The organism is Streptomyces misionensis (assembly GCF_007896895.1).
In the GTDB taxonomy this organism is placed as follows: domain Bacteria; phylum Actinomycetota; class Actinomycetes; order Streptomycetales; family Streptomycetaceae; genus Streptomyces; species Streptomyces misionensis_A.
On sequence record NZ_VOGW01000001.1, the window covers coordinates 48,549 to 99,572 of the forward strand.

Here is a 51,024-nt window from a genome sequence, read left to right on the forward strand (position 1 = left end):
CCCCCGCGGGGACCCGGTAGGCTGGTCACATGTCCGAACCGACCGGTGCCGCCCGCAGGCGCGGGCCCTTCAAGGTCGGGGACCAGGTTCAGCTGACCGACCCCAAGGGCCGCCACTACACGTTCACGCTCGAAGCCGGAAAGAACTTCCACACCCACAAGGGTTCCTTCCCGCACGACGAACTGATCGGCGCTCCCGAGGGCAGCGTTGTCCGCACCACCGGCAACGTCGCCTACCTCGCGCTGCGCCCCCTGCTCCCCGACTACGTCCTGTCCATGCCCCGCGGGGCAGCCGTCGTCTACCCGAAGGACGCGGGACAGATCCTCGCCTTCGCCGACATCTTCCCCGGCGCCCGCGTCGTGGAGGCCGGCGTCGGCTCCGGCTCGCTGAGCAGCTTCCTGCTGCGCGCCATCGGCGACCAGGGCATGCTGCACTCCTACGAGCGCCGCGAGGACTTCGCCGAGATCGCCCAGCAGAACGTGGAGCGCTACTTCGGCGGCCCCCACCCCGCCTGGCAGCTCACCGTCGGCGACCTCCAGGACAACCTGTCCGACACCGACGTCGACCGCGTCATCCTCGACATGCTCGCCCCCTGGGAATGCCTGGAAGCCGTCTCCAAGGCACTCGTCCCGGGCGGCATCCTGTGCTGCTACGTGGCCACCACCACCCAGCTCGCCCGGACCGTGGAGTCCATCCGCGAGATCGGCTGCTTCAACGAGCCGACCGCCTGGGAGACCATGATCCGCAACTGGCACATCGAGGGCCTCGCCGTCCGCCCCGACCACCGGATGATCGGCCACACCGGCTTCCTGCTCACCGCCCGCCGCCTCGCCGACGGCGTCGAGCCCCCCATGCGCCGCCGCCGCCCCGCCAAGGGCGCCTACGGCGAGGACTACGCCGGACCCAACGCCGACGGCGGCACCGGCCGCTGACCGGCCCCGCGTACGCCCGCCTGCCCACGGAGGCGGCCCGGCGCTCGGGCGCCGTGCTCCGCACCCGGGTTACCGTGCTGGAGTGGGCGGCCGGCGAGAACGTCCTGCTGACCGTGGGGCCCCAGGGACCGGAGGCCGTCGCGGCGCGTGCGGTGGTCCTGGCCACCGGGGCCCGCGAACGCCCCCGCGCGGCCCGCCTGGTGCCGGGCACCCGGCCCGCCGGCGTCTACACCACCGGCGAACTCCAGCAGGCCGTCCATCTGTTCGGGCAGCACATCGGCACCCGCGCGGTCGTGGTCGGCGCGCAGGACGTCTCGTACGCGGCGGCCGGCACGGTCCGCGCGGCGGGTGCCGAGGTCGTCGCCCTGGTCACCGAGGACCCGCGCGCCCGCACCCACCGCGTCCGCGCGCAGACCGCCCGGCTGGGCCACCGCATCCCGCTGCTCACCGGCACCACCGTCACCGAACTCCTCGGCCACGGACGGCTGTCCGGTGTGCGTGTCCGTCACCGGGACGGCCGCACGACCGTACTGCCCTGCGACACCGTGGTGTTCACCGGCGACTTCGTCCCGGACCACGAACTCGCCCGCCGCGGCGCCCTCGACCTCGACCCCGGCACCCGCGGCCCGGCCGTCGGCACCGCCCTGCACACCTCGCGCCCCGGTGTCTTCGCCGCCGGCAACCTCCTGCACGCCGTGGAGCCCGCCGCGACCGCCGCCCGCGAGGGGGCCAGGGCGGCCGGTGCGGTCCTCGGCTTCCTGGCGGGCGCCCCCTGGCCGGCTCCCGGGGTCCCGGTCACCGTCGAGGCGCCGCTGCGCTGGATCGCCCCCAACCGCATCACCACCGGCGCCCGGCCCGCGCCCCATGTGCTGCGCACCGACGCCCCGCTGCCCCGTCCCGTCCTCCTCGTCCACCAGGACGGCCGCCTGCTGCACCGGGCCCGCCTCGGCCCCGGCACCGCCCGGCCCCACCGCACCCTGACGCTCGGCACCCGCTGGCACGACCGCGTCGATCCCGGGGGCGGTCCGGTACGGGTGAGCACCGGCTGAGCCGGACCCGCTGTCAGTGCCGTGTGGGTCAGTGCCGGCGCGACCGCGATCGACACCGTGCCCCCGGCCCCGGCCCCGTCGACCGGTCCGCGCCGACACCCGCTCGCGGCCCGGCCGGCCGCGTGCCCGGACCTTCGTGCGTCCTGTGTTCGCCGGCCGCGCCCTTCCTGGATCGCCGTGCGACCTGTGGCGTGCCGGACGCGCCGCCCCGGCCCCGCACGTGGCGGAACCGGGCGGCTGTGAGGAGGTGCCCGGTGAGACACCGGCGCCGGGCCTGCCCGTCCCGCGTCCGTGTCACGCGCCCCGGGCCAACGCCGGACTCCCCGCGGAGTGACCGGGGCGGGCCGGTACGCGGCGGGTTCAGCCGAACGAACCGTGCCGCCCCGCCCCCGACGCGAACCGGGCGGCGCCGTCCACGCCTTCGGCCAGCACGCCCGTACCGTGCCGCAGTTCGGCGCGCAGCGCTTCCTCCTCCGGCAGGCCCTCCTGGTCGAGGAGCGAGGCGCGGTCACTGCGCAGACACGGCTGCGGGAAGCGGGCGATCCCGGCGGCCAGCGCCTCCGCCTCGGCGCGGGCGGTGCCGGCCGGCACCACGCGGTTGGCGAGCCCCATCGCGTACGCCTCGTGGGCCGGCACCGGACGGCCGGTAAGGATCATGTCCATGGCCCGGCTCGTGCCGATCAGCCGGGGCAGCCGCACGGTGCCGCCGTCGATCAGCGGGACACCCCAGCGGCGGCAGAACACCCCGAACACCGCGTCCTCCTCGGCCACCCGCAGATCGCACCACAGGGCGAGTTCCAGGCCGCCCGCCACCGCGTGCCCGGCGACGGCCGCGATCACCGGCTTGGACAGCCGCAGCCGGGTCGGCCCCATCGGCCCGTCGCCGTCCTCGGCGACCCGGTTGCCCCGCCCGGTGCCGATCGCCTTCAGATCGGCGCCCGCGCAGAACGTGCCGCCCTCGCCCCACAGCACCGCCACCCGGGAGCCCTCGTCCGCCTCGAACGCCCGGAAAGCGTCGGCGAGTTCGGCCGCCGTGGGGCCGTCCACGGCGTTGCGGGCCTCGGGCCGGGACAGGACGACGGTGGTGACGTACTCCTTGCGCTCCACGCGGACCGGCACGACGGGCACTCCCTCTCCAGGCGGCTGGGTGGGCCACTCTGCCTCAGATGACCTTCAGCCGCACCAGCGCCCCCAGCGTGAGCGCCCCCGGCAGCAGCGGCAGCCACACGGTGATGATCCGGTAGGCCAGCACCACCGCCGTGGCCGGGGCCGCCGGACCGCCGACCGCGACCAGGGCCACGATCAGCGCCGCCTCGACCGAGCCGATCCCGCCCGGGGTGGGCACCAGGGCCACCGCGACCGTCGCCGCGAGATAGGCGAGCGCGATGTGGGCGGGCGGCACCGGCAGCCGCAGCGCCTGCCCGACCGCGGCGAGCCCCACCGCCTGGAGTGCGGGGAAGGCCAGCGAGCCGCCCCACAGGGCGAGCGCACGGGCCGGCCGGGTGTGCACCGAACGCGCCTCGTCCAGGGCGTCTTGGACGAACGCCGACGCGCGGGTGCGCAGCGGCCGTACCAGCGCGCCCACGGCCACCGCCGCCACCAGCGCCCCGGCCGCGGCCCACAGCAGCGGCGGTGCCGAACCGTCCGGCAGCAGGGGGCGCAGCCGCAGCGCGTCCGGGAAGACCAGCAGCAGGGCGGCCAGCAGCCCGAGCCGGCCCGCGCTCTCCGCGAGCAGATACAGGGCGAGCGCCGCCGAGGACCGGGCCGGCGGCACCCCGCACACGGTCATGAACCGCAGGTTCACCGCGCCCGCGCCGAGCCCGGTGGGCAGCAGGTGATTGGCCGAGGCCGCCGCGAACTGGGTGGCCAGCAACCGGCCCTTCGGCAGCGGCTGGACCACCGCGCCCTGCCGGGTGACGGCGGCCGCCACCCAGGTCAGACAGGTGGCACCGGCCGCCGCGAGCAGCCAGGGCCAGGACGCGGTGCGCAGCTGCCCGAAGCCCTCGGCGAGCAGCGCGCGGTTGCGCACCGCGGCCGGCACGACGAGCAGCAGCGGCACCAGACACAGCAGCCGGCGCACGGGCAGGCGGCGCGGGAGGCGTAGCCGGGACAGCGGGGGAGTCGGTGGGAGCGGGACGGCGGTCATGTCGGCACAGGTTCGCCGCGCCGCCCCAACGGCGGATGGCGCCGCCGCGGACGGCGGCTTACAGGGTGTGGTCATCGAGGCCTTTGGATGCGCCGGGGTGGGGGCATCGAGGCTTCCGAACGCGCCCGGACGCGGTCGGCACGGCCTCCGGATTCGCCGCGGCGGCCGGTTCCGGGGTGCCGGCGCGGGTGAAAAGCCGCGGACATTGACCTCAATGAAGCTTGAGGTTCTACGTTTTCCTCATGAGCATGGAGACCACCGCATGGACCCAGCTGCACAGCGTGATGTACGCGCAGGCGGACCGCCGTCCCCTCGCCCGCGCCACGCTGCGCCGCATCGCCGCCTTCGCCCGGCCGCACCGCGCCGGCATCGTCCGGTTCGTGCTGCTCGGGGTGGTGACCGCGCTGCTCGCGGTGGCGACCCCCGTGCTCGCCGGCCGCGTCGTGGACGCGATCGTCTCCGGGCACGACTCGGGCACCGTCGTCCGCCTCTCCCTGCTGATCGCGCTGGTCGCCCTCGCCGAGGCCGGGCTCGGCATCCTCGGCCGGCGGCTGTCGGCCACGCTCGGCGAGGGCCTCATCCTCGACCTCAGAACGGCCGTGTTCGACCATGTGCAGCGCATGCCCGTCGCGTTCTTCACCCGGACCCGCACCGGAGCGCTCGTCAGCCGCCTCAACAACGATGTGATCGGCGCCCAGCGGGCCTTCGCCAACACCCTCTCCGGCGTCGTCACCAACCTGGTCACCCTGCTGCTCACGCTCGCCGTGATGCTCACCCTGTCCTGGCAGATCACCCTGCTCGCGCTGGTGCTGCTGCCCGTGTTCGTGCTGCCCGCCCGCCGGATGGGCAGCCGGATGGCCCGGATGCAGCGCGAGGCGGCGGCGCTGAACGCGGAGATGGGCACCCGGATGACCGAACGGTTCTCCGCGCCCGGCGCCACCCTGGTCAAGCTGTTCGGCCGTCCGCAGGAGGAGTCGGCGGAGTTCGCCGCCCGCGCCGCCCGGGTCCGCGACATCGGGGTGCGCACCGCCACCGCCCAGTCGGTCTTCATCACCTCCCTCACCCTCGTCTCCGCCCTCGCCCTCGCCCTGGTCTACGGCCTCGGCGGCTGGTTCGCCCTGCGGGGTACCCTGGAGCCCGGCGCGATCGTCTCGCTGGCCCTGCTGCTGACCCGGCTCTACGCCCCGCTCACCGCGCTCGCCGGGGCCCGGGTGGAGGTGATGAGCGCACTCGTCAGCTTCGAGCGGGTCTTCGAGGTGCTCGACCTCAAGCCGCTGATCGAGGAGCGCCCGGACGCGGTCGAGGTCCCCGAGGGCCCGGTCGCCGTCGAGTTCGACGCGGTCCGCTTCGCCTATCCGGCCGCCGACCAGGTCTCCCTCGCCTCCCTGGAGGAGGTCGCCGCCCTCGACACCCGCGGCGGCACCGAGGTCCTGCACGGCATCTCGTTCCGCGCCGAACCCGGGCAGACCGTCGCCCTGGTCGGCTCCTCCGGCGCCGGGAAGTCCACCATCGCCCAGCTGCTGCCGCGCCTGTACGACGTCGACGCGGGCGCCGTCCGGGTGGGCGGCGTGGACGTGCGCGAGCTGACGGCGGCCTCGCTGCGGGCCACCCTCGGCATGGTCACCCAGGACGGCCACCTGTTCCACGACACGGTCCGCGCCAATCTGCTGCTGGCCCGGCCGGACGCCGGGGACGACGAGCTGTGGGACGCCCTCGGCCGCGCCCGCCTCGCCGACGTCGTACGGTCCCTGCCGGACGGCCTGGACACGGTGGTCGGCGAACGCGGCTACCGGCTCTCCGGAGGCGAGCGCCAGCGGATGACCATCGCCCGGCTGCTGCTGGCCCGCCAGCGCGTCGTCATCCTCGACGAGGCCACCGCCCACCTGGACAACACCTCCGAGGCGGCCGTCCAGGAGGCCCTGACCGAGGCCCTCGAAGGCCGGACCGCCGTGGTCATCGCCCACCGGCTGTCCACGGTCCGCGCCGCCGACCAGATCCTGGTGATCGAGTCCGGCACCGTCGTCGAACGCGGCACCCACGACCAGCTCCTCGCCGCGGGCGGCCGGTACGCCGAGCTGTACCGCACCCAGTTCGCCCAGCGCGACGACGAGGGGACACCGGTGGGCGCGGCCTGAGAGAGCGGCGGCGCGGGCGCCGTCCGGCGGGCCCGTACGTGTGAGGCGCCGCGAACCTGGATACGCGGACCCCACGGCATCACCGGCACCACGGCCCGTCCGGAAGGCCCACGTCATGACCAGCGACAACGCAACGGCTCCGGGAACGGAGATCACCCTGCGGGTGAACGGCAAGCCCCACACCCTGTACGTCGACAACCGCCGCGTCCTGCTGGACCTGCTGCGGGAGGACCTGGATCTCACCGGCGCCAAGAAGGGCTGCGACCACGGGCAGTGCGGGGCCTGCACCGTGCTGGTCGACGGGCGCCGGCTCAACAGCTGTCTGCTGCTGGCGGTGAGCCTCGACGGCGCCGAGGTCACCACCGTGGAGGGCCTGGCCGGCGACGGCGAGGAAACGCACCCGTTGCAGCGGGCCTTCCTCGACCGAGACGCCTTCCAGTGCGGCTACTGCACCCCGGGCCAGCTCTGCTCCGCCGTCGGCATGCTCGCCGAGGCCGCGGCCGGCCACCCCTCCCACGTCACCGACCCCGCGGCCCCCTCCGGCCGCCCGGTGCCGCTGGACCGGCCCGAGATCCGCGAGCGCATGAGCGGCAACCTGTGCCGGTGCGGCGCCTACCCGGGCATCGTCGAGGCGGTCGAGGACGTGATCCGGTGAACGGCTTCACCTACCTCAGGCCGGACAGCCTCCAGGAGGCCGCGGAGGCGTACGCGGCCCACCCCGGCGCCCGCTACCTGGCCGGCGGCACCAACCTGGTCGACCTGATGAAGCTCGGCGTGGAACGCCCCGCCGTCCTCATCGACGTGGGCCGGCTGCCCCTGGGCGCCGTCGAGGAACTGCCCGACGGCGCCCTGCGGGCCGGCGCCACCGTCCGCAACAGCGACCTCGCCGCCGACCCGCGCGTGCGCGACCGCTACCCGGCGCTCTCCCAGGCCCTCCTGGCCGGCGCCTCCGGCCAGCTCCGCAACGCCGCCACCACCGGCGGCAACCTCCTCCAGCGCACCCGCTGCCCCTACTTCCAGGACCTGACCAAGCCCTGCAACAAACGCGACCCCGGCACCGGCTGCGGCGCCCTCGAAGGCGTCCACCGCGACCACGCGGTCCTCGGACAGTCCGAGCACTGCATCGCCACCCACCCCTCCGACATGGCCGTCGCCCTCGCCGCCCTCGACGCCGAAGTGGAGCTGTACGGCCTCGACGGCGCCCGCAGCGTGCCCGTGGCCGACTTCCACCGGCTGCCCGGCGAGCACCCCGAACGGGACACCGAGATCCGCCCCGGCGAGATCGTCACCGGTGTGCTGCTGCCCGCCGCCACGGCCGGCGTGCCCTCCGCCTACCGCAAGGCCCGGGACCGGGCGTCGTACGCCTTCGCCCTCGCCTCCGTGGCCGTCGTCCTGCGCCTCGCGGACGGCGCGATCCAGCAGGTCGGCCTCGCCTTCGGCGGGCTCGCGCACAAGCCCTGGCGGGCCCGGCGCGCCGAGGAGGCGCTGCGCGGCGCGGCCCCCACCCCGGCCGCCCTGGAACGCGCCGTCGACCTCGAACTGGCCGCCGCGCGGCCGCTGCGCGACAACGCCTACAAGGTGCCCCTCGCCCGCAACCTCGCCCTCGACGTCCTCGGCCGCCTCACCCCGGCCCCCGCCGTGGCCTGACCCGCCCGCCACCGGTTACCAGGAGGAGACCCATGCCCCGCACCGGCACCGCCCTCGGCGCCCCCGCCGAGCGCCTGGAGGGGCGGCAGAAGGTCACCGGCGCCGCCCGCTACGCCGCCGAACACCCGCTGTCCGGCCGCGCCCACGCCTGGCCCGTGCCCGCCGCCGTGGCCCGCGGCCGGGTCACCGCCGTGGACACCTCGGCCGCCCGCGCCGAACCCGGCGTCCTCGCCGTCCTCACCCCCGAGGACGCGCCCCGGCTCGCCGCGCCCGAGGACGCCACCCTCGCCGTGCTCCAGGACCCCCGCGTGCCGCACCGCGGCTGGTGCGTCGCCCTCGTCGTCGCCGACACCCTGGAGACCGCCCGGGCCGCCGCCCGGCTGGTGCGCGTCAGCTACGACGCCGAGCCCGCCGACCTCACCCTCACCATGGACCACCCGGACGGCTACGAACCGGAGGAGGCCAACGCGGGCCAGCCCGGCCGCGTCGAGCACGGCGACCCGGAGGGCGCCTTCGCCGCCGCCCGGACCGGCGTCGACGTCGTCTACCGGGTGCCGCCGCTGCACAACCACCCCATGGAACCGCACGCCACCACGGCCCGGTGGGACGACGACCGGCTCACCGTGTACACCTCCACCCAGGGCGGCACGACGGCGCGGTCCGTGCTCGCCCAGGTCTTCGAACTGCCCGAGGACCGGGTCACGGTGGTCAGCGAGCACGTCGGCGGCGGCTTCGGCTCCAAGGGCACCCCGCGCCCCGACCTCGTCCTCGCCGCGATGGCCGCCCTGCGCACCGCCCGCCCGGTCACCCTCGCCTACCCCCGCCGGTACCTGCCCACCGTCGTCGGCCACCGCGCCCCCACCCTGCACCGGCTGCGCCTGGCCGCCGGCCCCGACGGCCGACTGACCGCGCTGCTGCACGAGGTGACCACCCACACCTCACGGGTGAAGGAGTTCGTGGAGCAGGCCGCGGTGCCCGCCCGCGTCATGTACGCCACCCCGAACCTGCTCACCGTCCACCGCGCGGTGGCGCTCGACGTGCCGAGCCCGTCCTGGATGCGGGCCCCGGGGGAGTCGCCCGGCATGTACGCCCTGGAGTCCGCCATGGACGAGCTCGCCGAGGCGCTGGGCATGGACCCGGTCCAGCTGCGCATCCGCAACGAGCCCGAGCACGAGCCGGGCACCGGCCGGCCGTTCAGCAGCCGGCACCTGGTGCAGTGCCTGCGCGAGGGCGCCCGCCGGTTCGGCTGGGACGAGCGCGACCCGCGCCCGCGCGCCCGCCGCGAGGGACCCTGGCTGCTCGGCACCGGAGTCGCCGCCGCCACCTACCCCGCCTCCGCCGGCCCGGCCGCCGCCGAAGCCCGTGCCCTGCCCGACGGCACCTTCATCGTGCGGACCAACGCGACCGACATCGGCACCGGGGCCCGTACCGTGCTCGCCCAGGTCGCCGCGGACGCCCTCGGCACCGCGCTGGAGCGGGTGCGCATCGAGATCGGGCACAGCGACCTGCCCCCGGCGCCGCTGGCCGGCGGCTCCATGGGCACCGCCTCCTGGGGCTGGGCCGTGCACGACGCGTGCGCCGCCCTGGCGGCCCGGCTCGCCGCGCACACCGGCCCGTTGCCCGCCGAAGGCATCGACGCCCGCGCCGACACCACGGGCCGGGCCGACGCCGAAGTCCCCTACGCCCGGCACGCGTTCGGCGCCCACTTCGCGGAGGTCGCCGTCGACACCGTCACCGGCGAGGTGCGGGTGCGCCGGCTGCTCGGCGTCTTCGCCGCCGGTCACATCCTCAACGCCCGTACCGCGCGCTCCCAGTTCACCGGCGCCATGATCATGGGCCTGGGCATGGCCCTCACCGAACACAGCACCCTCGACCCGGCGTTCGGCGACTTCCCCGAGGCCGACCTCGCCTCCTACCACGTGCCCGCGAACGCCGACGTGCCCGCCGTCGAGGCGCACTGGATCGACGAGGACGACACCCACCTCAACCCGATGGGCAGCAAGGGCATCGGCGAGATCGGCATCGTCGGCACCGCCGCCGCCATCGGCAACGCCGTCCACCACGCCACCGGCGTCCGCTGCCGCGAACTGCCCCTCACCCCCGACCGGATCCTCCCCGGCCTGCCGGCCACGGGGTGACGGTGACCGGGGCGACCTGGGAGTACGACGGCTACCAGCCCGCGCGGGAACGGCTGCGGGAGTCCCTGTGCGTCCTGGGCAACGGCTACTTCGCCACCCGGGGGGCGCTGCCCGAGTGCGCCGCCGACGCCACCCACTACCCCGGCACCTACGCGGCCGGCTGCTACAACCGGCTCACCTCCGAGGTCGCGGGCCGCCGCGTCGAGAACGAGGACATGGTCAACCTGCCCAACTGGCTGCCGCTGCGCTTCCGTCCGCGCGCCCGCCCGGCGGACGGCGTCGCGGGCTGGCTCACCCCGGACACCAACGCGGTCACCGAACACCACCTGACCCTGCACCTCGACCCCGGCCTGCTGGAGCGCCGCACCCGCTACCCCCTGAGCCCGCGCAGCACCCTCCTGGTGCGCCAGCTGCGGCTGGTCCACCTGAGCGACCCCCATCTGGCCGCGCTGCGCACGGAGTTCACCGTCGAGGGCGACGCGGGCGCGGAACTGGAGGTCGAGGCCGCGCTCGACGGAGACGTCACCAACTGCGGCGTCGCCCGCTATCGCGACCTCGACGGCCGCCACCTCACCGAGGTGCGCACCGCCGCGGCCGGCGGGGACACCGTGTGGCTGGACTGCCGCACCCGCACCTCGGACATCCGGATCGCCCTCGCCGAACGGCTCACCGCGCCCGCCCCGGCGACCGCGGCCGCCGAACCGCGGCGCGCGGTGCGGACCCTGTACCTGACCTGTCCGCCCGGCCGCACCCGCACCGTCGACAAGACCGTCGCCCTGCACACCTCCCATGACCCGGCCATCGGCGACCCGCTGCACGCCGCCCTGGACCGGCTGGCCACCGCCCCCGCCTTCGACGCCCTGCTCGGCTCCCACCGCGCCGCCTGGGGCCGGCTGTGGCGGCGCACCCTGCTCGACGTGCCCGGCGAGGCCGGGACCGTGCTGCGCCTGCACCTCTTCCACGTGCTCCAGACGCTCTCCCCGCACACCGCCGACCTGGACGTCGGGGTCCCCGCGCGCGGACTGCACGGCGAGGCCTACCGCGGCCATGTCTTCTGGGACGAACTCTTCGTCCTGCCGTACCTCAACCTGCACCTGCCCGAGGTCTCCCGGGGCCTGCTGCGCTACCGGCACCGCCGGCTGGACGCGGCCCGGCGCGAGGCGGCCCGCCTCGGCCGGCGCGGCGCCTGCTACCCCTGGCAGAGCGGCAGCGACGGCCACGAGGAGACCCAGCGGCTCCACCTCAACCCCCGTTCCGGCCGCTGGCTGCCCGACCACTCCCGGCTCCAGCACCACGTCGGCTCCGCGGTGGCGTACAACGTGTGGCAGTACTGCGAGGCCACCGGCGACACCGCCTTCCGCGACGGCGAGGGCGCCGAGATGCTGCTCCAGATCGCCCGCTTCTGGGCCGACTCGGCGCAGTACGACGACCACCTCGGCCGGCACCGCATCCGGGGCGTGGTCGGCCCCGACGAGTACCACGACGCCTACCCCGGCGCGGACCGGCCCGGCCTGGACGACAACACGTACACCAACGTCACCGCGGCCTGGGTGCTCGCCCGCGCCCTGGAACTGCTGCGCGTCCTGCCCGAGCCGCGCCGCCGCGAACTCGCCGAGCGCCTCGCCCTCGACGCCGACGAGACGGCGCGCTGGGACGAGGTCTCGCGCACCCTCCACGTGCCCCGCCACGACGGGGTGATCAGCCAGTTCGAGGGCTACGGCGAGCTCGCCGAACTCGACTGGGGCGCCTACCGCGAGCGGTACGGCGACATCCGGCGCCTGGACCGGATCCTGGAGGCCGAGGGCGACACCGCCAACCGGTACCGGGCGTCCAAGCAGGCCGACGTCCTGATGCTCGGCTACCTCTTCGCACCCGGCGAACTCACCGCGCTCTTCGAGCGGTTGGGACAGCACCTGGACGAGCGCACCTGGTCCGCGACCGTCGACCACTACCTGCACCGCACCAGCCACGGCTCCACCCTCAGCGGCCTCGTCCACGGCTGGATCCTCGCCCGCGCCCGCCGCGCCGACGCCTGGCGGTTCGTCCAGGAGACGCTGCGCGGCGACATCGCCGACGTCCAGGGCGGCACCACCGAGGAGGGCGTCCACCTCGGCGCGATGGCGGGCACCCTCGACCTCGTGCAGCGCGGACTGACCGGTCTGGAGACCCGCGACGGCGCCCTGTGGCTGGACCCCGTTCCGCTGCCGCCGGTCTCCTCCTACGGCTTCTCGGTCCGCTACCTCGGCCACTGGGGGATCGGCGTCCGGCTCGCCCGGCACCAGCTGGAGATCGCCGTGCCCGACTCCGGCGGGGAACCCATCGACGTGCGGCTGCCGGACCGGATGGTGACGGTGTCCCCGGGGCGGACCGTGCGGCTGGTGCTGCCGGAGTGAGGGGCGGGAGGCCGGCGGCCCACGGGGTCGTATCTGCGCCCGAAGCTGTGTAAGTTCGCCTCGTTACCGTTGGGTTGTGGCTGGAGGTGGGTGGGCCGTGCTGATGACCGGCAAGGTGCTGCGTTTCGACGAGGTCCGCGGATACGGGTTCATCGCACCGACGGAGCCGGGCGAGGACGTCTTCATGCACGCCAACGACCTGCTGGACGAGAAGTACCTCTACCACGAGGGCAGCGAGGTCGAGTTCCACATGGAGATGGGCGAGAAGGGCCCGAAGGCCTCGCAGATCCGGCTGATCTACCAGCCCTCCCCGAACCGCCTCCCCAGCCGCCCCGTCTTCTCCGACGGCACCACCGCCGAACGCGCCGGCGCACCGGCCGGCGAAGGCACCGGCGCCGCGCACTTCCGCACCGAACTCACGGAGCTGCTGGTCACCTCGGTCGACTCCCTCACGGCCGCGCAGATCCGCCAGGTTCGCGAGCGGGTGGTCGAACTGGTCCGCGCCAAGGGCTGGTTGACTGCCTGACCGGATGGCCGCATGATCGCAGACGGCGCGTCGGCGCCCCCGTCCGGTATCGACGAACCCTGGATGACGCCATGACGACAGCCTTCCCGACCGGCGACCTGTGGGTGCGCCGCTTCCACCCGGCACCGCCCGCCTCCACCCGGCTGGTGTGCTTCCCGCACGCCGGCGGCTCGGCGACCTTCTACTTCCCCCTGGCCACCGCGCTACGTGGCGCCGCGGACGTGCTCGTGCTCCAGTACCCGGGCCGGCAGGACCGGTACGAGGAGAAGGGCATCGAGACCATCGCCGAGCTGGCGGACCAGGCGTACGAGGCGCTGCGCCCCTACGCGGACCGTCCGCTGACCTTCTTCGGGCACAGCATGGGGTCCATCGTCGCCTTCGAGGTCGCCCGCCGCTTCGAACGCGACGGCGAGGGCCCCGCCCACCTCTTCGCCTCCGCACGGCGCGCCCCCTCCGCGTACGCGTCCGAGAACGTGCACCTGCGGGACGACGACGGCCTCATCGAGGAGATGCGCAAACTGAGCGGCACGGACCCGCGGTTGCTGGGCGACGAGGACCTGCTGCGGATGATCCTGCCGGCCCTGCGCAGCGACTACACCGCCATCGAGACCTACCGGGCCGCCCCCGACGCCGTCGTCGAGGCCCCCCTGACGGTCCTCACCGGGGACAGCGACCCGCGCGTCACCCCCGAGGAGGCCCACGCCTGGCGCGAGCACACCACCGGCCCCTTCGACCTCAAGGTCTTCTCCGGCGGCCACTTCTACCTCACGGACCACATCATCGAGTTGTCCGAGATCCTCGGCGGCTGAGCGCGGTCCGGACTCCGTCAGACCCGGAGCGGCAGATGACGCGGTCCGCGCAGCATCGCGTTCTGCCGGTACGGCGGCGGGTCCTCGGCCAGTTGGGCCGTGCCCAGGCGGGGAAGCAGGGCGGACAGGGCCGAGTGGGCCTCGATGCGGGCGAGCGGGGCGCCGTAGCAGAGGTGGATGCCCGTGCCGAAGCCGAGGTGCTGGTTGTCGGGGCGGGCCGGGTCGAAGCGGTCGGGGTCGGCGAAGCGGCGGGGGTCGCGGTTGCCGGCGGCCAGGGCCAGGATGACCGTGGAGCCCTGCGGGAGGGTCGTGCCGGCGACGGTGACGTCGGCCAGGGGGATGCGTTCGCGCATGTGGACCGGGGGCTCGTAGCGCAGCAGTTCCTCGATCGCTTGCGGCAGCAGACCGGGCGTGCGGCGCAGCCGGTCCAGTTCCTCGGGGTGGCGCAGCAGGGTCAGCACCCCGTTGGTGATGAGGTTGACCGTCGTCTCGTGCCCGGCGATCAGCAACAGCACCGCCGTCTCCGCGAGTTCCTCGCGGGTGAGCCGCCGCCCGGGGTCCGGCTCGTTGACGAACGCGGACAGCAGGTCGCCGGTGGGGTTATCGCGGCGCTGCTCCGCCAGGTCCACCAGGTACGCGCCCATCTCCGCGCGGGCCTTGTCGGCCTCCTCGCGGGGCGCCTGACCCGCGTCCGGCCGTAGGTCGGCGGCCGCGACCAGCGCGTCCGACCAGGCCCGGAAGAGCGGCTCGTCCTCCCGCGGCACCCCGAGCAGCCGGCAGATCACGGTGACCGGCAGCGGATAGGCGAAGTCGTCCACGAGGTCGAACCGCCCGCCCGCCTCGAATGGTTCCAGCAGTTCCGCCGTGATCCGGTCGATCTCGGCGCGCATGCCGTCCACCCGGTGCGGGGTGTGCGGCGGGCCGAACGGCCGCATGGCGAGGGTGCGCAGCCGATGGTGCTCGGGATCGTCCAGGCGCAGGAACGGCGGCTTGGCGGTCACCAGACCGCGGTTGCGCGGATCGGCGCTGAGCCGGGGATCGTGCAGCAGCGCGGCGACCTCGTGGTAGCCGCCGACCAGCAGGCTGCCGTCCTCCTGCGGGACGACGGGACCGGCCGCGCGCAGCTCCGCGTACAGCGGGTAGGGGTCGGGACGGCTGGCGTAGTCGGTGATCCTCGCCAGCAGGGTGCCGGGGTCCATGTCGGCTCCTCGAAGTAGGGGCGGGCTACACCACCGTCAGCCGGCGGTCCGGGACATAGCCGGTGAGCGCGACCGTCGGCCCGTGGGACAGCACCGAGGGGTCCGGTACGTCGGACGGCACCGGGATCTCGGCCGCGAGGGCCCGGTCGGCGGCGCCCGGCGGGGGCGGGAACGGCGCGGCCGTCTCGATCAGGTGCTGGTAGTACTCCAGCACCTTGGCCATGTCGACGGTGACCGCGGCCGTCACCCGGCCCCGGTAGCCGTACACCATCGCCAGCCGCCGCGCCTCCAGGGACCCCTGGGCGATGACCACGTGGTCGGAGTAGGTGGGCACCCCCACCGACTTGATGTTGAGCCCGAACTGGGTCGACCAGAACGTCGGCAGGGCCAGGTGCGGGCGGCGCAGCGGCCCCGGGGAGACCATGTTGTGCGCGGCCACCTCGGCCTGCGCGACCGCGTTGCCCCAGTGCTCCAGGGACAGCAGCTGGTAGCCGAAGAGCGGGTGCGGGAAGCGGGAGACGTCCCCGGCCACGAAGACGTCGTCGGTGACGATGCCGTACATGGTGAAGGCCCGGCACCCGGCGTCGCACGCCAGCCCGCGCGGGCCCGCCGCCAGGCCGGATTCCGCCAGCCACTCCACGTTGCGGATCGCGCCCAGCGCCACCACGCACACGTCCGCGTCCACCCGGCTGCCGTCGGACAGCTCCGCGCCGGTGAAGCGCCCGTCGCCGAGCAGTCTGGTGACCGTCGCGCCGGTGCGCAGGTCCACGCCGTGGTTGCGCTGCATCACCGCCGCGAGCTTGGACAGCGTGCCGCCGAGCGCGCCGACCAGCGGCGCGGGGCCGCGCTCGGTGACCGTGACCGCAAGGCCCCGTTCCCGGCAGGCGGAGGCGATCTCCGAGCCGGTGAAGCCGCCGCCGATCACCAGCACCCGCTCCGGTCCCGCGTCGAGGCGCTCCGCGAGCCCCGCGGCGTCCTCGCGGGTGCGCAGGGTGAAGACCCCGTCCAGGGCGGCCTCCGCCGGGTTCGGCCAGGGCCGGGCGCGGGTCCCGGTGGCGATCAGCACCCGGTCGTACGGCAGCGACTCCCCGCCGTCCAGCAGCACCCGCCGGGCCAGCGGGTCCAGGCCCGTGGCCCGCACCCCGAGCAGCCACTCGGCCTTCGGGTCCGCACGCATCGGCAGCCCAGTGGAGTCGGCCGGGGCGATGCCCAGCAGCACCTGCTTGGACAGCGGCGGCCGGTCGTAGGGCGGGTGGGGCTCGTCGCCGACCACCGTGAGCGAGCCGGTGAAACCCTGCGCCCGCAGTGCCTCGGCGGCCCGCAGCCCGGCCAGCGAGGCGCCCACGATCACGATGCGGCCGTCCGTGAGCTCACCGTGCACCGCCGCTCACCTCCTCCCCGAGGAGGATGGCCTGCACCGGGCAGGCCGCGGCGGCCCTGCGCACCCGCTCGACCTGGTCGTCGGGGACGGCCGGGGCGTACAGCAGGCCCTCCTCGCCGTGCAGCCGGAACACGTCCGGCGCGAGGAACACACACTGCGCGTAGCCCTGGCAGCGCGTGAGGTCGACAACGGTCCGCATCGTCACCACTTCCTCCTCCGCCGTCCCGTCCCGGCGAACCGGGTCCCACGTCCAGCATGGAGGGAGACCGGGCGGCTCGCACGGGGACGCGGGCGGCGGCCCGGGGGCGAGGGCCCAACACCCGGGTGACGCAGGCGGGTTGACGAGTCCGGACGAACGCCGACATCTTCCCGGCCCGGCGCGGAAATACTGGTCCAACCAGTTGACCACTGCACCAAGGCGCGTCCACCCTGAACGCCATGGCTGAGGGACACATACGGCGCGAGGCGGTCTCCGACCAGCTCTTCGCCGTGCTGCGGGACAGGATTCTCGGGGGCGAGCTGCCGGCCGGCGCCGCGCTCACCCCCGAGCGGGAACTGGCGGCCGGTTTCGGAGTGAACCGGCACGCCGTACGGGAGGCCGTCAAACGCCTCCAGCAGGCACGACTGGTCGAGGTCAGCCACGGCGGCCGCACCCAGGTGCTGGACTGGCGGCGCACCGCCGGGCTCGATCTCGCCGTGGGCATCGCCGCGGCCGACACCGGCCCCACCGTGCAGGACATCGCCCGCGACGCCCTGGAGATGCGGGCCTGCATCGGCGCCGACGCGGCCCGGCTGTGCGCCCTGCGCTGCTCCGCGCGCACCGCCGCCGAGATCACCGCGGCCGCCGAGCGGCACGCGCACACCGGCCCCGACCTGACCGAGCTGGACGGCACCTATGTCGCCTGGTGGCGACTGATCATCGAGGGTTCCGGGAACATCGCCTATCTGCTGGCCTTCAACAGCCTGGTGGACGGCATGATCCCGGTCGCGGACGTGCCCGCCGACCTCGGGGCCGCGGAGATCCTCGACGTGGAGGCCCACCGGCGGCTGGCCGCGCACATCGCGGCCCGCGAGGCCGGGGCGGCCGAGGAACTGGCGCGCGAGCTGCTGACCCGCAGCGTGCCCAGCGCGCCGCGCGGGTGCGAGGGGGTACGGCGATGATCCCGGCCGTGGTCTACGCGATACCGGCGTTCGTGCTGCTGGTCGCCGTCGAGGCGCTGTCGTACCGCTTCCTGCCGGACGACGACGAGCGCGGCTACGAGCTGCGCGACACCGTCACCAGCATGTCGATGGGCGCGGGCAGCCAGGTCATCGCGGTGCCGTGGAAGGTGGCGACGATCGTGGTGTACGCCGCCGCGTACACCGCCGCCCCCTGGCACCTCTCGCCCGGCTCGGGCTGGACGTGGCTGCTGCTGTTCCTCGGCGACGACCTGGCCTACTACGCCTACCACCGGGCCCATCACCGGGTACGAGTGCTGTGGGCGAGCCATGTGGTGCACCACTCCAGTCTCCGCTTCAACCTCTCCACCGCCCTGCGCCAGACCTGGACGCCGATGACCGGCCTGCCGTTCTGGCTGCCGCTGGCGCTGCTCGGCGTACCGCCGTGGATGATCCTGATCGAGCAGGCCGTCAGCCTCGTCTACCAGTTCTTCCTGCACACCGAGCGGGTGGACAGGCTGTGGCGGCCGGTGGAGTGGTTCTTCAACACCCCGTCCCACCACCGGGTCCACCACGGCTCCAACGACGCGTACCTGGACCGCAATTACGGCGGCATCCTCATCGTCTGGGACCGGCTCTTCGGCACCTTCGAACCGGAGGGCGTGCGCGTGGTGTACGGCCTGACCAAGAACATCGGCACCTACAACCCGCTGCGGGTGGCCTTCCACGAGTACGCGGCGGCCTGGCACGACGTCCGCCGGGCCCGCCGCTGGCGCGACCGCGCGGGGTACCTCTTCGGGCCGCCGGGGTGGGCGCCGGGCGTGAAAGGGTGACCGCGAGGGCGCGGGAAGATCACCGGCGACCCCCGCGGCCCCCGGAACCCGGAAGGAACCAGATCATGTACGACATCGCGGCCCGCGATCTGACGGAGATCCCCGGATGAGCGGCACGGAGGCGCCCGTGCTGCTGCGCACCACCGGCCGGGCCGGCCACATCGTCCTCAACCGGCCCCGGGCGCTCAACGCCCTCGACCACGCGATGGTGCGGCGCATCGACGCGGCGCTCGCCGCCTGGCAGCACGACCCCGCCGTCGAGACGGTCGTCCTCTTCGGCGCCGGGGAGCGCGGGCTGTGCGCGGGCGGTGACATCCGCGCCATCCACGACGACGCCCGGTACGGCGACGGCAGCGCCTCGGCCGCCTTCTGGCGGGACGAGTACCACCTCAACGCCCGCATCGCCCGCTACCCCAAGCCGTACGTCGCCCTGATGGACGGCATCGTGATGGGCGGCGGTGTGGGCCTCTCCGCGCACGGCGGCGTCCGGATCGTCACCGAGCGCTCGCGGATCGCCATGCCGGAGACCGGCATCGGTTTCGTGCCGGACGTCGGCGGCACCCACCTGCTCGCGCGGGCCCCCGGCGAACTGGGCACCCATCTCGCACTGACGGGCAGCCAGATCGGTGCTGCCGACGCCGTGTTGTGCGGCCTCGCCGATCATCACGTGCCCTCAGCCGCGCTCGCCGCTCTGGTGGACGACCTGGCGGTCATGCCCGTGCCCGACGCCCTCGCACGGCACGAACGGCCCGCCTTGCCCGGGGAGTTGGCCGAGCAGCGGGAGTGGATCGACGCCTGCTACGCGGCCGGTACCGTCGAGGAGATCATCGCGCGGCTGCTCGACCACGGCAGCCCCGAGGCGAAGGAGGCGGCGCAGACCCTGTTCACCCGCTCGCCCCTCGCCCTCAAGGTCACCCTGGCCGCCGTGCGCCGCGCCCGGCGGCTCGGGACCCTGGAAGCCGTCCTCGACCAGGAGTTCCGCGTCTCCTGCGCCGCCCTGAGCAGCCACGACCTGGTGGAGGGCGTGCGCGCGCGGATCGTCGACAAGGACCGCGACCCCCGCTGGTCACCGGCGACCCTGGCCGAGGTCGCCGACGCCGACGTGGAGCGCTTCTTCGCCCCGCTCGGCGACCGTGAACTCGGCCTGGGCGCAGCCGGATAGGGGGCCTGCGCACCGGAGAGGAAGATCACGTCCGGCGGGGGCGGTCTTGGCCCCGGACCGGTAACGCGATACGGTCTGTCCGAAATCGACGACGGCAGAACGGAAGCCGGTGGGATCCCGGCACGGTCGCGCCACTGTATGCGAGCCCCAGGGCCCGTGAGTCAGACCCGTAGCCGTCGTCCAACGCACCACCGATATGGGACGCGAACTCCCGAGGAGGTCCTGCCATGGCGCAGACCGTCGCCCAGCCGACAGCCACCACCCCCGCCCTGCCCGCCAAGCTTCCGCTGAAGGCGATAGCTCCCTGGGCGGTCTTCTTCGGCATCCTGATGCTGGTCCTGCTGTACTTCGTCGGCGCCGAACAGGGCGCCACCTCCGTGTTCAACGGCACGGACGTCCACGAGTGGGTGCACGACGCACGCCACCTGCTCGGTTTCCCCTGCCACTGACGCCGGGGACACCACGACCAGATGAACTCCACCACCGTACGGAGCCTTCTCGTACGGGGCATGCTCGCCGGCCTCGCCGCCGGCGTGCTCGCCCTGATCGTGGCGTACCTCCTCGGCGAACCGGACGTCGACAAGGCGATCGGCTTCGAGGAGGCGCACGCCCACGAGCACGAGATGGCGGCCGTCTCCCGTTCCCTGCAATCCACCGCCGGTCTCGCCACCGGCGTCCTGGTCTACGGGGTCGCCTTCGGCGGCATCGCCGCGCTCGCCTACTGCTTCGCCCTCGGCCGCGTGGGCCGCTTCGGTCCCCGCGCCACGGCCCTGCTGCTGTCGGGATGCGCGCTGCTCGCCGTGTACGTCGTCCCCTACCTGAAGTACCCCGCCAACCCGCCGTCGGTCGGCGAGGCCGACACCATCGGCAAGCGGACCGGCCTGTACTTCCTGATGATGCTGCTCAGCGTGTTGCTGGCGATCGCCGCCACCCTCCTGGGCAGACGCCTCGCGCCCGCCCTCGGCACCTGGTGGGCGACGGTCGCCGCGGTGGCCGCGTTCGTCGTCGTGATCGGCCTGGCCTACCAGTTCCTGCCGGCCGTCGACGAGGTGCCGAAGGGCTTCCCGGCCACCCTGCTGTGGCGGTTCCGGCTCTCCGCGCTGGCGATCCAGACCGTCCTGTGGGCCGGATTCGGGCTGCTCTTCGGGGAGTTGGCCGAGCGGCTGCTCAGTCCGGGGTCCACGAGGGCCGCGGACGCGGCAGCGGTCCCGGCGGCGCGCTGACCCGGACCCCGGGTCGGTCGCCGTCCGGCGCGCTGGCCCGGACCGCCCGGTCAGTCGCCGTCCGGCGCGCCGAGCGGTCGTCCCAGGCGCAGGTTCCAGCGGCCTGACCTGCCGCTGAGTTCGGTCGCGGTCAGCGGCGGCACGTCGAGGCGCCAGAAGGCCGTGTCCGGCAGGCCCAGCGCCTCGACGACCGCCGCCCGCACCACCTCGGGCTCCACCACGGCGAGGGTGCGGCCGTCCATCCGCCCCAGGTCGGCCAGTTGGCGCGCGACCCGTGCGCACAGCTCCCGCACCGATTCGCCCCCGTGCGGCGCGCAGCCGGGATCGGTGAGCCAGCGGCCCACCGAGTCCGGCTCGGCCGCCCCGACCTCGGCCAGCGTGCGGCCCGTCCAGCGCCCCGCGTCCAGACCCGCGAGCCCCGGCACCGGCGTCGGGTCGAACCCGAGGGCCGCGGCCGTCTGACGGCAGCGCACGCCGGGGGAGACGAGCACCCGGGCCACGGCGGGCAGCGACCCGGCCGCGGCCCGGGCCCGCGCCGCGCCGCCCGCGTCGAGCGGTCCGCCGTCGTCGAACCGGGCCTGCCGCAGCGACTCTCCGGAGGCGGGGGAGACGAGCAGGACTCGGCTGGTCACGCGGTCACTCCTGGGGCGGCGGTGAGGGGGTCGATCGGTTCGCGCCGCGAACACCACACCCGTCCGGGGCGTCCCGTCCGGGCGGTGCCGCGAGGTCCCGTGCCGGATCGACGACCCAGTGGTTGGTGGTGAGGACGCGGCCGGCGAAGGGGGTGCGGGTCCGGCCGAGGAGGCGGAAGCCGACGGAGCGGCAGATGCCGTTCGACGCCGCGTTGCCGGTCGCCGGGAAAGCGTGCACCAGGCCCCAGCGGTCCTGGTCGCGGGCCTGTTCCAGCAGGGCGCGGACGGCGCGTCGGCCCAGCCCCCGGCCCTGGAACTCGGGCAGCACCATCCACCCGATCTCGGACACCGGTTCGCCCCCGGCGTCATGGGACCACAGGGTCACCGTCCCCGCCACCACGTCGGGCCGGGCGGGGTCGGGCACGATCATCCTCAGCCACGCGCGGTCCGCCGCGGCCTCCTCGGCGTCCCGGCGCACCTTGTCCGCCATCCCCGCCCGCGGCAGCGGCCCGCCGAGGTCGGCCATCATGACGGGATCGCACCGCATGCGGACGTAGGCGTCGACGTCGTCCGGCGAGACGTTCCGCAGCCACATGGTGCCCTCCCGGCTCAGACGCGGTCCAGCGGGCGGTGCGGGCCGTCGGGGAGTTCCACCTTCACCGGGTCGCCGGGACGGACCACGCCGCCCGCCCTGACGACGCTCATGACCCCCGCCTTGCGGACGATGTTGCCGAGGTCGTCGCGGCCGACCACCTGCTTGAGCAGGCCGTCCTGGAAGTGGTCGATCTGGAGGCAGGGGTTGCGCAGGCCGGTCACCTCGACCACCGCCTCGGCGCCGAGCCGCAGCAGGGTGCCGACCGGCAGGCCGAGCAGGTCGATGCCGCGGGTGGTGACGTTCTCGCCGAGTTCGCCCGGGGCGACCTCGAAGCCCGCCGCGCGCACCTCGTCGAAGAGTTCCTCGTGGATGAGGTGCACCTGGCGCAGGTTCGGCTGCGTGGGGTCCTGCGCCACCCGCGAGCGGTGCTTGACCGTGACGCCCGCGTGCACGTCGCCCTCGACGCCCAGCCCGGTGAGCAGGGTGATGCTCGCGCGGTTCGGCTTGGAGAACGAGTACGTGCCGTTGCTGCTGACCGCCGTCACCGATCCGCTCATCTGCGGTCCTCCTCCTCGCCGGGGTTCTTCACGAGCCTAACGGATGCCGCGATCCGTGACGGCGCCGGTACCGGACATCGGCTCGCTCACGCGAACACCCCGGTGCGCGCGCGGAGTTCGCGCCCGGTGACGCCCGGCGGCGCGTCACACACCGGGTCGGCACCGGCCTTCGGCAGCGGCGCCCGCCCGGCCCCCCGAACCGGCGGCCGGGGGCCGCGCGCCCGGTCAGGGCAGCGTCACCACCTGTGCCGCATGGGTGAGCCCCGCGCCGAAGCCGACCAGCAGGGCCGGGCCGCCGCCGGCGAGCGTGCCCCGGGCCAGCAGCTCCTCCATGGCCAGCGGGATGGACGCGGCCGAGGTGTTGCCCGAAGTGACCACGTCCCTGGCCACCACCGTGTGCGGGGCGAGCCCGAGGGACCTGGCGGCCGCGTCGACGATCCGCGCGTTGGCCTGGTGCGGGATGAACGCGGCCAGCTCGTGGACGTCCAGGCCCGCCCGGCGCAGCGCCTCGCGGGACACCTCCGGCATCACCCGCGTCGCCCAGCGGAACACCTCGGGGCCCGCCATGCGCAGCACGGCACCCGCCCGGGGCGTCTCGCCCACCGCGGGCCAGGCGCGGTCATGGGCGATCATGTGGTGCCGGGCGCCCTCGGAGCCCCACACCACCGGTCCGATGCCCGGGGTGTCGGACCGGCCGACCACGACCGCCCCCGCGCCGTCGCCGAACAGGAAGGCGGTGCCGCGGTCCCGCGGGTCCACGATGTCGCTCATCCGTTCCGAGCCGACCACCACCACCGCGCGCGCGTCCCCGGAGCGGACCAGGGAGTCGGCGAGCCCCAGCGCGTAGCAGAACCCCGAGCAGGCGGCACCGATGTCCAGGCCCGCCGCCGCCCGGGCGCCCAGCTGGTGGGCGACGCGGGGCGCGGCGGCCGGGGACTGCTCCAGGAAGGACATGGTGGCCACCAGCACCATGCCGATCTCGTCCGGGTCGGTGCCGGCCTGCGCCATGGCCTTGCGCGCGGCCTCCACGGCCATCGTGATCACGGTCTCGTCCGGGCCCGCGAAGCGTCGGCTGACGATGCCGGAGCGCCGCCGGATCCACTCGTCGCTGGAGTCGATCCGGGCGCAGATCTCGTCGTTGGTCACCACCCGCGCCGGCCGGTACACGCCGATGCCGAGGATGCGGGAGCCGGGGTGCGGATCGGGAAGCCGGAGCCGGGTCATCACGCCTCCCGCCCACGGCCGGCGGCACTCGCCGGCGTCCGCCCGGCCGCCAGGGCGGCGAGGTCACCGCTGAGGTAACGCGCCCGGCACGCCCGCCGCTGCACCTTGCCGCTCGACGTCCGGGACAAAGCGCCGCGCCGGACGAGGAGCACCTCGTCGGCCGTCAGCCGGTGGTCCTCGCGGACCGCGGCGCCGATCCGCTCCCGCAGGGCGTCCGCCCCCGGCGAGCGCAGCACCCGCCCGTCCGCCTCCAGGACGACGACGAGCCGTTCCCGCGCGCCGTCGTCCACGGAGAACGCGGCGGCGCAGTTGGGGTGCAGCCCGGGCACGGCCCGTTCGGCCGACAGCTCGATGTCCTGCGGGTAGTGGTTGCGGCCCTTGCGGATGATGACGTCCTTGAGCCGCCCGGTGACGTACAGGTCGCCGGCGTACAGGAAACCGAGGTCGCCGGTGCGCAGATGGGGCCGGGCGTCCCCGCCCTCGACGCGGGCCCGGAAGGTGGCCTCGCTCTCCTCTGGCCGGCCGCGGTAACCAGCCGCCACACAGGGGCCGTCGACCCAGATCTCGCCGACCTCGCCCGGCGGGCGCGGCAGCCGGGAGTCCGGGTCCACGATCCGCACCCGGGTGGTGCCGACCGCGCTCCCGCTGCTGACCAGCGCGAGCGCGTCCCCGGCGGTGCGGGCGACGGGCCGTACGGCGCCCTCGCGCAGCGCCTCGGCGTCCACCCACAGCACGGTGGGCTCCCGGTCCTGGCGGTCGCCCGTCGCCTTCAGGGTGTTCTCCGCCAGTCCGTAGCCCGGGCACATGGCGGCGGGCCGGAAGCCGTGCGGCGCGAACGCGGCGGTGAAGGCCTCGATCGTCCGCCGGCGCACCGGTTCGGCGCCGTTGGCGGCCACCCGCCAGCGGGAGAGGTCGCCGACGCCGCTCGTCGCGCCCTCGGCGGCGGCGCGGGCGCACAGTTCGTAGGCGAAGCTCGGCGCCGCGGCGTGGGTGCCGCCGAACCGGGCGATGGCCTCCAGCCAGCGGGCCGGGCGGCGGATGAAGGACTCGGGCGCCATCAGGTAGGAGGGGATGCCCGACCACAGCGGCAGCACGACGCCGAAGAGCATGCCCATGTCGTGGAAGAGCGGCAGCCAGTTCACCACCGTGCCGTCGGGCTCGCAGGGCCACAGCTCGTCCGTCTCGACCACGTTCGCCAGGAAGTTGGCGTGGCTGACCATGACGCCCTTGGGGTCGCCGGTGGAGCCCGAGGTGTACTGGAGCAGCGCGATGTCCTCGGGGCCGGGCGGCTCGGGCAGGACGCCCGTCTTCGGGTCCCGGTCCGGAACGTCGGTGGCCAGCAGGGTCAGCCCGGCCAGTTCGGGCAGGTCGCCGAAGCGCTCGTACAGCTCCGCGCGGACCTCGGCGGTGGTCAGCACGGTGGTGGTACCGGCGTCGTCGGCGATGCGCCGCAGCCGCCGGACGTCCTCGCGGCGCCGGGGGACCTGCACGGGGGCGCCGGCCACCCGGCCGTCCATGCAGCCCAGCAGGGTGCGGACGAACTCCAACCCGGACGGGTAGGTCAGGACGGCCCGGCCCCCGGACAGCCCGGCCGCGGCGAAGCGGGCGGCCCGGGCGCGGGCGGCCTCGTGCAGGGCGCGGTAGGTGAGCGCGGACCCGGGCTCCTCGCCGTCGCGCAGGAAGACGTAGGCGGTCTCGTCGGGCTGCTTGGCGCTGCGCAGCCGCAGGGCGTCGGGGAGGGTGCGCACCTCGTCCGCGTGCGGATCGAGTCCGGTGGTGTTCACGTGTCATATCTCCTTGTGCGGCCCGGAATTCACCCGGGGCGGGCACGTCGTCGCGGTGGGGGAGGCGGAATGCGCGGAGAAAGGGATGAGAACGGCGGCCGGCAGTTCCGGGATGCCCGGAACCGGGTGCGGGTGGCATTCCGCGTCGCGGTACGGCGCGGCGGCCCCGTCGGGACGCGGTGGGTGCCGCTGGTCCGGGTCCATGGTCACGAGCGGCCATGACGCACGCGTTCGACGGTCCATGACGTGTCCTTTCCGTGGAAAATTCCCCGGGACTTCCCTGGAGCGCGAGAAGCGGCGGGACCGCGGCGGTCGAAGTTGCCGTCATCACGACTGTATCCATGGCCATTTGGTGAAATTACTAGGGAGATAACGGAATTGTCCGCCCATAGTGGGAAAGGTGGAGCGCCGGGGTCGTCGGTTTCGCGCCGACATCCAGAGAGGGTCGATATATCCGGTTGTATGAATTCCAGGAGGCGGGGAGATCTGGAAACGGCAGCCGCGCCCCTCGTCCGGCGACAAGAGCGAACCAGCCACTTGGGCATCAATTCTTGCCAGTGCGCCTGAGGCCCGACCCGTCACTCTTGTCTCGCCCATCACAGGGATGGCAGTCTGACGTTCGCCGATCGGGCGAGCACCTCGTAATCCGATCCGTCTGGGTATGGCGGATCTTTGCGCCCGTCGGCAGTGGCCGTGACAGGAGACGGACGACGTACTCGGCGGGTGGGCTGCCGGGCAGTGTTTCCGAATCAGTACGTCATGTGATTCGGTCAGGATGACTCGACGAGGGCAGTCACAGTGCAATCATGGGTATTCCGGCAGTCGCGCCTTCACTCGGGTGCCGTTTCTCGGCGTCAACAGCAACAGCTTTGACCTCTGCGTGGTGAGCCATTCCCCGGCCGGTCCCCCCGGACGCTGACCGGCCTTTCCCGAGCGCCGCCGACCCGGCCGCGCGTACCGGCGCGGCCGCATGTGCGCGCCACATCATCTGATCCCTTCCGCAGCTTTCGCGTGCCCGTAGCGCCGATCGGACGCCCCCTGTCCGTCGGCCCTTCCATCCGCCCTGCCGAGGAGGCGAAATGCCCCATGAGCGCGGAGCGCCCACTGCGCGCGCCGTCACAGACTTTCTGCTTTCTCGCGTCGTCGAACTGCTGGACGTGGCCAAGGACGCGGTGGACCGCTGGGCCCCCATGCACCGTTACGGCCTGGAGTCGGTGAAGGCGGCCGCGCTCGCCGCCTCGCTGTCCGAATTCCTGGGCTGGAAGGTCCCGGTCACCTGGATGTGGCAGTACCCGACCATCGACGAACTGAGCCGTGCGCTCGTCGACGGTCCCCGGGCCGCGCAGACCGCCCAACCGGTCGACGACCGGCGTACGGCGGCGCGGGAGCCGGTCGCGATCGTCGGCATCGGCTGCCGGTTCCCGGGCGGCCCGGACCCGGACGCGTTCTGGCGGCTGCTGACCGAGGGCCGCGACGCCGTCGGACCGGTGCCGGCCGAGCGCCGCGAACTCCTGCGCGACAGCGTGCGCTGGGGCGGCTTCATCGACGGCATCGACCGCTTCGATCCGCTGTTCTTCGGCATCTCGCCCCGGGAAGCCGTCCAGATGGACCCGCAGCAGCGCCTCGTGCTGGAGCTGGCCTGGGAGGCACTGGAGGACGCGGGGATCGCACCCCGGGGCCTCGTCGGCAGCGACACCGGCGTGTTCATGGCCTCCTGCTGGGGCGACTACGCGGCGCTCGCCCACTACCGCGGCCCCGACAGCCAGATCACCCCGCACACCGCGACCGGCATGCACAACGGCATCATCGCCAACCGCGTCTCCTACATCCTCGGCCTCCAGGGCCCGAGCATGGCCATCGACGCCGCCTGCGCCGGTTCGCTGGTCTCGGTGCACCTGGGCTGCCAGTCGATCTGGATGGGCGAGAGCGAACTGGTGCTGGCCGGCGGGGTGAACCTGAGCTTCGTCTCCGACTACTACACCGCCATGGACCGGATGGGCGCGCTCGCCCCGGACGGCCGTTGCAAGACCTTCGACGCGCGCGCCGACGGCTACGTCCGCGGCGAGGGCGCCGGCGTCGTCGTACTCGCCCCGCTGAGCGTGGCGCTCGAACGCGAACTGCCCGTGTACTGCCTGATCAAGGGCAGCTCGGCCAACAACGACGGTGCCAGCAACGGCATGACCGCGCCCAACCCGCAGGCGCAGGAGCTGATGCTGCGCACCGCCTACCGGCGGGCCGGCATCGCGCCGTCCCTCGTGGACTACATCGAGTGCCACGGCTCCGCGACCCCCCTCGGTGACCCCATCGAGGCCAACGCCATCGGCGCGGTCCTGGGCGGTGACCGCCCGGCGCCGCTCCGGCTCGGTTCCGTGAAGTCCAACGTCGGACACCTGGAGGCGGCGGCCGGCATCGTCGGCCTGGTCAAGCTCGCGCTCTCGATCCGCAACGGCGTGCTGCCCCCGAGCCTGCACTACGCCACCCCCAACCCGCAGATCATGTTCGACGAGTACAACCTCACGGTCCAGGACCGGCTGACCCCGTGGCCGCGACGGTCCGACGCGCGCCGCGGGGGAGTCAGCTCGTTCGGCTTCGGCGGCGCGATCTGCCACGTCGTCGCCGAGGAACTGCCGCGCCCCGAGGGCTCCCTCGTCCTGCTGGCCGAGGACTCGCCGCAGGCGCTGGCCGAGCGCGCCCGGGCGCTGCGCGACGAGCACGACCTGCGGGCGATCAGCGGACGGCCGCCCGGCGACGGCAGGTTCCGGCTCGCGGCCGCCGCCCGCGACATGACCGAGCTGAGGGCACAGCTGGACGCCTTCGCCGGCGGCACGACGGCTCCCGGGCTGAGCGTCGGCGAACAGGGCGGACGCAGGCCGCGAGTGGCGTTCCTGTTCTCCGGCAACGGCTCGCAGTGGGTCGGCATGGGCAGGCAACTGCTCGCCGGGATGCCCGTGTTCCGCCGCTCCATGATGCGCTCCGACAAGCGGATGCGCGAGCTGCTGGGCTTCTCGCCGGTCGAACAGATGCTGGCGCCCGACGGCCGCCTCGACGACATGGACGTCTTCCAGCCGCTGCTGTTCTGCATGCAGGTCGCCCTGGCCGACGCCTGGCGCTCGCTGGGCGTGGAGCCCGACGTGGTCGTGGGACAGAGCGTCGGTGAGTTCGCCGCCTCCCACATCGCCGGGGCGCTCGACTTCGAGGACGCCTCCCGGCTGGCCGCCTGCCACGGCAGGCTCCTCCAGCAGCTGGCCGTCGGACGCGGCGAGGGCATCGTGGTCACCACCGGCGCCGACGCCGTCGAGCGGTACCTGACCGGACAGCTCACGGTCTCCGGCCACAACGGCCCGAACTCCACGCTGGTGACCGGCACCCCGCAGGAGATCGACGACCTCGTCCAGCGGCTGACCGAGGAGGGCGTCACCACCCACCGGGTGCGGATGGGCCACGCCCCGCACTCCCCGCTGGTCGACCATGTCCTCGCCCCGCTCAAGACCGAACTCGCCGGCCTCACCCCCCGGTCCACCCGCATCCCGATGATCTCCACGGTCACCGGCGAACGCATCGACGGCGCCGAACTCGGCCCGGACTACTGGGCGGACAACCTGCGCCGGGAGATCCGGGTCGTCGACGCCCTGACGGCCCTGCGCGACCACGACATCGACGCGGTGATCGAACTCAGCCCGCACCCCGTGCTGCTCAAGTCGGTGGCGGAGCTCCTCCCCGCCACCACCCTGCCCTCGCTGCGCCGCGGCACCGACGAGGCCTGGACCCTGCTGGGCTCGCTCGGCGCGCTGTACGCCGCCGGGCACCCGGTCACCGCGAGCCCCTTCCTCGCCGGCGACCGGGGACGCCACGCCACACCCGGCCGGGGCGCCCCCGCGACCGACGAACGGCCGTACCTCGTGCCCGTCACGGCGCACTCGGCCGCCGCGCTGGCCGACACCTGCCGCGAACTGTCCAACCACGTCGAACGCGACCCGGGCCTGCGGGTGTCCGACCTCGCCTACACCCTCGCGACCAGGCGTTCCCCCCAGAACCACCGGGTGGCGCTGTTCGCCCGCAACCGGCAGGAGGTCCTGGACGGCCTCGCCCGGGTCGCCTCCGGCCGGTCGCACCCCGACGCCGTCACCGGCACGGTCACCGGCACCGGCGACCGGCGCGTGGTGCTGGTGTTCTCCGGCGGTGGCACCCACTGGGTGGGCATGGGCCGCGAACTCATGCGCACGCACGCCGGGTTCCGCACCTGGATGCAGGCCTGCGACACCGCCGTACGCGCGGCCGGCGGCTGCTCGGTCCTCGAACAGCTCGACGCCCCCGAGGACGCGGCCCGGTTCGAGGAGATGGACTTCCAGCAGCCCGTCCTGTTCGCCCTCCAGGTCTCGCTGGCCAAGGTCTGGCTCGGGCTCGGGGTGCGGCCGGCCGCCGTCGTCGGACACAGCCTCGGCGAGGTCGCGGCCGCGTGCGTGGCCGGGGCGCTGTCCCTGGAGGACGCGGCCCGCGTGGTCGTCGCCCGCTCGCACCTGCTCGAACACGAGGCGGCCCCCGGCGCCATGATCTCGGTCGACCTGCCCGAGCGGGAACTGCTGCCGTGGCTCGCCCCGTACGCGAAGCACGCGGCGGTCGCCGTGGTCAACAGCCCCACCAGCGCGGCCGTTTCCGGCTCGCCCGAGGCCGTCCGCGCGCTGGAGGCCGAGCTGCGGCGGGCGGGGGTCTCCACCAGGAACATCCGGGTCGAACGACCGGTGCACAGCCCCGGCATGGACCCGCTGACCGAGCCGCTGCGCGAACTCATCGCCGGCATCACCCCGTCGGCCGGCACCATCGACTTCCACTCCACCGCCCTGGCCGGCACGGTGAACCCGGTCGTCGACGTCGACTACTGGGTGCACAACCTGCGCAACCAGGTCCGGTTCGCCGAGACGATCGGCGCGCTGGTCGAGGGCGGCGTGGGCACCTTCGTGGAGATCGGCCCGCACGAGACGCTGCGCGGCGCGGTCGAGGAGATCGCGCTCGGCCGCAACGCCCCGGTGCACGCGGTCAACTCCCTGCGGCGCGGTGAGAGCGACCTGCGCTGTCTGCTGGGGGCCGCCGCGTCCTTGTACGTCAGGGGCGTCCCGCTGACCTTCGACCCGCTGTTCGACGACGACGTCGAGGTCGTGGAGACCCCGCTCGTGCAGTGGCAGAAGGAACGTTTCTGGTTGGACGTCGAGCCCCGTGCCGAAGCCGCGCCCGCGGCGGTCGCGGCACCGGCCCCGGCGCCCGCCGCGCAGACCGCGGCCGCGCCCGCGACCGCCCCGGCCGACACCAGGTCGCCCGCGGAGATCCTCGTCGGCGAGATCGCCGACGTGCTCGGCGTGGCCGAGCACAGGCTCGACGCGGACTCACGCCTGCGCGACTTCGGCCTCGACTCGATGCTGGCGATCCGCCTGGTCAACAAGGTGCAGTCGCTGTTCGGACAGCGGGTGTCGCCGGTGGTGTTCCTCGACGGGCGCACCATCGCCGAGATCGTCGCCCATCTCACCGAGGCCACGGGCGGACCGGCCGCGGCCGCGGCGGCCGAGCCGCCCCCGCCCGCCCCGCCCGCTCCGGCCGTCCCGGCCCCCCGGCCGGAGCCGGCGCCCGAGCCCCGGCGCACACCGGCCCTCCTCGACGAGCTGTCCGAGCTCGACGCCGGGGAACTGGTCGAGGAACTGGCCGCGCGCGGCCTGCTGGACCCCACCGACGCACCGGCGCTCGACCAGCTGCGCGCAGAGGGCCTCGGCTTCGGCATCGCTCCGGCCTCACACGGCCAGGCCTCCCTGTGGTTCATGCAGCAGATCGCGCCGGACGCCGTGCCGTACAACTTCATGGTGGCCGCCCGGATCCGCGCCGCGGTGGACGAACAGGCCCTGGAACGCGCCGTGTCGGCCGTGATCGAACGGCATCCCGCGCTGCGCACGATCTTCGTGGAGGCGGGCGGCAGCCCCTACCAGGTCATCCTCGACGAACCGGAGTACGAGTTCGTCGTCCTGGACGGCACGGGCCTGGACGAGGAGGAGGCCCGCGAGGAACTGGCCGTCCAGGGCCATCTGCCCATGGACCTGGACAACGGGCCGCTGGTGCGCGTGGTGCTGCTCACCCGCGGCCCCGCGGACCACTGTCTGCTGGTCCTCGTGCACCACATCGCCTCGGACGCGGCATCGGCCGACGTGATGATCCGCGAACTCCAGGAGTTCTACGCGGGCGCCGCCCCCGAAGACCGCGAACCCGCCGCCCCCTACACGGAGTTCGTGGAGTGGGAGCGGCAGTGGCTGGAAGGCCCGGCGGCCGACGCGGCCCTCGACTGGTGGGCGGAGCGACTGGCCGACCCGCCCGCCCGCCTCGACCTGTCCCCCGGACAGCGCCCGCCCGGCGTTACCTACGAGGGCCGCGACCTCACCTTCCGCTGGAGCGCCGAGGAGACCCGTACCCTGCGGGAGTTCGCGGTGCGCGAAGGCGTCTCGATCAGCACCGTCGCGCTGGCCGGCTTCTTCGCCACCCTCAACCGGGCGGCCGCCGTCGAGGACTCCGTGCTCGCCACCGCCATCGCCCAACGCGGCGAGCCCGGCTGGGAGTCGGCCATCGGCTACTACCTGAACACCGTGCTGGTGCGCGCGAAACCGGCGGGCGACCGCTCCTTCCGGGACCTGCTGCACGAGGTCCACGCGTTCTCGCTCGGCCTGCTGGAGCACATGAACTACCCCCTCGACCTGCTGGCGTCCACCCTGAAGCCACCGCGGACCGAGGGCCGCTCCCCGTGGTTCGACGTCGTGCTGAACTGGCTGTCCTCGGACGCCTTCCCACGCTCCGTCAAGCTCTTCCACGGCATCGGCGACACCATCGACCCGGCCGGCGCCCTGCCGCTCGAACCGCTGCCCGTCCGCAGGCACCTCGCCAAGTTCGACCTGGAGATCTCGATGGCCGAGATCTCCGGCGAAGTGGTCGGCCATGTCCAGTACAAACCGAGCTACCTGGAGAAGCAGACCGTGACGGCACTGCTCACGCTCTACCGCACCGTGCTCTTCGACTCGATCGCCCGACCCGACCTGGCACTGGACGCCATCGCGCCGGCCGGCCTCCCCGAGGGGACGGACCAGTGACCCAGACCCTGCACGCGCAGTTCGCCGAACAGGCGAAGAAGACCCCTGACGCCACCGCGGTCTACTCCGACGCCGGTGTCCTGACCTACCGCGAGCTGGACGAGCGGTCCCGGGAGCTGGCCGAACGGCTCGCCGCCGAGGGCGCCGGTCCCGGCATCCCGGTCGGCGTCTGCGTCGAGCGCACCCCCGACCTGCTCGCCGGCATCCTGGCCGTCCTGCGCACCGGCTCCTGCTACGTGCCCCTGGACCCGCGCTACCCGGCCGAGCGGCTGGCCTTCATGGTCCGCGACAGCGGCACCCGCCTGCTGCTCACCACGCCCGCCTCCCGGGCCAACTGCCCGGCCGGCCCGACCACGGTGGTGCTGGACAGGACCGCCACCACCGAGCCCGGCGAGAAGCCCGTACCGGTCGTGCCCGGCGACACCGCGTACGTGATCTACACCTCGGGCTCCACCGGCCGCCCCAAGGGCGTGGCGGTGCGGCACGGCGGCTGTGTCGCCATGCTGGCCGCGATGGACCGCACCCTGGCCGGCTGCGACCTCAGCGGCGTCTCCGCGGCCAGCTCGATCTGCTTCGACATGTCCGTGATGGAGATCTTCCCCACGCTGTGCCGGGGCGGTGCCGTCGTGCTCGTGGAGAGCGCCGTCCACCTCCCGGAGAGCCCGCACGTCGACCGGATCACCCATCTGCACGCCATCCCCTCCGTGATGAACACGCTGCTCGACGCCGGCGGCCTGCCCCCGAACCTGCGCACGGTCGTGTTCGGCGGCGAGCCCCTGCGGCGCAAGCTGGTCGACCGGGTGTACCAGGAGACCGGCGCCGACCGGGTCTTCAACGCCTACGGCCCCACCGAGGGGACCGTCTTCTGCACCTTCGGGCCGGTGCCGAAGGACGGCACGGACGAACCCACGATCGGCCCGCCCACGGACGGCGCCCGGGTCTACGTGCTCGACGAGAACCTGAAGCCGCTGCCGCCCGGCGTGCCCGGCGAGCTGTACCTCGGCGGCGCGGGCCTCGGCCACGGCTACGTCAACCGGCCGCGCACCACCACCGAACGGTTCGTCCCCGACCCGTTCCGGGACGGCGAGCGGATGTACCGCACCGGCGACGTCGTCCGGCTGACCGACAGCGGTGAACTGGAGTTCGTGGGCCGCACCGACAACCAGGTCAAGGTGCGCGGCCACCGCATCGAGCTGGAGGAGGTCGAGGCCCGGCTGACCGGCTGCCCCGAGGTCCGGGAGGCCGCCGCCGTCGTACGGGGCCGCAGGCTCGTCGGCTACGTCGTGCCCGAGGGCGAGGTCCACGACGGCGTGCGGGTGGACGCCGCGCTCCAGGCCGCCATCACCGGCAAACTCGCCACCGAGCTGCCCGACTACATGATCCCCGGGGCGATCGTCCTGCTGCCCGCGCTCCCGCTGACGCCGGGCGGAAAGCTCGACCGCGCAGCCCTCCCCGAGCCGCCCGCCGCCGGCACCGGACGCCCCGTGACGCCCGCCGGCACCCCGACCGAGGTGGCGCTCGCGGAGATCTGGGGCCAGCTGCTCGACCTCGAACCGGCGAGCATCGACGTCCGGGCCGCCTTCTACGACCTCGGCGGCGACTCGCTGCTGCTGGTCCGGCTGGCCCGGCTGATGACCCGGCGCTTCGACCGCCGGGTGCGCGTGCCCGACCTGTTCAGCTTCCGTGACATCCACTCGCTCGGCCGCTGGCTGGACGACGAGAGCGGCGCCACCCCCGAGGCGGTGCAGTCGGCCCGCCGCCGGGCCACCGTCCGCCGCGCCGCGCTGCGGGGCCGCGCCGCCTCCGGCGGCAACTGAGTCATCTCCCCCCACCCCGACCCGAGCAGGAGCCTTCCATGTCCGACAGTCCAGAGCAGGACTACGATCCGGGCGACGTGGCCGTCATCGGCATCTCGTGCCGGGCGCCCGGCGCCCGCACCAAGGAACAGTTCTGGGACAACCTCGTGCACGGCAGGGAGTCCGTGACGTTCCTCGCCAAGGACGAGATCACGGTCGACGAGACCCTGATCAACAACCCGTACTACGTGCGGGCCTGCGGCACGCTCGAAGGGTACGACGCGTTCGATCCGTCGGTGTTCGGCATCAGCGACCGGATGGCGGCCGTGATGACCCCGGAGAACCGGCTGTTCGTGGAGAGCGCCTGGGAGGCGCTGGAGGACGGCGGCTACGACCCCGACCGGATCACCGGCGAGGTGGGCATCTACGGCGCCAACAACCCGCAGACCGCCGCCCTGTACAGCTCCCCGCCGGACCGGGTGTCGGTCGGGCCCGAGGCGATCGAGCACGGCCTGGCGTGGTCGCCGGACACCATGACGTCCAACGCCCTGTACTACATAGGGCTGACCGGCGAGGCCGTCACCGTCACCACCGCCTGCGCCGGCTTCCACTACGCGGTGCACCTGGCCTGCCAGTCGCTGCTGCTCGGCCAGACCGACCTGGCGATCGCCGGCGGCGCCATGGTCCGGCTGCCGCAGCCCCGGGGCCATCTGTGGGAGGAGGGCCGCATCCTGTCCCGGGACGGCCACTGCCGCCCGTTCGACGCGGGCGGCACCGGCGCCGCCCTGTCCAGCGGCGTCGCCACGCTGCTGCTCAAGCCGCTGGCCGAGGCCGTCGCCGACCGCGACCACATCTACGCCGTGATCAAGGGCTCGGCCATCAACAACAACGGTGTGAGCGCGATGGCCTACGGGCTGGCCCAGCCCGAGCGGCTCAGCGCGTGCATCGCGGGCGCCATGCAGGTCGGCGGCGTCACCCCGGAGACCGTGTCCATGTACGAGGCCAACGGTCTCGGACTGCCGATGACCGACCAGCTCGAGGTCCACGCGGTGAGCATGGCGTTCGGCAAGCAGACCGGCACCTGCTCGATCGGCTCGGTCAAGAGCAACGTCGGCCACGGCGGCGTGGTCGCGGGCGGCTTCGGCGCCGTGAAGGCCGCCATGGCCCTGTACCACCGGACGCTGGCGCCGACGATCAACCTGACCGACGTCGACCCGGACATCGACTTCCCCAGCACCCCGTTCGTGCCGCAGCGGGAAGCGGCGGACTGGGAACCGGAGGCCGGCGTCCGCCGCGCGGGCATCACCGCGATCGGCGGCGGCGGATACAACGCGCACCTCGTGCTGGAGGAACCGCCGGCCCCCGCCGAGCGGGCCCCCGAGACCGCCGGACCGCGCCTGGCCACCCTGTCCGCCCTGGACGACGAGGCACTGGCCGACCGGCGCGCCCGGCTGAGGGACTGGCTGGTCGCCAACCCCGGACTGCGCCTGGACGACGTGTGCTTCAGCCTCAACCTGGGCCGCCGCGCGATGGAGCGCCGGTGGGCGGCCGTGGTCCGCAGCCGCGAGGAACTGATCGAGGCGCTGTCCGCCGACGCGCCCCGCGACCTGGTCACCACGACCGCCGCGGCGCCCCGGGTGGACGAGGACTCCCTGCGCCACGACGACCGCGGGATCGTGCCGTCCGGCCAGGACGCACCGGCCCTGTTCGACGTCGCCGCGGCCTGGGTGACCGGCCGCCGGGTGGACTTCGACGCCCTGCACCGGGGCGAGAGCAGCCACCGGGTGCCGCTGCCCACCTACCCGTTCCGGCCGCGCCGATTCTGGCGGACGAACTGGTGAGCGTGCGCGCGCCGGCCCCGGAGACCGTCGACCTGGGCGACCCCGGCACCTTCGCGGACCACGACCTCGACGAGTTCTGGCGCACCCTGCGGGACACCGCGCCGGTGCACTGGAACCCACCGGCCGACGGCCGCCCGGGATTCTGGGTGGTCTCCCGCCACGACGACATCATGGCCGCCTACCGGGACGACGAGCACTTCACGTCCGAGCGCGGCAACGTGCTCGTCACCCTGCTGGGCGGCGGGGACGCCGGGGCCGGCCGGATGCTGGCCGTCACCGACGGGCACCGGCACCACGAGCTGCGCAAGATCCTCCAGCGGGTGCTGTCGCCGCGGGTGCTCAACGACGTCGCGGCGGCGGTACGGGCCAACACCCGGCAACTGGTCCGCGAGGCGGTCGACAGCGGCGGCTGCGACTTCGCCGAGCAGATCGCGAGCCGCATCCCGATGACCACGATCTCCAACCTGCTCGGCGTGCCCGAGCGGGACCGCGACTACCTGCTCGAACAGACCAAGGCCGCGCTGTCGGCCGACACCGAGGACGTCGACGAGGTCGACTCCGAGATGGCCCGCAACGAGATCCTGCTGTACTTCATGGACATGGTCGAGGAGCGGCGCGAGAAGCCCGGCGACGACGTGATCAGCATGTTGATCGCCAGCTCCATCGACGGGGTGCCGCTGTCCGACGAGGACATCGTGCTCAACTGCTACAGCCTGATCATCGGCGGCGACGAGACCAGCCGGCTGACGATGATCGACGGCGTCCACACCCTCGCGGCCCGCCCGGACCAGTGGCGGCGGCTCAAGCACGGCGAGGTCGCGATCGACACCGCCGTGGACGAGGTGCTGCGCTGGGCGTCGCCCACCATGCACTTCGGGCGCACCGTGGTCCGCGAGACCGAACTGCACGGCGTACCGCTGCGGCCGGGCGAGATCGTCACGCTCTGGCATGCCTCCGGCAACCGGGACGAGCGGGTCTTCGACCGGCCCGGCGAGTACGACCTCGGCCGCACCCCCAACAAGCACCTGGCCTTCGGCTACGGCCCGCACTTCTGCCTCGGCTCCTACCTGGCCAAGGTGGAGATCTCCGAACTCCTCATGGCGTTGCGGGACTTCACGACCGGGTTCGAGCAGACCGGCGAGGCGCAGCGCATCCGGTCCAACTTCCTGACCGGGTTCTCCACGCTGCCGGTGCGGTTCCGGCCAGACGACTCCGGAAGGAAAGAGGTCGACCGATGAGCGGCAACCCCTTCGACGGCGGCGAGGGCGACTGGCTGGTCGTGGTGAACGACGCCGGAGCGCACGCGTTGTGGCGGCCGTACCTGGAGCTGCCGAAGGGCTGGCGGGTCGTGTACCGCGGCCCCCGCCGCGACGACGCCCTCGACTACGCCGAACAGAACTTCACGGCGTTGGTGGACACGCCGACGGCCTGAACAGGTACCCGACCAGCGAGCGCCGGGAGCGCGAGTGAACATCTACATATCAGGGCAGGGGGCGTTCGCGGTGCAGGTCGCGGATGCCCTGTGGGACGAGGGACACCGGATCGCGGGCGTGGCCGCCCCCCGGCTGCGCAAGGGGCACGGCGACGAGAGCAACGCGATGTCCTGGGACCGGCTGCGCTCCTGGGCGTACCCCAGGAGCGTCCCGTGGACGGACTCGGCCGAACTGCGGGCGATGCACGTGCCGGACGGGGTGGACGTCATCGTCGCCGCGCACTCGCACGCCTTCATCGGCCGCCGCACGCGCGCCCGGGCCGCCGTCGCGGCCATCGGCTACCACCCCAGCCTGCTGCCCCTGCACCGGGGCCGGGACGCGATCCGCTGGACGATCCGCGACGGGGACAAGGTGACCGGCGGCAGCGTCTACCACCTCACGGAGCGCACCGACGGCGGCCCGATCGCCGCGCAGGAGCACCTGTTCGTGCCGCCGGGCTCGACCCCGCAGAGCCTGTGGCGCGAGCATCTGGCCCCGCTCGGGGTGCGGTTGCTGGTGCGGGTGGTCGCCGACCTCGCCGAGGGCCGGCGGATCGAGGTCCCCCAGGACGAGAAGCTGGCGACCTGGGAGCCCGCGATGGACGCCCAGCCGCTGTTCAAACCCGAGCTGATCGCGCTGCCCGGGACGGCGCTCGTCGACGGCAGCAAGTGGGCCCTGCACGCCCGGTGAGCCGACCGCGTCCGCCCTGCTCACAAGGGGCGTGCACCGGCGAACTACATGTTGTTTCCGGCCAGTTGGGAAGCAAACGATTGACCTGGGTGGGGCGCGGTGATCGGCTTGTGGGGTTCGTGCACGCAACCCGTCTGGGGAGAGGAAGCAACACCGCCATGCACAACGGATCATCACGGGGGCGGGCCCGGCCGGCCGCGGACGGCCGACTGCCGGGCTCCGGCGGCCGGCGCCCGTCGGACGGTCGCCGCGTGTTCCCCGGCAGGCCCGCATGACCAGTGTCGCGGCGACGTCGCAGCAGAGGTCGGGCCTGGCGCTCGGAGTGCTGGCCGGGGCACTCGCACTGGACCTGAGCGGAATGGCCGTACTGAACGCGGCCCTGCCGTCCGTCGGCACACGCTTCGGCCTGGCCGACACCACCCTGCAATGGGTCATGACGGCCTACTCCGTCACGTTCGCCGGCTTCCTGCTGGTGGGCGGCAGGCTGGCCGATGTGTTCGGCAGACGGCGGGTGTTCGAGGCCGGGGTCGCCCTGTTCACGGCGGCCGCGCTGGTCGGGGCCCTGGCACCGGACGGCGCCGTGCTGCTCGGCGCGCGGGGCGTCCAGGGCATCGGCGCGGCCCTGTCCGGCCCGGCCGCCCTCGCGCTGCTGACCGAGGTGTTCCCGGAGGGACCGGAGCGGGGCCGCGCGCTCGGCGTGTACGCCGCGGTCGGCGCGGCCAGCTTCAGCGGCGGGATGCTGCTGGGCGGCGTGCTGACCGAGTTCCTCGGCTGGCGCTCGGTCCTGTGGTTCTCGGTGCTGCTCGGCGCGCTCGTGCTCGCGGTCACCCGGGCCGGACTGCCCGACGGGACGGGCCGCAGGGGGCCGGTGGACCTGGCCGGCGCCGTCTTCGGCACCCTCGGCCTCGCGCTGCTCGTCGTCGGCGTGAGCCTGGGCGGGGTGTGGGCCTGGGCCCTGGTCGCCGGCGCGGTGCTCTTCCTGGTGCTCTTCGTCGTCCGCGAGCGCGGCGCCGCCGACCCGCTGCTGCCGCTCGGCCTGTTCCGGATCCCGTCGGTACGGCTGGCGACCGCGGCGGCCTTCCTCCAGTACACGGCGTCGGTCGGGATCGTGTTCTTCGCGCCCCTGTACCTCCAGGGGATGCTGGGATACTCCCCGGTCGAATCCGGCCTCTCCCTGGTGCCGATGTCGCTGACGGTGTTCCTCACCGCCAGCTTCCTCACCGGGCGGCTGCTGACCAGGTTCAGCCCGCGCACCCTGATGGTCACCGGCCTGGTGCTGATCGGCGCGGGCACGGCGCTGTGGACGACCACCCCGCACCACGGCAACTACCTGCTGCACGTGATGCCCGGGCTGGTGATCAGCGGCCTCGGCCAGGGCCTGAACTTCCCCGCGATGACCACGGCCGGCCTGGGCGGTGTGCCGCCGCACCAGCACGCGGTCGCCGGCGCGGTGAACGTCGTCGCCCAGCAGATCGGCTCCAGTGCCGGGGTCGCGGCCCTGGTCCTGGTCGCGGCGACCGCCGACGACCGGCTGTCGGGCTACCACCTGGCCTACCTCGTGGCCGGCGTCGCCTGTGCGGTCGGTGCCGCGGGAGTCGCGTCGACGCGGCGGAGCTGAGCACGCGCGACCGCGGTGGCCCCCCGGGAGCCGGGGGCGGCCGTCCGCCGTGTTCGCCGTGTTCGTCGTAGGAGGTGTACGAGGTGTACGCCGGCGCCCCGCAACGGCGGGTGCGCCGGCTCTCCCTTGCCCCGACCGGTGGCCTGTTCGGCCTGCTCAGGGCGTTGACAGGACGGTGCGTCACCGGCCGGACGGGTATGGCGGCCGTATAGGGCCACCGAAGAGGATCTCCGGTGCCTGTTCGCGCAGCGGTCGGCCGCAGGCGGTCCCCCCACGGACACACTGCCCAGACACCAGGAGACGCACTCGATGACGAAGACCGGCGTCCGGCGCCTGATCGGCTCCGCGCTGACCGTACTGGTCGCATCCGCCACGGCGGCGGCGGTGTCCGCCGCGCCCGCCGCGGCGGCCGTGACCGTGGCCTGGCAGAAGATCGACTACCCGCCCGCCGACGAGGTGTGGAGCTTCACCCCGCTCGCCGACTCGACGTCCATGGCGACGACCAGGTCGGGCGGGGGACCGTTCTGCGACCCCTGCAACGTCACCTACCAGCTGTGGCAGAAGCAGGGCGGCCAGACGTGGAAGGACATCTCGCCCCCCGGCAAGGAGATCGTCGACTCGACCACGGGCACGGCCGCCGACGACGTGTGGGCGTTCAAGAACGACAACGGCCTGATGGGGTACCACTGGGACGGAACCGCCTGGACGGCGAACTCCCCGGACACGGCGCGCTTCGACACGAAGGACAGCAAGGCGCTCTCGCGCGACGACGTGTGGGCGGCCGGCGCCTACAAGGCCACGACCTCGCAGTGGGTGCCCGCCCTCGCGCACTTCGACGGCCAGGGCTGGAACGTCACCAAGCTGCCGGACTCCATGCAGACGGCCACGCTCAACACCATGAGCGTGAACGCGGACGACGACATCTGGGTGGCCGGTTTCAAGGACAAGGGCACCATCAGCGGCGACGCCTACCAGCCCTTCGCGGCGCACTGGAACGGCACCCAGTGGACCGAGTCGGCGCTGCCCTCGTCCAGCCCCAACAGCACCCTGCTCTACGCCGTCGTGGCCAAGAGCCCGAACGACGTCTGGCTCGGCGGCAACCTGTACAACCTCCAGGGCGACGTCAAGGGCGTCAAGACCGGCGGCTACGTCCTCCACTGGGACGGCAGCACCTGGAAGCGGATCGACGTGCCGGGCAAGGACATCCACTGGGTCTCCTCCTTCGCGTACCACGACGGCCGGCTCTGGGCCGGACTGTCGTCCGACACCGGCAAGGGCATGGCCCGCTGGACCGGCACGGCCTGGGAGTTCGTCAACGGCCCCAGCGGCATCCTGTCCAACGAAGGCGAGCTGTCCGCCTCACCCGACGGGTCCCTGTACGTGAACGACTACTCGACCCTCGCCCGGCTGGCCCCGCAGTCCCTGCGGTGACGTGACACGGCCCGACCGGCACCACCCGGCCCGGCACGCGGACGACCGCGTGCCGGGCCGGCGCCCGTCCGCCGCCGTCGGGACCGTCAGCCCTCCTCGACGAGGAGCCGGGCCCCGGTCGCGGCCACGACCTCCCGCACGCCGACACCCGGAGCGGTCTCCACCAGCCGCAGCCCCTCGGGAGTGACGTCGATGACGCCCAGATCGGTGACGATCCGGTCCACCACCCGGCGGCCCGTGGCGGGCAGCCCCAGCTCCTCGACGATCTTCGGGCTGCCGTCCCTGGCCACGTGCTCCATCACGACCACCAGCCGCCGGGCGCCGTGGACCAGATCCATCGCACCGCCCATCCCCTTGACCATCTTGCCGGGGATCATCCAGTTGGCCAGGTCGCCGCGGGCCGACACCTGCATGGCGCCGAGCACCGAGACATCGATCCGGCCGGCCCGGACCATGCCGAAGGAGAGGGCCGAGTCGAAGTAGGCGCCGCCGGGCAGGGTGGTCACCGTCTCCTTCCCGGCGTTGATCAGGTCGGGGTGCTCCTCGCCGTCGTGCGGGTAGGGGCCCACGCCCAGGACGCCGTTCTCGGAGTGCAGCACCACATGCACCCCCTCCGGCAGGTGGTTGGGGATCAGTGTGGGCAGGCCGATGCCCAGGTTGACGTACTGGCCGTCGCGCAGTTCCCGGGCGGCGCGGGCGGCGAGCTGTTCGCGGTCGAGCGGCACGGTCACTTCTCCTCGGATCCGGTACGCGGGACGACGGCGCCGGTGCGCGCCGGACGCGTGGTACGGCGCTCGACGCGTTTGCCCAGCGAGGCGTCGACGGCGACCACGCGGTCCACGTACACCCCCGGCAAGTGCACCTCGTCCGGCGGCAGTTCACCCGCCTCGACGATGCGCTCGGCCTCCACCACGGTCACCCGTCCCGCCATCGCGCACAACGGGTTGAAGTTGCGCGCCGCCGCGTGGAAGACGCAGTTGCCGTGCCGGTCGGCGACCGCGGCCCGCACCAGGGCGAAGTCCGCGGTGATGGCCTCCTCCAGCAGATAGCGGCGGCCGCCGAACTCCCGGGTCTCCTTGGGCGGTGAGGCCACCGCGACGGCGCCGTCGGGGGTGTGGCGCCAGGGCAGGCCGCCCTCCTCGACCTGGGTGCCCACCCCCGCCGGGGTGTAGAACGCGGGGATGCCGGTGCCGCCGGCCCGCAGCCGCTCGGCCAGCGTGCCCTGCGGTGTCAGCTCCACCTCCAGCTCGCCGGACAGGTACTGGCGGGCGAACTCCTTGTTCTCGCCCACGTAGGACGAGGTCATCCGGGCGATCCGGCCGGCCCGCAGCAGCAGTCCGAGACCCCAGTCGTCCACACCGCAGTTGTTGGAGACGACCCGCAGCCCGGCCGCGCCGGTCTCGGCCAGCGCGGCGATCAGCGTCGACGGGATGCCGCACAGGCCGAACCCGCCGACCGCGAGCACCGCACCGTCAGGGATGTCCGCCACTGCCTGCGCGGCCGCGGCCATCACTTTGTCCATGCCGTTTCCTTCCCCACCGGGGTCCGTTCCGTTCCTCGCCCCGGCCTGCCGCCGCGTCGCGACCGGGCCGGGCGCTCCTCACCTTTGCCCGGACCGGCGGTCGCGGGCCATGTGCGCCGGTGCCATGACCGGGCGGCAAAGAGCGGTGACCGGCAACATGCCGACCGTCCGGCGGCGCTCCTAGGGTTCCGGCAATCACGCAGCGCACTGTCAGGAGTCGATCGCCATGCGTTCCAGCCTCACGGACCCCTTCAGAAGCGGAACCCTCCGCGCACTCACCCTCGTCGCCGTCGGCGCCCTGGTCGCGGGCTGCTCCTCGGCCGGCACCGCCGGCACCGCGTCCGCCGGGTCCGGCGGCAGGTCCGCCCCGGTGAAGGTGGGGCTGGTGTACTCGCGCAGCGGACTCCTGGCCGCCTACGGCAAGCAGTACGAGGAGGGCTTCAAGGCGGGACTGGCCTACGCCACGCACGGGACGAACAAGGCGGGCGGCCATCCGATCGAGGTCACCGAACAGGACGACGCGGGCGACCCGGCGAAGGCCGTCGCCGCGGCCAAGTCCCTGGTCGGCAAGGGCTGCAAGGTCCTCGCCGGCACCACCGACTCCGGTGTGGCCCTCCAGATGGCGCCGCTCGCCGCGCAGAACAAGGTGCTGTACGTCAGCGGCCCGGCCGCCACCGACGCGGTCACCGGCGTCAACGCCTACACCTTCCGCTCGGGCCGGCAGTCGTACCAGGACATACTCGCCGCCGGGGCCCTGCTCGGCGACGCCCGGGGCAGGAAGGTCACCGTGCTCGCCCAGAACTCCGCGTTCGGACAGGCCAACGTGGCCGCGGTGAAGGCCGTCCTCGGCCCGAAGGGAGCGCACGTCGGCTCCGTGCTGGCCCCGCCCAGCGCCACCGACCTCACGCCCTTCGCCCGCCAGACCCGGGCCGGCAAGCCGGACCTGGTGTTCGTCGCCTGGGCGGGTGCCGGCGCCCCGGCCCTGTGGACCGCGCTCGACCAGCAGGGCGTGCTGGACGCCAGCAAGGTCGTCACCGGCCTCGCGGGCACCGCCTCGTACCCGGTCTTCGGCACGGCCGGCTCCAAGATCGCCTTCCTCGCGCACTACTTCCCGGGCGCCGGGGGCGGCAACCCGGTGGAGAGGGCCATGCTCGACGGCATCACCAAGGCCGGCGGCACCCCCGACCTGTTCAGCCCGGACGGCTTCACCGCCGCCCAGATGATCGTGCACGCCATCGAGTCCGGCAGCGCCACCGACACCGCGGCCATGGCCAAGGCACTGGAGGGCTGGAGCTTCGACGGACCCAAGGGCGCAGAACGCGTCCGCGCGAAGGACCACGCCCTGCTCCAGCCGATGTTCACGGCACGGCTCAAGGGCAGCGGCAGCGCCGCCCGCCCCGAACTGATCGACAGCGTCCCGATGACGGCGGTCGCGCCACCGGCCACGGGGACGGCGGGCCGATGACCTCCTCGAACACGACGGCACCGAGCGCCGCGGGGACCCCGGGCGACCGGACGGCGAGCGGCTTTTCGGCGCCGGTGCTCCGACTGCGCGACATCGGCTGGACGGTCGGCGGCGCCACCATCGTCGACGCCGTCTCCTTCGACGTCCGCGAAGGCGAGTTCCTCGCCTTCATCGGCCCCAACGGCGCGGGCAAGACCTCGCTGTTCAACCTGGTCAGCGGGATCAGCCCGGTCTCCCGGGGCACCATCGAACTGGACGGCCGCGACATCACCGCGGAAGCCGCCTACGCCCGGGCCCGGCGCGGCCTCGGACGCACCTTCCAGACCTCCAGCCTCTGGCCGGGCATGACGGTCGCCGACCACGTCGCGCTCGCGGCCCAGGCCGCCGACGGCGGTTCGTACCGGATCTGGCGCCGCGCCGACCCCTACCCCGCGCTCGTCGACCGGGTGCTGGCACGCACTCAGCTCGCGCACCGCGCCGGAACCTGCGCCGACGCCCTCTCGCACGGCGAGAAACGCAAGCTCGAACTCGCGGTGCTGCTCGTCGGCGAGCCCCGGCTGATGCTGCTGGACGAGCCGATGGCGGGCGTGAGCGCCGAGGAGGTGCCCGCGCTGACCGAGCTCATCCGGTCACTGCACAAGGAGGAGGGCCGCACCGTGCTGATGGTCGAACACCACATGGACGTCCTGCTGGGCCTCGCCGACCGGGTGGCCGTGATGCACCACGGCACACTGCTGGTGCTGGACACCCCGCGCGCCGTGATGGCCGACCCCACCGTGCAGCAGGCCTACCTCGGGGAGGAGCTGTGACCCCCGCCCCGGCGCCCCTGCTGAGCGTGCGCGACCTGCGGGTCGTGATCGGCGGCAGGCACATCCTGCACGGTGTCGACCTGACCGTGGCCGCCTCGGGCACCACCGCGCTGCTCGGCCGCAATGGAGCCGGCAAGACGACCACCGTGCGCGGCGTTCTCGGCCTGGTGCCGCGCACCGGCAGCGTGCAGCTGGCCGGCGAGGAGACGGTCCGCCTGCCCACTCACGTCCTGGTGCGCCGCGGCATCGGCTACGCCCCCGAGGACCGCGGCGTCTTCGCCGCCCTCAGCGTGGCCGAGAACCTCCGCCTCGCCGAACGCCCGGGAGCCGGCGAACCGGACTACGACCTGGTCCACGAGCTCTTCCCGGAGCTGGCACGACGGGCCCGGCAGGCCGCCGGCACCCTGTCCGGCGGCCAGCAGCAGATGGTCGCCATCGCCCGGACCCTGCTCAACGGCAACCGGCTGATCATCGCCGACGAACCCACCAAGGGCCTGGCGCCCAAGGCGGTCACCGAGGTCGCCCGGGTACTGGAGCGCGTCGCCGAGACGGTGCCGGTCCTGCTCGTGGAGCAGAACCTCGCCCTGGTGCGCCGCCTCGCCCGCCACTGCGCCGTCCTCGCCGACGGCCGCACCGTGCACCAGGGCCCGGCCGCCGAACTGCTCGCCGACGCCGAGGCGGCCCGCCGGCTGCTCGGCGTCGGCAGCACCGGCCACCGCGGCCCGGCGAGGACACCGGCCGGCCCGCCCGTTCGCACCGCGGCGCACGACGCCGCCCGGACCACGGAGGCGGACACCTGATGGCCACCGTCGTGCTGCTCACCTTCACCGGACTCGGCCTGGGCGCCCTGTACTTCCTGATCGCCTCCGGCCTATCCTTGATCTTCGGGCTGATGGACGTGCTCAACTTCGCCCACGGCGCCCTGCTGTCCATCGGCGCCTACGGCACCTGGTGGGCCGCCTTCGGCCACCTGCCCGGCGCCGGCTTCGGCGGGGCGGGGTTCGTCCTCGCCGTCGTCTTCGGCACCGCGGTCGGCACCGTCGCCGCCGTGTTCCTCGAAGTCGCCGTCATCCGCCCGCTCTACACCCGCCCCCGCGAACAGATCCTCGCCACGGTGGGCGTGGGCCTGGCCGTACCGGCCCTGCTGTCGGCCGTCTGGGGCGCCGACGCCCGGCCCTTCCCCGGGCCGAAGGCACTGTCCGGCACGTTCGGCGTGCTGGGGGCGGAAGTCCCGCTCAACCGCCCGGTGCTGATCGGGGCGGCCCTGGTGGTCCTGGTCGCGCTCAAGGTGTTCCTCGGCCGCACCCGGCACGGACTGGTCGTCCGCGCGGGCGTGGAGGACCGGGCGATGGTCACCGCGCTCGGCATCGACGTGCGCAGGGCCTTCACCCTGGTCTTCGCCCTCGGCGGCGCGGCAGCCGCCCTCGGCGGCGCCCTCGGCGGCCTCTACTTCGGCTCCGTCGACCCCGGACAGGGCACCTCCCTGCTCATCTTCGCGTTCGTGGTCGTCGTGACGGGCGGCATGAACTCGCTCACCGGCACCGCGCTGGCCTCGGTGGCCGTGGGCCTCGTCCAGCAGTTCGCCAACTACTACACCACCGCGGGGCTCGGCGACGTCGCCGTCGTCGTCCTGCTCGCCGCCCTGCTGCTCGTCCGGCCGCGGGGGCTCACCGGGAGGCTCGCATGACCACCGCCACCCAGCCGCGCGGCCGGGCCCGCACGGCGGACCAGCCCGTCGCCGGCCGCTCGGAGAGGCTGCGGCGAGCCACCCGCTGGTGGCCGCTGCCGATGCTGTCGGTCCTGTTCGTCGTGCCCTTCGGCGCGCTGCCGCTGCCGGGTCTGCTCGACGGCCCGATCGGCAGCCCCGGAAACCTCCAACTGCTCGCCCTGTGCCTGGTGTTCGGGGGCCTCGCCACCGGTTACGACCTGCTGCTCGGCCGCACCGGGCTGCTGTCCTTCGGGCACGCGCTCTACTTCGCGGCGGGCACCTACGCCACCAACACCGTGATGCTCGAAGCGGGTCTGCCGTTCGCCGTGTCCGCGCTGCTCGGCCTGCTCGCGGGGGTCGCGCTGTCCGCCCTGCTGGGCGCGGTCGGCCTGCGCGTCGGCGGCATCGGATTCTCCATGGTCACCCTGGCCTTCGCGCAGGCCGCGTCGATCCTCGTACAGCGCGACCCCGGCGGCGTCACGGGCGGCGAGGAGGGCCGGGCCGCGCCCGCGGACCGGCTGCCCGCCTCGCTCGTCGGCATCGAGCACACCGCCAATCTGTACTGGGTAGCGCTGGCCTACCTGGTCGTGGTGCTGGCCGTGGTGCAGTGGACGGTCTGCTCGCCCATCGGCCGGGTCTGGGAGGGCATCAAGGAGAACGAACGCCGGGTGGAGGTGCTGGGCCTGCGCCCGTACGGCTTCAAACTCGCCGCCTTCGTGCTGGCCGGCACCCTGGCCGCGCTCGGCGGCATCGTGTACCTGCTGCTGACCGGCGGCGCCACCCCGCGCACGACCACCTCCGACTTCACCCTGTCCCTGCTGGTGATGGTGGTGCTGGGCGGCTCGGGGACCCGGTGGGGACCCATGATCGGTGGCATCCTCTACACCTGGGCCGACCAGCGGCTCGGCGACCTGGCCGGCTCGGGAGCGGTCGCCGCCCTGCCCTCCGTCGTACGGGTGCCGCTCTCCCAGCCGCTGTTCCTGCTCGGAGCGCTGTTCGTCGCCGTCATCTACGTACTGCCCGGCGGTGTGGTGCGGCTGCCGGCCCGGCTGCGCGCCGCCCGTCCGTCCCGCACCGCCGCCGACCCCGAGGAGGTCCTTCCCTCATGACACGCGCACCCGAGGAGTTCGAGGTACCGGTGCCCGGCGGGGGACTGGCGGTGCTGCGCTGGCCCGCCGACGCCCCGGACGCCCCGGTGGTGGTCGCGCTGCACGGCATCACGGCCAACGGCCTGAGCTGGGCCCGCGTCGCCCACCACCTGGCCGGGCGGGTCACCCTGGTGGCACCGGACCTGCGCGGCCGGGGCCGCAGCGGGCGACTGCCCGGCCCCTACGGCATCGCGGCCCACGCCGACGACACGGCCGCCCTGGTGGACGCGCTCGGCCTGGGGCCGGTGGTGCTGACCGGCCACTCCATGGGAGCCTTCACCGCGGCCCTGACCGCGGTGCGCCACCCGCACCTGCCGGCGGCCCTGCTGCTGGTGGACGGCGGCGTCGGCTTCCCCGTCCCGGCAGCTGTGGACCCCGACGCGCTGATCACCTCCGTGATCGGCCCGGCCATGCGGCGGCTGTCCATGACCTTCCCGGACCGGGACGCCTACCGCGCGTTCTGGCGCGGCCACCCGGCCTTCGCCGACTCCTGGTCGCCGTGGGCGGACGCCTACATCCAGCGCGACCTCGTCGGTACGGAGCCCGAACTGCGCTCCTCCTGCGCCCTGGAGGCCGTACGCGCCGACGGCGTGGACCAACTCCGCGAGGAGGTGTCGGGCGCGGTGCACCGGCTGCCCGGTCCGGCCGTGCTGCTGTGGGCCGAACGCGGTCTGATGGACGAGCCGCAGGGCCTGTACGACGAGCAGCGGCTCGCCGCCGCGGGCCTCGACCCCCGCTTGGTGCGCACGCGGCCGGTACCCGGCACCAACCACTACACGATCCTCGTCGGCGACGAGGGCGCCCGGGCCGTGGCCCGGCACCTGCTGGCGGCGGCCGACGTGCCGGGGCCCGGGGAACCGGCCACCGTGCCGTCCCGCTGACCACGCGGCTCCCGCCGCCCCGCTCGCCCGTCAGGCGCCCGACAGCAGGTGCAGCCGCAGCGCCAGCTGGAGTTCCAGGGCGCGCTCGGGGGTGTTCCAGTCGGAGCCGAGCAGCGCCTGGACGCGGTCCAGGCGCTGCACCACCGTGTTCACATGCACATGCAGCTCCTCCTTCGCCCGGGTCAGGCTCCCGCCGCGGTCGAAGTAGGCGCGCAGGGTGCGGACCAGCTGGGTGCCGCGCTGGGCGTCGTACTCCAGCAGCGGTCCCAGGACGGCGGTGACGAAGCCGTCCACGTCGTGGTCGTCGCCCAGCAGGACGCCGAGGAAGCCGAGTTCGGCGACGCTCGCCCCGTCCCCGGTACGCCCGAGCACCCGCAGTGCCCGCAGACAGCGCAGGCCCTCGGCGTGCGCGGCGGCGAGGGCCCGCGGCCCGGCGGCCGGTCCGGCACCCGCCACCGTGACCGGTACGCCGGTCAGTTGGCCGAGCTGCCCGGCGGCGACGCGCGCCGCCTCACCCGGACCGGTGCCCTCGCACGGGAGCAACAGCACCACGGCGCCCTCGTGTTCCGTGCCGACCCCGCCGTTCCCGAACAAGTACTGCACGGCCGCGTCGGCGAGCCGCCCCCGAGCCGCGTCGTCGGCCCGGGCGACGAGCAGGACATGGGGACGGTCGAGGTCGATGCCGAGCCGGCGGCCGCGGGCCACCAGACCGGCCGGGTCGCGGTCGGGCGCGGTGAGCAGATCGGTGACCAGGTCGCCGCGGACCCGGTTCTCGGTCTCCGCGACCGAACGCCTCAGCAGGAGCAGCAGGGAGGTGACGACGCTGCTCCGCTCGAACAGCCGCCGGTCGGGGTCGTCCAGCTCCGGCCGCCCGTACAGGACCAGACAGCCCAGCAGTTCCTGTCCGGCCAGTACGGCGCAGACCCAGCGCCCGTCACGGAAGACCGCGTGCGCGGTGGCGCGGGAACTCTCCGCCGCCGCGACCAGCGCCGCCGCCTCCTCGGCGGCACCCGCGTCCTGCGCGCCCCGGGTGGGCGCGCCGCCGTGCTCGCCGACCGCGGTCAGCGGCCACCCGGAGCCGTCGTGGACCGCGACGTCCCCCTTCAGCAGACCGGCCACGGCGGCGGCCACGTCCGACACGTCACCGCCGCGCAGCACCAGATCGGTGAGCCGGTCATGGGACTCCGCGGCACGCTGCATGGCCGCGGAGTGCTCCCGGATCACGGTGTTGGCCTCGGCCAGTTCGGCCAGCGCGGCCCGCGCGTCGGCCATGGCCTTGGCGGTGTCGATGGCGATGGCCGCGTGGTCGGCGAGCGAGCACAGCAGCGCCACCTCGTCCGGGGCGAAGGTGCGGGGCGTGCGGTCCGCGGCGAACAGCGCCCCGATGACCTGACCGCCGCTGCCCGACCCCAGCAGCAGCGGCACCCCGAGTATCGCGACCAGCCCCTCGTCGAGGACGCCGGCGTCGATGCTGCCGGTGTGGACGAAGCGGTCGTCCGTGCGGTAGTCCGGCGAGGCGTACGGGCGGGCGGTCTGCGCGACCAGACCGCCGAGGCCCTCGCCCAGTTGCAGCCGCAGGTTCTGGAACAGTTCCGACACCGAACCGTCGGTGACCCGCATATAGGTGTCCCCGGCCTCCTCGTCGGGCAGCGTGAGATAGGCCGTGTCCGTGCCCAGCAGCATCCTGGCCCGCCGGACGATGGAGCGGAGCACCGCGTCCAGGTCGCGCAGCGACGCCAGGTCGCCCGCGGTGTCGAAGAGCGCGGTCAGCTCGGCCTCCCGGCGCCGGTGCTGCCTGAGCGTGCTCTGCACGCGCAGCGCCGCCTCCGTGGCCTGCTCGACCTCCGCGAGGTCCTGGGCGGTGGCGCCGCTGCGCCGGGCCTCGACGGCGACGGCGCCGAGGTCTTCGGCGGGGGCGCCCGCGGCGAGGAGTTCGAGCAGCCGGCGCAGGTGCGGGGCGACGGAGGCGGGTCTGTGCGGCATGGGCGGACAACCGTTGCGAAGT

41 protein-coding genes are annotated in these 51,024 nt (G+C 74.0%); 28 read left to right on the forward strand and 13 right to left on the reverse strand.

The features are described from left to right. Positions 1–29 precede the first annotated feature (29 nt). Together FRZ03_RS00230 and FRZ03_RS00235 are read left to right on the forward strand one after the other, a co-directional pair. Positions 30–932, forward strand: a complete 903-nt coding sequence (locus tag FRZ03_RS00230; protein WP_031162116.1) for a tRNA (adenine-N1)-methyltransferase — start codon at positions 30–32, stop codon at positions 930–932. Positions 933–985: 53 nt separating this feature from the next. Further along, positions 986–1,981, forward strand: coding sequence for an FAD-dependent oxidoreductase (locus tag FRZ03_RS00235; protein ID WP_186785193.1), 996 nt, complete (start codon positions 986–988; stop codon positions 1,979–1,981). 360 nt (positions 1,982–2,341) lie between these two features. On the opposite strand, the gene FRZ03_RS00245 is transcribed toward FRZ03_RS00235, so the two are convergent. Beyond that, positions 2,342–3,100, reverse strand: coding sequence for a crotonase/enoyl-CoA hydratase family protein (locus tag FRZ03_RS00245; RefSeq protein ID WP_146462951.1), 759 nt, complete (start codon positions 3,098–3,100; stop codon positions 2,342–2,344). A gap of 43 nt (positions 3,101–3,143) precedes the next feature. Beyond that, the gene (locus tag FRZ03_RS00250) at positions 3,144–4,127 is read right to left on the reverse strand and encodes a lysylphosphatidylglycerol synthase transmembrane domain-containing protein (protein ID WP_146462952.1); all 984 of its coding nucleotides are present in this window, start codon (positions 4,125–4,127) and stop codon (positions 3,144–3,146) included. 248 nt (positions 4,128–4,375) lie between these two features. Between FRZ03_RS00250 and FRZ03_RS00255 the strand changes: the two genes are divergently transcribed. From FRZ03_RS00255 to FRZ03_RS00285, 7 genes are all read left to right on the forward strand, one after another. After that, entirely contained in the window at positions 4,376–6,262 is a 1,887-nt protein-coding gene (locus FRZ03_RS00255; RefSeq protein WP_146462985.1) for an ABC transporter ATP-binding protein, read from the forward strand. Between the two features lie 115 nt (positions 6,263–6,377). Next, positions 6,378–6,917 (forward strand): 2Fe-2S iron-sulfur cluster-binding protein, encoded by a 540-nt coding sequence (locus FRZ03_RS00260; RefSeq protein ID WP_146462953.1) that lies wholly within the window; start codon positions 6,378–6,380, stop codon positions 6,915–6,917. After that, positions 6,914–7,909, forward strand: coding sequence for an FAD binding domain-containing protein (locus FRZ03_RS00265; protein WP_146462954.1), 996 nt, complete (start codon positions 6,914–6,916; stop codon positions 7,907–7,909). Before FRZ03_RS00260 ends, FRZ03_RS00265 begins: the two co-directional genes overlap by 4 nt. Positions 7,910–7,941: 32 nt before the next feature. Further along, positions 7,942–10,047: a xanthine dehydrogenase family protein molybdopterin-binding subunit gene (locus FRZ03_RS00270; RefSeq protein ID WP_146462955.1), complete on the forward strand. Its 2,106-nt coding sequence runs from the start codon at positions 7,942–7,944 to the stop codon at positions 10,045–10,047. Next, on the forward strand, positions 10,044–12,440 hold the full coding sequence (locus tag FRZ03_RS00275) for a glycoside hydrolase family 65 protein (RefSeq protein ID WP_146462956.1): 2,397 nt from the start codon (positions 10,044–10,046) through the stop codon (positions 12,438–12,440). The genes FRZ03_RS00270 and FRZ03_RS00275 overlap by 4 nt, the downstream gene beginning before the upstream one ends. A gap of 97 nt (positions 12,441–12,537) precedes the next feature. Continuing rightward, positions 12,538–12,966, forward strand: a complete 429-nt coding sequence (locus tag FRZ03_RS00280) for a cold shock domain-containing protein (protein ID WP_146462986.1) — start codon at positions 12,538–12,540, stop codon at positions 12,964–12,966. Between the two features lie 71 nt (positions 12,967–13,037). After that, positions 13,038–13,775 carry a thioesterase II family protein gene (locus FRZ03_RS00285; protein ID WP_146462957.1) on the forward strand — a complete coding sequence of 246 codons (738 nt, stop codon included), beginning with the start codon at positions 13,038–13,040 and terminating at the stop codon, positions 13,773–13,775. A 17-nt stretch (positions 13,776–13,792) separates the two neighbouring features. Here FRZ03_RS00285 and FRZ03_RS00290 read toward each other — a convergent pair whose 3' ends face one another. The 3 genes from FRZ03_RS00290 to FRZ03_RS00300 are packed head-to-tail and all read right to left on the reverse strand — an operon-like array spanning position 13,793 to position 16,554. After that, positions 13,793–14,974 (reverse strand): cytochrome P450, encoded by a 1,182-nt coding sequence (locus tag FRZ03_RS00290; RefSeq protein WP_146462958.1) that lies wholly within the window; start codon positions 14,972–14,974, stop codon positions 13,793–13,795. 25 nt (positions 14,975–14,999) lie between these two features. Then, positions 15,000–16,355, reverse strand: coding sequence for an NAD(P)/FAD-dependent oxidoreductase (locus tag FRZ03_RS00295; protein WP_146462959.1), 1,356 nt, complete (start codon positions 16,353–16,355; stop codon positions 15,000–15,002). Further along, positions 16,345–16,554 carry a ferredoxin gene (locus FRZ03_RS00300; RefSeq protein ID WP_146462987.1) on the reverse strand — a complete coding sequence of 70 codons (210 nt, stop codon included), beginning with the start codon at positions 16,552–16,554 and terminating at the stop codon, positions 16,345–16,347. Before FRZ03_RS00300 ends, FRZ03_RS00295 begins: the two co-directional genes overlap by 11 nt. Positions 16,555–16,793: 239 nt before the next feature. Between FRZ03_RS00300 and FRZ03_RS00305 the strand changes: the two genes are divergently transcribed. The 5 genes from FRZ03_RS00305 (at position 16,794) to FRZ03_RS00325 (ending at position 20,731) form a co-directional block, all read left to right on the forward strand. Next, entirely contained in the window at positions 16,794–17,516 is a 723-nt protein-coding gene (locus FRZ03_RS00305; protein ID WP_146462960.1) for a FadR/GntR family transcriptional regulator, read from the forward strand. After that, positions 17,513–18,346, forward strand: coding sequence for a sterol desaturase family protein (locus FRZ03_RS00310; RefSeq protein WP_146462961.1), 834 nt, complete (start codon positions 17,513–17,515; stop codon positions 18,344–18,346). Before FRZ03_RS00305 ends, FRZ03_RS00310 begins: the two co-directional genes overlap by 4 nt. Positions 18,347–18,452: 106 nt before the next feature. Further along, the gene (locus FRZ03_RS00315) at positions 18,453–19,508 is read left to right on the forward strand and encodes an enoyl-CoA hydratase/isomerase family protein (protein ID WP_146462962.1); all 1,056 of its coding nucleotides are present in this window, start codon (positions 18,453–18,455) and stop codon (positions 19,506–19,508) included. Positions 19,509–19,735: 227 nt separating this feature from the next. Then, positions 19,736–19,957: a CbtB domain-containing protein gene (locus tag FRZ03_RS00320; protein WP_146462963.1), complete on the forward strand. Its 222-nt coding sequence runs from the start codon at positions 19,736–19,738 to the stop codon at positions 19,955–19,957. 21 nt (positions 19,958–19,978) lie between these two features. Continuing rightward, the gene (locus FRZ03_RS00325; protein WP_146462964.1) at positions 19,979–20,731 is read left to right on the forward strand and encodes a CbtA family protein; all 753 of its coding nucleotides are present in this window, start codon (positions 19,979–19,981) and stop codon (positions 20,729–20,731) included. A 50-nt stretch (positions 20,732–20,781) separates the two neighbouring features. Here the strand turns inward: FRZ03_RS00325 and FRZ03_RS00330 are convergent, their stop codons facing one another. The 5 genes from FRZ03_RS00330 to FRZ03_RS00350 form a co-directional block, all read right to left on the reverse strand. Beyond that, on the reverse strand, positions 20,782–21,363 hold the full coding sequence (locus FRZ03_RS00330) for a histidine phosphatase family protein (RefSeq protein WP_146462965.1): 582 nt from the start codon (positions 21,361–21,363) through the stop codon (positions 20,782–20,784). A gap of 4 nt (positions 21,364–21,367) precedes the next feature. Further along, positions 21,368–21,958, reverse strand: a complete 591-nt coding sequence (locus FRZ03_RS00335; protein WP_146462966.1) for a GNAT family N-acetyltransferase — start codon at positions 21,956–21,958, stop codon at positions 21,368–21,370. Positions 21,959–21,972: 14 nt separating this feature from the next. Beyond that, on the reverse strand, positions 21,973–22,515 hold the full coding sequence (locus FRZ03_RS00340) for an MOSC domain-containing protein (protein WP_186785195.1): 543 nt from the start codon (positions 22,513–22,515) through the stop codon (positions 21,973–21,975). Between the two features lie 225 nt (positions 22,516–22,740). Continuing rightward, positions 22,741–23,742 carry a beta-ketoacyl-ACP synthase III gene (locus FRZ03_RS00345; protein WP_398659402.1) on the reverse strand — a complete coding sequence of 334 codons (1,002 nt, stop codon included), beginning with the start codon at positions 23,740–23,742 and terminating at the stop codon, positions 22,741–22,743. Beyond that, positions 23,739–25,523, reverse strand: coding sequence for a fatty acyl-AMP ligase (locus FRZ03_RS00350; protein WP_261398438.1), 1,785 nt, complete (start codon positions 25,521–25,523; stop codon positions 23,739–23,741). Before FRZ03_RS00350 ends, FRZ03_RS00345 begins: the two co-directional genes overlap by 4 nt. Before the next feature lie 1,079 nt (positions 25,524–26,602). Between FRZ03_RS00350 and FRZ03_RS00355 the strand changes: the two genes are divergently transcribed. The 8 genes from FRZ03_RS00355 to FRZ03_RS00390 all read left to right on the forward strand — a co-directional run bounded on the left by FRZ03_RS00355 (position 26,603) and on the right by FRZ03_RS00390 (position 41,486). Then, entirely contained in the window at positions 26,603–32,638 is a 6,036-nt protein-coding gene (locus FRZ03_RS00355; RefSeq protein ID WP_146462968.1) for a type I polyketide synthase, read from the forward strand. Continuing rightward, on the forward strand, positions 32,635–34,455 hold the full coding sequence (locus FRZ03_RS00360; RefSeq protein ID WP_146462969.1) for a non-ribosomal peptide synthetase: 1,821 nt from the start codon (positions 32,635–32,637) through the stop codon (positions 34,453–34,455). The genes FRZ03_RS00355 and FRZ03_RS00360 overlap by 4 nt, the downstream gene beginning before the upstream one ends. Before the next feature lie 38 nt (positions 34,456–34,493). After that, on the forward strand, positions 34,494–36,275 hold the full coding sequence (locus FRZ03_RS00365; protein WP_146462970.1) for a beta-ketoacyl synthase N-terminal-like domain-containing protein: 1,782 nt from the start codon (positions 34,494–34,496) through the stop codon (positions 36,273–36,275). After that, the gene (locus tag FRZ03_RS00370) at positions 36,272–37,513 is read left to right on the forward strand and encodes a cytochrome P450 (RefSeq protein WP_146462971.1); all 1,242 of its coding nucleotides are present in this window, start codon (positions 36,272–36,274) and stop codon (positions 37,511–37,513) included. Before FRZ03_RS00365 ends, FRZ03_RS00370 begins: the two co-directional genes overlap by 4 nt. After that, positions 37,510–37,707 carry an MbtH family NRPS accessory protein gene (locus tag FRZ03_RS00375; protein ID WP_146462972.1) on the forward strand — a complete coding sequence of 66 codons (198 nt, stop codon included), beginning with the start codon at positions 37,510–37,512 and terminating at the stop codon, positions 37,705–37,707. The genes FRZ03_RS00370 and FRZ03_RS00375 overlap by 4 nt, the downstream gene beginning before the upstream one ends. A gap of 34 nt (positions 37,708–37,741) precedes the next feature. Then, positions 37,742–38,437 carry a formyltransferase family protein gene (locus tag FRZ03_RS00380; RefSeq protein ID WP_146462973.1) on the forward strand — a complete coding sequence of 232 codons (696 nt, stop codon included), beginning with the start codon at positions 37,742–37,744 and terminating at the stop codon, positions 38,435–38,437. Positions 38,438–38,708: 271 nt separating this feature from the next. Further along, positions 38,709–40,055: an MFS transporter gene (locus FRZ03_RS00385; RefSeq protein ID WP_146462974.1), complete on the forward strand. Its 1,347-nt coding sequence runs from the start codon at positions 38,709–38,711 to the stop codon at positions 40,053–40,055. A gap of 309 nt (positions 40,056–40,364) precedes the next feature. Beyond that, positions 40,365–41,486 carry a hypothetical protein gene (locus FRZ03_RS00390; protein WP_146462975.1) on the forward strand — a complete coding sequence of 374 codons (1,122 nt, stop codon included), beginning with the start codon at positions 40,365–40,367 and terminating at the stop codon, positions 41,484–41,486. An 86-nt stretch (positions 41,487–41,572) separates the two neighbouring features. Here the strand turns inward: FRZ03_RS00390 and FRZ03_RS00395 are convergent, their stop codons facing one another. Then, a complete protein-coding gene (locus tag FRZ03_RS00395) occupies positions 41,573–42,211 on the reverse strand; it encodes a 3-oxoacid CoA-transferase subunit B (RefSeq protein ID WP_146462990.1) in 639 nt (212 codons plus the stop codon). 2 nt (positions 42,212–42,213) lie between these two features. After that, positions 42,214–43,008: a CoA transferase subunit A gene (locus tag FRZ03_RS00400; protein ID WP_146462976.1), complete on the reverse strand. Its 795-nt coding sequence runs from the start codon at positions 43,006–43,008 to the stop codon at positions 42,214–42,216. Between the two features lie 226 nt (positions 43,009–43,234). On the opposite strand from FRZ03_RS00400, the gene FRZ03_RS00405 reads away from it, so the two are divergent. From FRZ03_RS00405 to FRZ03_RS00430, 6 genes are read left to right on the forward strand one after another with little or no spacing between them, the layout of a single operon-like run. Further along, the gene (locus tag FRZ03_RS00405; protein WP_146462977.1) at positions 43,235–44,473 is read left to right on the forward strand and encodes a substrate-binding domain-containing protein; all 1,239 of its coding nucleotides are present in this window, start codon (positions 43,235–43,237) and stop codon (positions 44,471–44,473) included. Beyond that, positions 44,470–45,282 (forward strand): ABC transporter ATP-binding protein, encoded by an 813-nt coding sequence (locus FRZ03_RS00410; RefSeq protein ID WP_146462978.1) that lies wholly within the window; start codon positions 44,470–44,472, stop codon positions 45,280–45,282. Before FRZ03_RS00405 ends, FRZ03_RS00410 begins: the two co-directional genes overlap by 4 nt. Beyond that, entirely contained in the window at positions 45,279–46,082 is an 804-nt protein-coding gene (locus FRZ03_RS00415) for an ABC transporter ATP-binding protein (RefSeq protein ID WP_146462979.1), read from the forward strand. The genes FRZ03_RS00410 and FRZ03_RS00415 overlap by 4 nt, the downstream gene beginning before the upstream one ends. Then, positions 46,082–46,969, forward strand: coding sequence for a branched-chain amino acid ABC transporter permease (locus FRZ03_RS00420; protein WP_146462980.1), 888 nt, complete (start codon positions 46,082–46,084; stop codon positions 46,967–46,969). Before FRZ03_RS00415 ends, FRZ03_RS00420 begins: the two co-directional genes overlap by 1 nt. Next, complete coding sequence (locus FRZ03_RS00425; protein ID WP_146462981.1) at positions 46,966–48,099, forward strand: branched-chain amino acid ABC transporter permease; 1,134 nt, start codon at positions 46,966–46,968, stop codon at positions 48,097–48,099. Before FRZ03_RS00420 ends, FRZ03_RS00425 begins: the two co-directional genes overlap by 4 nt. Continuing rightward, positions 48,096–49,019, forward strand: a complete 924-nt coding sequence (locus FRZ03_RS00430; protein ID WP_146462982.1) for an alpha/beta hydrolase — start codon at positions 48,096–48,098, stop codon at positions 49,017–49,019. The genes FRZ03_RS00425 and FRZ03_RS00430 overlap by 4 nt, the downstream gene beginning before the upstream one ends. Before the next feature lie 30 nt (positions 49,020–49,049). Here the strand turns inward: FRZ03_RS00430 and FRZ03_RS00435 are convergent, their stop codons facing one another. Continuing rightward, complete coding sequence (locus tag FRZ03_RS00435) at positions 49,050–51,002, reverse strand: helix-turn-helix domain-containing protein (RefSeq protein WP_146462983.1); 1,953 nt, start codon at positions 51,000–51,002, stop codon at positions 49,050–49,052. Between the last annotated feature and the right edge of the window lie 22 nt (positions 51,003–51,024).

Coding starts and splice junctions, on each gene's coding strand:
- FRZ03_RS00230 (WP_031162116.1), top strand. CDS start 30: ATGTCCGAACCGACCGGTGCCGCCCGCAGGCGCGGGCCCTTCAAGGTC.
- FRZ03_RS00250 (WP_146462952.1), bottom strand. CDS start 4,127: ATGACCGCCGTCCCGCTCCCACCGACTCCCCCGCTGTCCCGGCTACGC.
- FRZ03_RS00255 (WP_146462985.1), top strand. CDS start 4,376: ATGGAGACCACCGCATGGACCCAGCTGCACAGCGTGATGTACGCGCAG.
- FRZ03_RS00260 (WP_146462953.1), top strand. CDS start 6,378: ATGACCAGCGACAACGCAACGGCTCCGGGAACGGAGATCACCCTGCGG.
- FRZ03_RS00270 (WP_146462955.1), top strand. CDS start 7,942: ATGCCCCGCACCGGCACCGCCCTCGGCGCCCCCGCCGAGCGCCTGGAG.
- FRZ03_RS00285 (WP_146462957.1), top strand. CDS start 13,038: ATGACGACAGCCTTCCCGACCGGCGACCTGTGGGTGCGCCGCTTCCAC.
- FRZ03_RS00290 (WP_146462958.1), bottom strand. CDS start 14,974: ATGGACCCCGGCACCCTGCTGGCGAGGATCACCGACTACGCCAGCCGT.
- FRZ03_RS00300 (WP_146462987.1), bottom strand. CDS start 16,554: ATGCGGACCGTTGTCGACCTCACGCGCTGCCAGGGCTACGCGCAGTGT.
- FRZ03_RS00305 (WP_146462960.1), top strand. CDS start 16,794: ATGGCTGAGGGACACATACGGCGCGAGGCGGTCTCCGACCAGCTCTTC.
- FRZ03_RS00310 (WP_146462961.1), top strand. CDS start 17,513: ATGATCCCGGCCGTGGTCTACGCGATACCGGCGTTCGTGCTGCTGGTC.
- FRZ03_RS00315 (WP_146462962.1), top strand. CDS start 18,453: ATGAGCGGCACGGAGGCGCCCGTGCTGCTGCGCACCACCGGCCGGGCC.
- FRZ03_RS00320 (WP_146462963.1), top strand. CDS start 19,736: ATGGCGCAGACCGTCGCCCAGCCGACAGCCACCACCCCCGCCCTGCCC.
- FRZ03_RS00325 (WP_146462964.1), top strand. CDS start 19,979: ATGAACTCCACCACCGTACGGAGCCTTCTCGTACGGGGCATGCTCGCC.
- FRZ03_RS00335 (WP_146462966.1), bottom strand. CDS start 21,958: ATGTGGCTGCGGAACGTCTCGCCGGACGACGTCGACGCCTACGTCCGC.
- FRZ03_RS00340 (WP_186785195.1), bottom strand. CDS start 22,515: ATGAGCGGATCGGTGACGGCGGTCAGCAGCAACGGCACGTACTCGTTC.
- FRZ03_RS00355 (WP_146462968.1), top strand. CDS start 26,603: ATGCCCCATGAGCGCGGAGCGCCCACTGCGCGCGCCGTCACAGACTTT.
- FRZ03_RS00365 (WP_146462970.1), top strand. CDS start 34,494: ATGTCCGACAGTCCAGAGCAGGACTACGATCCGGGCGACGTGGCCGTC.
- FRZ03_RS00375 (WP_146462972.1), top strand. CDS start 37,510: ATGAGCGGCAACCCCTTCGACGGCGGCGAGGGCGACTGGCTGGTCGTG.
- FRZ03_RS00385 (WP_146462974.1), top strand. CDS start 38,709: ATGACCAGTGTCGCGGCGACGTCGCAGCAGAGGTCGGGCCTGGCGCTC.
- FRZ03_RS00390 (WP_146462975.1), top strand. CDS start 40,365: ATGACGAAGACCGGCGTCCGGCGCCTGATCGGCTCCGCGCTGACCGTA.
- FRZ03_RS00400 (WP_146462976.1), bottom strand. CDS start 43,008: ATGGACAAAGTGATGGCCGCGGCCGCGCAGGCAGTGGCGGACATCCCT.
- FRZ03_RS00405 (WP_146462977.1), top strand. CDS start 43,235: ATGCGTTCCAGCCTCACGGACCCCTTCAGAAGCGGAACCCTCCGCGCA.
- FRZ03_RS00410 (WP_146462978.1), top strand. CDS start 44,470: ATGACCTCCTCGAACACGACGGCACCGAGCGCCGCGGGGACCCCGGGC.
- FRZ03_RS00420 (WP_146462980.1), top strand. CDS start 46,082: ATGGCCACCGTCGTGCTGCTCACCTTCACCGGACTCGGCCTGGGCGCC.
- FRZ03_RS00425 (WP_146462981.1), top strand. CDS start 46,966: ATGACCACCGCCACCCAGCCGCGCGGCCGGGCCCGCACGGCGGACCAG.
- FRZ03_RS00430 (WP_146462982.1), top strand. CDS start 48,096: ATGACACGCGCACCCGAGGAGTTCGAGGTACCGGTGCCCGGCGGGGGA.
- FRZ03_RS00435 (WP_146462983.1), bottom strand. CDS start 51,002: ATGCCGCACAGACCCGCCTCCGTCGCCCCGCACCTGCGCCGGCTGCTC.